Source organism: Streptomyces sp. Root1310 (assembly GCF_001426425.1).
Taxonomy (GTDB): Bacteria; Actinomycetota; Actinomycetes; order Streptomycetales; family Streptomycetaceae; genus Streptomyces.
The window spans coordinates 115343-171410 of sequence record NZ_LMEQ01000003.1 but is presented as its reverse complement, the minus strand read 5'-3'; the positions used below and the strand labels follow the sequence as shown (position 1 = coordinate 171410).

Annotated in this window: 57 protein-coding genes and 1 riboswitch (2 of these 58 cut by a window edge); of the genes, 43 read left to right on the top strand and 14 right to left on the bottom strand. The window is 71.6% G+C overall.

The features are described from left to right. Nucleotides 1–379 carry the 3' portion of a sugar porter family MFS transporter gene (locus ASD48_RS11815; RefSeq protein WP_057601511.1) on the top strand. The gene continues 1040 nt to the left of window position 1, outside the view, so the window shows 379 of its 1419 coding nt (coding positions 1041–1419); its start codon lies off the left edge, out of view; it ends in the stop codon at nucleotides 377–379. Nucleotides 380–475: 96 nt separating this feature from the next. Here the strand turns inward: ASD48_RS11815 and ASD48_RS11810 are convergent, their stop codons facing one another. Beyond that, entirely contained in the window at nucleotides 476–1447 is a 972-nt protein-coding gene (locus tag ASD48_RS11810) for an LLM class flavin-dependent oxidoreductase (protein WP_057601510.1), read from the bottom strand. A 90-nt stretch (nucleotides 1448–1537) separates the two neighbouring features. Between ASD48_RS11810 and ASD48_RS11805 the strand changes: the two genes are divergently transcribed. Beyond that, complete coding sequence (locus tag ASD48_RS11805; RefSeq protein WP_057601509.1) at nucleotides 1538–1729, top strand: hypothetical protein; 192 nt, start codon at nucleotides 1538–1540, stop codon at nucleotides 1727–1729. A 66-nt stretch (nucleotides 1730–1795) separates the two neighbouring features. Beyond that, a complete protein-coding gene (gene ftsY / locus ASD48_RS11800) occupies nucleotides 1796–3010 on the top strand; it encodes a signal recognition particle-docking protein FtsY (protein ID WP_057601508.1) in 1215 nt (404 codons plus the stop codon). Nucleotides 3011–3170: 160 nt separating this feature from the next. Here the strand turns inward: ftsY and ASD48_RS11795 are convergent, their stop codons facing one another. Continuing rightward, complete coding sequence (locus ASD48_RS11795; RefSeq protein ID WP_057601507.1) at nucleotides 3171–3827, bottom strand: bifunctional DNA primase/polymerase; 657 nt, start codon at nucleotides 3825–3827, stop codon at nucleotides 3171–3173. Nucleotides 3828–4274: 447 nt separating this feature from the next. On the opposite strand from ASD48_RS11795, the gene ASD48_RS11790 reads away from it, so the two are divergent. The 5 genes from ASD48_RS11790 (at nucleotide 4275) to ffh (ending at nucleotide 11925) form a co-directional block, all read left to right on the top strand. After that, nucleotides 4275–5759 carry a hypothetical protein gene (locus ASD48_RS11790; protein ID WP_057601506.1) on the top strand — a complete coding sequence of 495 codons (1485 nt, stop codon included), beginning with the start codon at nucleotides 4275–4277 and terminating at the stop codon, nucleotides 5757–5759. A gap of 337 nt (nucleotides 5760–6096) precedes the next feature. Next, entirely contained in the window at nucleotides 6097–7440 is a 1344-nt protein-coding gene (locus ASD48_RS11785) for an ammonium transporter (protein ID WP_057601505.1), read from the top strand. Then, nucleotides 7437–7775 carry a P-II family nitrogen regulator gene (locus ASD48_RS11780; RefSeq protein WP_003997576.1) on the top strand — a complete coding sequence of 113 codons (339 nt, stop codon included), beginning with the start codon at nucleotides 7437–7439 and terminating at the stop codon, nucleotides 7773–7775. Before ASD48_RS11785 ends, ASD48_RS11780 begins: the two co-directional genes overlap by 4 nt. 26 nt (nucleotides 7776–7801) lie before the next feature. Further along, a complete protein-coding gene (locus tag ASD48_RS11775; protein WP_057601504.1) occupies nucleotides 7802–10252 on the top strand; it encodes a [protein-PII] uridylyltransferase in 2451 nt (816 codons plus the stop codon). A gap of 122 nt (nucleotides 10253–10374) precedes the next feature. Beyond that, the gene (gene ffh, locus ASD48_RS11770) at nucleotides 10375–11925 is read left to right on the top strand and encodes a signal recognition particle protein (protein WP_057601503.1); all 1551 of its coding nucleotides are present in this window, start codon (nucleotides 10375–10377) and stop codon (nucleotides 11923–11925) included. Nucleotides 11926–12120: 195 nt separating this feature from the next. On the opposite strand, the gene ASD48_RS11765 is transcribed toward ffh, so the two are convergent. Then, nucleotides 12121–13002, bottom strand: a complete 882-nt coding sequence (locus ASD48_RS11765; protein ID WP_079073730.1) for an SAM-dependent methyltransferase — start codon at nucleotides 13000–13002, stop codon at nucleotides 12121–12123. Nucleotides 13003–13201: 199 nt separating this feature from the next. Between ASD48_RS11765 and proS the strand changes: the two genes are divergently transcribed. From proS to ASD48_RS11675, 18 genes are all read left to right on the top strand, one after another. Next, nucleotides 13202–14617: a proline--tRNA ligase gene (gene proS, locus ASD48_RS11760; RefSeq protein WP_057601501.1), complete on the top strand. Its 1416-nt coding sequence runs from the start codon at nucleotides 13202–13204 to the stop codon at nucleotides 14615–14617. A gap of 261 nt (nucleotides 14618–14878) precedes the next feature. Beyond that, nucleotides 14879–15475 (top strand): hypothetical protein, encoded by a 597-nt coding sequence (locus tag ASD48_RS11755; RefSeq protein ID WP_028806665.1) that lies wholly within the window; start codon nucleotides 14879–14881, stop codon nucleotides 15473–15475. A gap of 286 nt (nucleotides 15476–15761) precedes the next feature. Continuing rightward, the gene (gene rpsP / locus ASD48_RS11750; protein ID WP_054239730.1) at nucleotides 15762–16181 is read left to right on the top strand and encodes a 30S ribosomal protein S16; all 420 of its coding nucleotides are present in this window, start codon (nucleotides 15762–15764) and stop codon (nucleotides 16179–16181) included. 5 nt (nucleotides 16182–16186) lie between these two features. Further along, nucleotides 16187–16426, top strand: coding sequence for an RNA-binding protein (locus ASD48_RS11745; protein WP_003973401.1), 240 nt, complete (start codon nucleotides 16187–16189; stop codon nucleotides 16424–16426). A 113-nt stretch (nucleotides 16427–16539) separates the two neighbouring features. Then, a complete protein-coding gene (rimM, locus tag ASD48_RS11740; RefSeq protein WP_057601500.1) occupies nucleotides 16540–17160 on the top strand; it encodes a ribosome maturation factor RimM in 621 nt (206 codons plus the stop codon). Beyond that, entirely contained in the window at nucleotides 17160–17993 is an 834-nt protein-coding gene (gene trmD / locus ASD48_RS11735) for a tRNA (guanosine(37)-N1)-methyltransferase TrmD (protein ID WP_057601499.1), read from the top strand. Before rimM ends, trmD begins: the two co-directional genes overlap by 1 nt. Nucleotides 17994–18130: 137 nt before the next feature. Next, entirely contained in the window at nucleotides 18131–18481 is a 351-nt protein-coding gene (gene rplS, locus ASD48_RS11730) for a 50S ribosomal protein L19 (RefSeq protein WP_020128707.1), read from the top strand. A gap of 45 nt (nucleotides 18482–18526) precedes the next feature. Further along, entirely contained in the window at nucleotides 18527–19270 is a 744-nt protein-coding gene (gene lepB / locus ASD48_RS11725; protein WP_057601498.1) for a signal peptidase I, read from the top strand. After that, entirely contained in the window at nucleotides 19263–20360 is a 1098-nt protein-coding gene (lepB, locus tag ASD48_RS11720; protein WP_057601497.1) for a signal peptidase I, read from the top strand. Before lepB (ASD48_RS11725) ends, lepB (ASD48_RS11720) begins: the two co-directional genes overlap by 8 nt. Next, complete coding sequence (gene lepB, locus ASD48_RS11715; RefSeq protein ID WP_079073729.1) at nucleotides 20248–21231, top strand: signal peptidase I; 984 nt, start codon at nucleotides 20248–20250, stop codon at nucleotides 21229–21231. The genes lepB (ASD48_RS11720) and lepB (ASD48_RS11715) overlap by 113 nt, the downstream gene beginning before the upstream one ends. A gap of 121 nt (nucleotides 21232–21352) precedes the next feature. Then, complete coding sequence (lepB, locus tag ASD48_RS11710; protein ID WP_057601495.1) at nucleotides 21353–22129, top strand: signal peptidase I; 777 nt, start codon at nucleotides 21353–21355, stop codon at nucleotides 22127–22129. A gap of 70 nt (nucleotides 22130–22199) precedes the next feature. After that, nucleotides 22200–22676: an NUDIX hydrolase gene (locus tag ASD48_RS11705; RefSeq protein WP_057601642.1), complete on the top strand. Its 477-nt coding sequence runs from the start codon at nucleotides 22200–22202 to the stop codon at nucleotides 22674–22676. Between the two features lie 56 nt (nucleotides 22677–22732). Then, the gene (locus tag ASD48_RS11700; RefSeq protein WP_005311352.1) at nucleotides 22733–23041 is read left to right on the top strand and encodes a DUF2469 domain-containing protein; all 309 of its coding nucleotides are present in this window, start codon (nucleotides 22733–22735) and stop codon (nucleotides 23039–23041) included. A gap of 118 nt (nucleotides 23042–23159) precedes the next feature. Continuing rightward, the gene (locus ASD48_RS11695; RefSeq protein WP_020128701.1) at nucleotides 23160–23537 is read left to right on the top strand and encodes a YraN family protein; all 378 of its coding nucleotides are present in this window, start codon (nucleotides 23160–23162) and stop codon (nucleotides 23535–23537) included. Nucleotide 23538: 1 nt separating this feature from the next. Beyond that, nucleotides 23539–25164: a YifB family Mg chelatase-like AAA ATPase gene (locus tag ASD48_RS11690; protein ID WP_057601494.1), complete on the top strand. Its 1626-nt coding sequence runs from the start codon at nucleotides 23539–23541 to the stop codon at nucleotides 25162–25164. Then, the gene (gene dprA / locus ASD48_RS11685) at nucleotides 25161–26321 is read left to right on the top strand and encodes a DNA-processing protein DprA (protein ID WP_057601493.1); all 1161 of its coding nucleotides are present in this window, start codon (nucleotides 25161–25163) and stop codon (nucleotides 26319–26321) included. The genes ASD48_RS11690 and dprA overlap by 4 nt, the downstream gene beginning before the upstream one ends. A gap of 264 nt (nucleotides 26322–26585) precedes the next feature. Further along, a complete protein-coding gene (whiG, locus tag ASD48_RS11680) occupies nucleotides 26586–27428 on the top strand; it encodes an RNA polymerase sigma factor WhiG (RefSeq protein WP_054239720.1) in 843 nt (280 codons plus the stop codon). A gap of 108 nt (nucleotides 27429–27536) precedes the next feature. Continuing rightward, a complete protein-coding gene (locus ASD48_RS11675; protein ID WP_057601492.1) occupies nucleotides 27537–28094 on the top strand; it encodes a TetR/AcrR family transcriptional regulator in 558 nt (185 codons plus the stop codon). A gap of 1 nt (nucleotide 28095) precedes the next feature. On the opposite strand, the gene ASD48_RS11670 is transcribed toward ASD48_RS11675, so the two are convergent. Then, a complete protein-coding gene (locus ASD48_RS11670; protein WP_057601491.1) occupies nucleotides 28096–28671 on the bottom strand; it encodes a M23 family metallopeptidase in 576 nt (191 codons plus the stop codon). Nucleotides 28672–28951: 280 nt separating this feature from the next. Between ASD48_RS11670 and rpsB the strand changes: the two genes are divergently transcribed. The 9 genes from rpsB to ASD48_RS11625 all read left to right on the top strand — a co-directional run bounded on the left by rpsB (nucleotide 28952) and on the right by ASD48_RS11625 (nucleotide 39011). Continuing rightward, nucleotides 28952–29893 (top strand): 30S ribosomal protein S2, encoded by a 942-nt coding sequence (gene rpsB, locus ASD48_RS11665; protein WP_057601490.1) that lies wholly within the window; start codon nucleotides 28952–28954, stop codon nucleotides 29891–29893. Nucleotides 29894–30039: 146 nt separating this feature from the next. Further along, nucleotides 30040–30876, top strand: coding sequence for a translation elongation factor Ts (tsf, locus tag ASD48_RS11660; protein ID WP_057601489.1), 837 nt, complete (start codon nucleotides 30040–30042; stop codon nucleotides 30874–30876). Between the two features lie 185 nt (nucleotides 30877–31061). Continuing rightward, nucleotides 31062–31820: a UMP kinase gene (gene pyrH, locus ASD48_RS11655; RefSeq protein WP_057601488.1), complete on the top strand. Its 759-nt coding sequence runs from the start codon at nucleotides 31062–31064 to the stop codon at nucleotides 31818–31820. A 183-nt stretch (nucleotides 31821–32003) separates the two neighbouring features. Then, nucleotides 32004–32561 carry a ribosome recycling factor gene (frr, locus tag ASD48_RS11650; RefSeq protein ID WP_020128692.1) on the top strand — a complete coding sequence of 186 codons (558 nt, stop codon included), beginning with the start codon at nucleotides 32004–32006 and terminating at the stop codon, nucleotides 32559–32561. Continuing rightward, the gene (locus ASD48_RS11645) at nucleotides 32561–33742 is read left to right on the top strand and encodes a phosphatidate cytidylyltransferase (protein ID WP_079073728.1); all 1182 of its coding nucleotides are present in this window, start codon (nucleotides 32561–32563) and stop codon (nucleotides 33740–33742) included. The genes frr and ASD48_RS11645 overlap by 1 nt, the downstream gene beginning before the upstream one ends. Before the next feature lie 197 nt (nucleotides 33743–33939). Further along, nucleotides 33940–35046: a 23S rRNA (adenine(2503)-C(2))-methyltransferase RlmN gene (gene rlmN / locus ASD48_RS11640; RefSeq protein WP_054239714.1), complete on the top strand. Its 1107-nt coding sequence runs from the start codon at nucleotides 33940–33942 to the stop codon at nucleotides 35044–35046. 26 nt (nucleotides 35047–35072) lie between these two features. Next, nucleotides 35073–35178, top strand: a riboswitch (TPP riboswitch). Between the two features lie 90 nt (nucleotides 35179–35268). Beyond that, nucleotides 35269–36345, top strand: a complete 1077-nt coding sequence (locus tag ASD48_RS11635; RefSeq protein WP_057601486.1) for a thiamine ABC transporter substrate-binding protein — start codon at nucleotides 35269–35271, stop codon at nucleotides 36343–36345. Then, nucleotides 36321–37991, top strand: a complete 1671-nt coding sequence (locus ASD48_RS11630) for an iron ABC transporter permease (protein ID WP_079073727.1) — start codon at nucleotides 36321–36323, stop codon at nucleotides 37989–37991. Before ASD48_RS11635 ends, ASD48_RS11630 begins: the two co-directional genes overlap by 25 nt. Beyond that, entirely contained in the window at nucleotides 37992–39011 is a 1020-nt protein-coding gene (locus tag ASD48_RS11625) for an ABC transporter ATP-binding protein (protein WP_057601485.1), read from the top strand. 100 nt (nucleotides 39012–39111) lie between these two features. On the opposite strand, the gene ASD48_RS11620 is transcribed toward ASD48_RS11625, so the two are convergent. The 7 genes from ASD48_RS11620 to ASD48_RS11590 form a co-directional block, all read right to left on the bottom strand. Next, entirely contained in the window at nucleotides 39112–39834 is a 723-nt protein-coding gene (locus ASD48_RS11620) for an LAETG motif-containing sortase-dependent surface protein (RefSeq protein WP_057601484.1), read from the bottom strand. A gap of 162 nt (nucleotides 39835–39996) precedes the next feature. Further along, complete coding sequence (locus ASD48_RS11615) at nucleotides 39997–41124, bottom strand: LOG family protein (protein WP_057601483.1); 1128 nt, start codon at nucleotides 41122–41124, stop codon at nucleotides 39997–39999. 35 nt (nucleotides 41125–41159) lie between these two features. After that, entirely contained in the window at nucleotides 41160–41579 is a 420-nt protein-coding gene (locus ASD48_RS11610; protein WP_057601482.1) for a VOC family protein, read from the bottom strand. A 107-nt stretch (nucleotides 41580–41686) separates the two neighbouring features. After that, a complete protein-coding gene (locus tag ASD48_RS11605; RefSeq protein ID WP_057601481.1) occupies nucleotides 41687–43216 on the bottom strand; it encodes a hypothetical protein in 1530 nt (509 codons plus the stop codon). Beyond that, the gene (locus ASD48_RS11600) at nucleotides 43198–43941 is read right to left on the bottom strand and encodes an ATP-binding cassette domain-containing protein (protein WP_057601480.1); all 744 of its coding nucleotides are present in this window, start codon (nucleotides 43939–43941) and stop codon (nucleotides 43198–43200) included. The genes ASD48_RS11605 and ASD48_RS11600 overlap by 19 nt, the downstream gene beginning before the upstream one ends. A 195-nt stretch (nucleotides 43942–44136) precedes the next feature. Continuing rightward, a complete protein-coding gene (locus ASD48_RS11595; protein WP_020128674.1) occupies nucleotides 44137–45501 on the bottom strand; it encodes an aspartate aminotransferase family protein in 1365 nt (454 codons plus the stop codon). Between the two features lie 19 nt (nucleotides 45502–45520). Beyond that, the gene (locus ASD48_RS11590; RefSeq protein WP_020128673.1) at nucleotides 45521–46039 is read right to left on the bottom strand and encodes an Lrp/AsnC family transcriptional regulator; all 519 of its coding nucleotides are present in this window, start codon (nucleotides 46037–46039) and stop codon (nucleotides 45521–45523) included. 164 nt (nucleotides 46040–46203) lie between these two features. Here ASD48_RS11590 and ASD48_RS11585 point away from each other — a divergent pair, with 164 nt between their 5' ends. The 6 genes from ASD48_RS11585 to ASD48_RS44170 all read left to right on the top strand — a co-directional run bounded on the left by ASD48_RS11585 (nucleotide 46204) and on the right by ASD48_RS44170 (nucleotide 51302). Continuing rightward, nucleotides 46204–47652: a gamma-aminobutyraldehyde dehydrogenase gene (locus ASD48_RS11585; protein ID WP_057601479.1), complete on the top strand. Its 1449-nt coding sequence runs from the start codon at nucleotides 46204–46206 to the stop codon at nucleotides 47650–47652. Nucleotides 47653–47967: 315 nt separating this feature from the next. After that, nucleotides 47968–49161: an extracellular solute-binding protein gene (locus tag ASD48_RS11580; protein ID WP_057601478.1), complete on the top strand. Its 1194-nt coding sequence runs from the start codon at nucleotides 47968–47970 to the stop codon at nucleotides 49159–49161. A 129-nt stretch (nucleotides 49162–49290) separates the two neighbouring features. After that, complete coding sequence (locus ASD48_RS11575; protein ID WP_057601640.1) at nucleotides 49291–49656, top strand: hypothetical protein; 366 nt, start codon at nucleotides 49291–49293, stop codon at nucleotides 49654–49656. Continuing rightward, nucleotides 49653–50273, top strand: a complete 621-nt coding sequence (locus tag ASD48_RS11570) for a class F sortase (protein WP_057601477.1) — start codon at nucleotides 49653–49655, stop codon at nucleotides 50271–50273. The genes ASD48_RS11575 and ASD48_RS11570 overlap by 4 nt, the downstream gene beginning before the upstream one ends. Beyond that, entirely contained in the window at nucleotides 50270–50770 is a 501-nt protein-coding gene (locus tag ASD48_RS11565) for an RNA polymerase sigma factor (protein ID WP_057601476.1), read from the top strand. The genes ASD48_RS11570 and ASD48_RS11565 overlap by 4 nt, the downstream gene beginning before the upstream one ends. Then, complete coding sequence (locus ASD48_RS44170) at nucleotides 50754–51302, top strand: hypothetical protein (RefSeq protein ID WP_199875759.1); 549 nt, start codon at nucleotides 50754–50756, stop codon at nucleotides 51300–51302. The genes ASD48_RS11565 and ASD48_RS44170 overlap by 17 nt, the downstream gene beginning before the upstream one ends. A gap of 13 nt (nucleotides 51303–51315) precedes the next feature. Here ASD48_RS44170 and ASD48_RS11555 read toward each other — a convergent pair whose 3' ends face one another. After that, nucleotides 51316–52485: a serine hydrolase domain-containing protein gene (locus ASD48_RS11555; protein ID WP_057601475.1), complete on the bottom strand. Its 1170-nt coding sequence runs from the start codon at nucleotides 52483–52485 to the stop codon at nucleotides 51316–51318. Nucleotides 52486–52819: 334 nt separating this feature from the next. Here ASD48_RS11555 and ASD48_RS11550 point away from each other — a divergent pair, with 334 nt between their 5' ends. Beyond that, on the top strand, nucleotides 52820–54508 hold the full coding sequence (locus ASD48_RS11550) for a sigma-70 family RNA polymerase sigma factor (RefSeq protein ID WP_057601474.1): 1689 nt from the start codon (nucleotides 52820–52822) through the stop codon (nucleotides 54506–54508). On the opposite strand, the gene ASD48_RS11545 is transcribed toward ASD48_RS11550, so the two are convergent. Further along, on the bottom strand, nucleotides 54490–54849 hold the full coding sequence (locus tag ASD48_RS11545; RefSeq protein WP_057601473.1) for a helix-turn-helix domain-containing protein: 360 nt from the start codon (nucleotides 54847–54849) through the stop codon (nucleotides 54490–54492). The genes ASD48_RS11550 and ASD48_RS11545 overlap by 19 nt on opposite strands. 155 nt (nucleotides 54850–55004) lie before the next feature. Between ASD48_RS11545 and ASD48_RS11540 the strand changes: the two genes are divergently transcribed. Further along, complete coding sequence (locus ASD48_RS11540; protein ID WP_057601472.1) at nucleotides 55005–55598, top strand: NAD(P)-binding domain-containing protein; 594 nt, start codon at nucleotides 55005–55007, stop codon at nucleotides 55596–55598. 47 nt (nucleotides 55599–55645) lie between these two features. Here ASD48_RS11540 and ASD48_RS11535 read toward each other — a convergent pair whose 3' ends face one another. After that, nucleotides 55646–56068, bottom strand: the 3' portion of a protein-coding gene (locus ASD48_RS11535) for a glycerophosphodiester phosphodiesterase (protein WP_057601471.1). The gene runs 264 nt beyond the window's last position; only the last 423 of its 687 coding nucleotides appear in the window; its start codon lies off the right edge, out of view; it ends in the stop codon at nucleotides 55646–55648.

The following is a 56068-nucleotide window of genomic DNA, read 5'->3' as shown; positions in this document are numbered from 1 at the left end:
CATGGTCGTCGGCCTCGCGCTGGAGGCCTGGGCGTTCTCCTTCGACCTGGTCGACGGCAAGCTGCCGGCCACCCAGGGCTGGATCGCCCTGATCGCCGCGCACGTCTTCGTCCTCTTCTTCGCCCTGTCCTGGGGTGTCGTCGTCTGGGTCTTCCTCGGCGAGATGTTCCCCAACCGGATCCGTGCCGCCGCCCTCGGCGTGGCCGCGTCCGCGCAGTGGATCGCCAACTGGGCCATCACCGCGAGCTTCCCGTCGCTGGCCGACTGGAACCTCTCCGCGACCTACGTGATCTACACGGTCTTCGCCGCGCTCTCCATCCCGTTCGTCCTGAAGTACGTCAAGGAGACGAAGGGCAAGTCGCTGGAGGAGATGGGCTGAGCCTCTCCGAGAGGCCATCGAGCCCCCTGGACTCGAGGAGCCGGGCCACATCCCCGCTGCCCGCTCCTCGATACCCGTAGGACGTACCGCCCCGGCTCACCCGTCGAGCCGGGGCAGTACGTTCTCGCAGAACAGCCGCAGTCCGCGCCAGCCCTCCGCCGTCGGCATCCCGCCGGCCAGGGGATGCAGGACGAGGTTGTCGAGCCCCTGCGCCACACACTCGTCCGGCGTGAGGATCCGGTAGACCCCCTCGTCGCGGAGCTCCCGGACGCTGCCCGCCGCCGAGCGCACCGCCGAGCGGATCTCGCCGGACTGCCAGGAGGCGTACGTCCGGGCCTCGTGCAGGAAGTGTTCGCCGTACTCGGCCCACGCCCGGTCCGGATCCTCGGCGATGTGCAGCAGCGGGGTCTCGGCGGCCGGCATCATCGTCCAGCCCTCCGTCCCGTACTCCACGAGCCGCTCCTTGTAGTACGCCTCCAGCTCCGGAAGGTGTGCGCTGGGGAAGAACGGCAGGCCGAGCCGGGCGGCCCGGCGGGCGGCCGCCTTCGAGGAGCCGCCGACCAGCAGCAGCGGGTGCGGTGCGGAGGACGGCCGCGGGGTGACCCGTACCGTACGGCCCCGGTACTCGAACTCCTCGCCGGTCCAGGCCTTGAGCAGGGTGTCGAGCAGCTCGTCCTGGAGCCGCCCGCGCCGCTTCCAGTCCACCCCCGCCCGCTCGTACTCCTCGGGCCGGTATCCGATCCCGGCGACCGTGGCCAGCCGGCCGCCGCTCAGCAGGTCGAGCACCGCGATGTCCTCGGCCAGCCGCAGTGGGTCGTGCAGCGGACCGATCACCGCAGAGACGGTGACCGCGAGCCGCCGGGTCGCGCCGAGCACGGCGCCCGCGAAGGCGAACGGCGACGGCAGCCAGTTGTTCTCGGCCCCGTGATGCTCCTCGGTCTGTACGGTCGTGACCCCGCACTCGTCGGCGTACGCGGCCATCTCCAGAGCGGCCCGGTACCGCACACCGAGCTCGGCCGGGGTCGCGCCGGGAGCGACGAGGTTGAAACGGACGACGGTGACGGGCATGGCAGGCCCCCTTCGGCGGATGTGGGGGGACGGTAGCTGACGGGGTGTCAGATGGCCATGGGTCCGTCCGGCCGGCCGTAGGCTCGGGCCATGACCCGACCCGTCGTGCCGACCGACCCGCGGGACGAGGCCGACCGGGGGCGCGTCGCCCTCTGGCTCGACCCCGACGACCTGCGGTGGCTCGCCGAGCACTGCTGCTGCCCCGAGGACGCGTCGGAGGAGACCGTGGAACGCTGCCTGCGCCTGCGGTTCCGGGCGCGGGCGGCGCTGCACAAGAGCTGACAGGGCCCGGCCGTACGGGCCGGGCAGCAGGGTCCCGGGCGGGGAGGGATGGATACTGGACGCGTTATGGAAACCGTCATCCTTGCTGTAGTCATCGCCGTGGTCGTGCTCGGTGTGCTCGGCGGGCTCGTGGTCGGCAGCCGACGGAAGAAGTCGCTGCCCCCGCCGCCCCCCACCGCGCCCGACATCACCGCCCCTCCGGCCGAGCCGCACGTCGGCGACGAGGCCGAGACGCCGCGCGACGAACCGCGCCGCACGATAGAGGAGGTGGATCTTCCCGACGGCGGCTCGACCGGCACGGCCGTCGAGGAACCGCCCGTCGTCCCCCCTCTCGAGGTTCCCGAGCTCGAGATCCCGGAACCCACCGAGGGGCGGCTGGTCCGCCTCCGCGCCCGCCTGTCCCGCTCGCAGAACGCCCTGGGCAAGGGACTGCTCACGCTGCTCTCCCGCGAGCACCTCGACGAGGACACCTGGGAGGAGATCGAGGACACGCTGCTCACCGCCGACGTCGGCGTGCAGCCCACCCAGGAGCTGGTCGATCGGCTGCGCGAGCGCGTCCGGGTGCTCGGCACCCGCACCCCCGAGGAGCTGCGCAGCCTGCTGCGCGAGGAGCTGCTCACGCTGGTCGGCACCGAGGTCGACCGCACCGTGAAGACCGAGCCCGAGGAGCGCAAGCCGGGCATCGTGATGGTCGTCGGGGTCAACGGCACCGGCAAGACCACCACCACCGGCAAGCTCGCGCGCGTGCTCGTGGCCGACGGGCGGACCGTCGTCCTCGGCGCCGCCGACACCTTCCGTGCCGCCGCCGCCGACCAGCTCCAGACCTGGGGCGAGCGGGTCGGTGCGCACACCGTGCGGGGCCCCGAGGCGGGCGATCCCGCCTCCGTCGCGTTCGACGCGGTGAAGGAGGGCAAGGAGATGGGGGTGGACGTCGTCCTCATCGACACCGCGGGGCGGCTGCACACCAAGACCGGCCTCATGGACGAGCTCGGCAAGGTCAAGCGGGTCGTCGAGAAGCACGCGCCGCTCGACGAGGTGCTCCTGGTCCTCGACGCCACCACCGGGCAGAACGGTCTCGTCCAGGCCCGTGTCTTCGCCGAGGTCGTGAACATCACCGGCATCGTCCTGACCAAGCTGGACGGCACGGCGAAGGGCGGCATCGTGATCGCGGTCCAGCGCGAGCTGGGCGTCCCGGTCAAGCTGATCGGACTCGGCGAGGGCGCGGACGACCTGGCGCCCTTCGAGCCGGAGGCCTTCGTGGATGCCCTTATCGGCGACTGAGCGCCATCGGCCACCGCCCGCGGCGACCGGTCACCGAGGTCCCACGACGGCGAGAGGCCGGATCCACGAGAGCGGCGCCGGTCCGGACGCCGCACAACAGCAAGCGCCCGCCCCCAGGTGCAGTGGGAGCGGGCGCTCGGCTGTGGGCGCGCCGTACCGCTCAGGCGCGCGACCGGTGGGCCAGATAGGCCAGGGTGCCCAGCAGCAGGCGGGCCTCCGGCGGGCGGGTGGCCGAGTCCAGCGCGGGTGGGCGCAGCCAGCGCACCGGGCCGAGCCCGCCGCGGTCGGAGGGCGGGGCCGTGATGAAGCTGCCGGGGCCGAGGCCGCGCAGGTCCAGGGCGGTCGGGTCGTCCCAGCCCATGCGGTAGAGCAGCCCGGCCAGTCCGGCGGCGGCGCCGGGGGCGACGAAGAACTGGGTGCGGCCCCCGGGGGTGGCGGTGACCGGGCCGAGGGGGAGACCCATGCGCTCCAGCCGGACCAGGGCGCGAAGGCCGGCGGGCTCGGCGACGTCGAGCACGTCGAACGCGCGGCCGACGGGCAGCATGACCGCGGCGCCCGGGAACTCCGACCAGGTCCTGCTCACCTCGTCGAGCGTGGCCCCGGCGGGGACCCGGGGGGCGAACGGCAGGGGATGCGCGCCGGGTTCGCGGCAGTCGGAACGCCCGCACGAGCAGACGCCCGCCGCGGCCCGCGCGCCGGGCACCGCCTCCCAGCCCCACAGCCCCGTGAACTCGGCGACGGCGGTGCACTCGGACGAGCGACCGCGCCTGCGCGCGCCGGAGCGGATCTCGCGAATGCCGCCGATCGTGAAGCCCATGCCCCCTCCAACGGGTTCGACGCGCCGATGGTTACGCAGCGATCGTTCGTCGTGACTCTGTGTGCTTCCGCTTCCCGCCGGCCGCTCGATCCAGGCAGCGCCCGGAAGCGCTCCGGGTGGTGTGTCGGGTGGCGCGCGCCCCTGCGTGCTTCGCTCCGCCCACTTCCGGCCGTCCTATGTCAAGTGAATCGCGTACGAGCCACCGGGAGTTCATTCGAAGGGGTGGCGAATGGTGGCGTTTCCGGGATCCTCGTGGCCGGAGCCGTGATCGTAGGATTACTTTGAGTGTGCGGGTCCTGGAGGCACATGCGCTTGTGGGTATGCCGGAGGCAAGTCGGCTTTCCGTTCGAAGGGTGACAAGTACCGTACGGCAGGCGGTATTTACCGGCATTCTGATAAGGCTTGGCGCACTCAGTGACAAGTGGTCTCAGGGATGGGGGCGTTCCAGTGAGCGGCAACGGCGGAAGCGGAAACAACGCTGCGGGCGGAGACAAGCGCCCGAACGAGCTGCTCTCTTCGTGGTTCGTGCGCAGCGGCTGGTCGAAGGGCGAACTCGCCCGTCAAGTCAACCGCCGGGCACGCCAGTTGGGCGCCAACCACATCTCCACGGACACCTCGCGCGTGCGTCGCTGGCTGGACGGCGAGAACCCCCGCGAGCCCATCCCGAGGATCCTGTCCGAGCTGTTCTCCGAGCGGTTCGGCTGTGTCGTCTCCGTGGAGGACCTCGGGCTGCGGGCCGCGCGCCAGGCGCCCTCCGTGACCGGCGTCGACCTGCCGTGGACGGCCCCGCAGACGGTGGCCCAGCTCAGCGAGTTCTCCCGCAGCGACCTGATGCTGGCGCGGCGCGGGTTCCTCGGGACCTCGCTCGCCCTGTGCGCGGGCCCGTCCCTGATCGAGCCCATGCAGCGCTGGCTCGTCCCCTCGCCGCCCGCCCCGATCGAGGAACCGGACTCGGTCCCGACCAGCCGGGCCCGCGGCCGGCTCTCCCGGCCCGAGCTGGACCTGCTGGAGTCCACCACCGTGATGTTCCGGCAGTGGGACGCCCAGTGCGGCGGCGGGCTGCGCCGCAAGGCGGTCGTCGGGCAGCTGCACGAGGTGACGGACCTCCTCCAGGAGCCGCAGCCCGAGTCCACCGCGCGGAGGCTGTTCAAGGTCGCCGCCGAACTGGCGGAGCTCGCGGGCTGGATGAGCTACGACGTGGGGCTCCAGCCCACCGCGCAGAAGTACTTCGTGCTCGCCCTGCACGCGGCGAAGGAGGCAGGCGACCGGCCGCTCGGCAGTTACGTGCTGTCCAGCATGAGCCGCCAGATGATCCACCTCGGCAGGCCCGAGGACGCCCTGGAACTGATCCACCTCGCGCAGTACGGCAGCCGGGACTGCGCGAGCCCGCGCACCCAGTCCATGCTGTATGCGATGGAGGCCCGCGCCTACGCCAACATGGGGCAGCCCGGCCGGTGCAAACGGGCGGTGCGGATGGCCGAGGACACCTTCGCCGAGTCGGACGAGTGGGACGAGCCTGACCCCGACTGGATCCGCTTCTTCTCCGAGGCCGAGCTCTACGGCGAGAACAGCCACTCGTTCCGCGACCTCGCCTATGTCGCCGGCCGCAGCCCCACCTACGCCTCGCTGGCCGAGCCCCTGATGCGCAAGGCCGTGCAGCTGTTCGCGGGCGACCACGACCACCAGCGGTCGTATGTGCTGAACCTGATCGGGATGGCCACGGTGCACCTCCTCCAGCGCGAGCCCGAGCACAGCGCCACCCTCGCCACCCAGGCCATGAAGGAGGCCAAGAAGGTGCGCTCCGAGCGCGTCAACACTCGTATCCGAAAGACGGTCGACAGCGCCGTACGCGATTTCGGTGATCTTTCCGAGGTCGTGGACCTGACCGAGCGCCTCACGATCGAGCTGCCGGAGACCGCCGAAGCGGTCTGATCCCGCTGCTCCACCGAGCAGAACCCCGGAACTCCGGCCGCGGCCGGCCCTCCCGAACTGCCCGACTCGGCTCCCCCATGCCAGGTCATTCGGAAGGCCGCCCGCGGCCGGTTTATTGCGTTCTCCGAAGGTTGCGCCACGATAACGATCCATTCGGCGAACATCAGCCAGTTCATCGAGGCGTAACGCACGAGGCGCCTTCGTCACCGCGGCGAAACAACGAGGGGCGTCCACCGAAACCGCGCTGCGCGAATCTCATGGCGCATAACCGGCCCACCCCTCACGACCCGCTCTGGCTTCGCCCGCACGGGGCCGTACCTACGACGAGGAGACGCCGATGGCAGCAGCCATCACGCTTGCGGCGGACGCACCCACGCTGTCGTCCGCGAACACAGGCTTCATGCTCATCTGTTCCGCCCTGGTGCTGATCATGACCCCGGGCCTCGCCTTCTTCTACGGAGGCATGGTCCGCGTCAAGAGCACGCTCAACATGCTGATGATGAGCTTCATCAGCATCGGCATCGTCACCATCCTGTGGGTGTTGTACGGCTTCTCCCTCGCTTTCGGCACCGACTCCGGCAGCCTCATCGGCTGGAACTCCGACTGGGTCGGTCTCAGCAACATCGGCCTGACGGAGCTGTGGGACGGCTACACCATCCCGATCTTCGTGTTCATGGTCTTCCAGATGATGTTCGCGATCATCACGCCCGCCCTGATAAGCGGTGCGCTGGCCGACCGCGTCAAGTTCTCCGCGTGGGCGCTGTTCGTCGCCCTGTGGGCCACGGTCGTCTACTTCCCGGTCGCGCACTGGGTCTGGGGCGCCGGCGGCTGGGCCTTCGAGCTGGGTGTCATCGACTTCGCCGGTGGTACGGCGGTGCACATCAACGCCGGTGCCGCGGCCCTCGGCGTGATCCTCGTCATCGGCAAGCGCGTCGGGTTCAAGAAGGACCCGATGCGCCCGCACAGCCTGCCGCTGGTCATGCTCGGCGCCGGTCTGCTGTGGTTCGGCTGGTTCGGCTTCAACGCCGGCTCGTGGCTCGGCAACGACGACGGCGTCGGCGCGCTGATGTTCGTCAACACGCAGGTCGCCACCGCCGCCGCCATGCTGGCCTGGCTCGCCTACGAGAAGATCCGGCACGGCGCGTTCACCACGCTGGGCGCCGCCTCCGGTGCGGTCGCCGGTCTGGTCGCCATCACGCCCTCGGGTGGTGCGGTCACCCCGCTCGGCGCGATCGCCGTCGGTGCCATCGCCGGTCTGCTGTGCGCCATGGCCGTCGGCCTGAAGTACAAGTTCGGCTACGACGACTCCCTCGACGTCGTCGGCGTCCACCTGGTCGGCGGTGTCGTCGGCTCCCTGCTGATCGGCTTCTTCGCCAGCGGCAAGGGCCAGTCCACGGCGACCGGCGTCTTCTACGGCGACCACTCCTTCGACCAGCTGTGGAAGCAGTGCGCCGGTGTCTTCGCGGTCCTCGGCTACTCGCTGGTGGTCTCCGCGATCCTCGCCTTCCTCCTCGACAAGACCATCGGCATGCGGGTCTCCGAGGACGACGAGGTGGCCGGCATCGACCAGGCCGAGCACGCCGAGACCGCATACGACTTCAGCGGGGCCGGCGGCGGCGCCGCCCGCACGACCGCCCTCCCGACCGCGGTCACCGACGCGAGCAAGAAGGTGGACGCATGAAGCTCATCACCGCCGTCGTGAAGCCCCACCGGCTCGACGAGATCAAGGAAGCCCTTCAGGCCTTCGGCGTCCACGGCCTGACGGTCACCGAGGCCAGCGGTTACGGTCGTCAGCGGGGACACACCGAGGTCTACCGCGGCGCCGAGTACACGGTCGACCTCGTTCCCAAGATCCGCATCGAGGTGCTGGCCGAGGACGACGACGCCGAGCAGCTGATCGACGTCATCGTCAAGGCGGCCCGTACGGGCAAGATCGGTGACGGCAAGGTCTGGTCCCTCCCGGTCGAGACGGCCGTACGGGTCCGCACCGGCGAGCGCGGCCCGGACGCGCTCTGACGGCAGAACAGAACAGGAGTCGCTGGGTGACGAGTACGGACGTGCGCAAGGATGCAGAGGACTCGGGACCCAGCGGCTACGCGGCGGCCCGGCTGCGCCTCCTCACCGAGGGGGCGCGGTCCGGGCCGCCGCGCCGTTCCGCCCTCGCCGAACTGACCGACGACTGGCTGTCGGGGCTCTTCACGGCCGGCACCGAGGACCTGAAGGGCGTGTCCCTGGTCGCCGTCGGCGGCTACGGCCGGGGCGAGCTGTCCCCGCGCAGCGACCTGGACCTCCTCCTGCTGCACGACGGCGCCGACCCCAAGGCGGTCGCCGCCCTCGCCGACCGGCTCTGGTACCCCGTGTGGGACCTGGGCCTCGCTCTGGACCACTCCGTCCGCACCCCGGCCGAGGCCCGCAAGACCGCCGGGGAGGACCTCAAGGTCCAGCTCGGCCTCCTCGACGCCCGCCACCTCGCCGGCGACCCCGGTCTGACGGCCGGACTGCGTACGGCCGTCCTCGCCGACTGGCGCAACCAGGCGCCCAAGCGACTCCCCGAGCTCCAGGAACTCTGCGTCGAGCGCGCCGAACGCCAGGGCGAGCTCCAGTACCTGCTGGAGCCGGACCTGAAGGAGGCCCGGGGCGGGCTGCGGGACGCCACCGCGCTGCGGGCCGTCGCCGCCTCCTGGCTGGCCGACGCGCCCCGCGAGGGCCTCGACGACGCCCGGCGCCGGCTCCTCGACGTGCGGGACGCCCTGCACCTGGCCACCGGCCGGGCCACCGACCGGCTGGCCCTCCAGGAACAGGACCAGGTGGCCGCCGAGCTGGGCCTGCTGGACGCCGACACGCTGCTGCGGCAGGTGTACGAGGCGGCCCGCGTCATCTCGTACGCGAGTGATGTCACCTGGCGCGAAGTGGGGCGCGTGCTGCGGTCACGCGCCGTGCGGCCTCGACTGCGCGCCATGCTGGGCGGCGGCGCCAAGCCCGCCGCCGAACGGTCCCCGCTGGCCGAAGGCGTGGTGGAGCAGGACGGCGAGGTGGTGCTCGCCCGTGCCGCACGCCCCGAACGCGACCCCGTGCTCCCCCTGCGCGCCGCGGCCGCCGCCGCGCAGGCCGGTCTCCCGCTCTCCCTGCATGCCGTCCGGCGCCTCGCCGCCACCGTGCGCCCGCTGCCCACGCCCTGGCCCGCCGAGGCCCGCGAGCAGCTCGTGACACTGCTCGGCTCGGGTCAGCCCACCATCGAGGTCTGGGAGGCGCTGGAGGCCGAGGGCCTGATCACGCGGCTGCTGCCCGACTGGGAGCGGGTGCGCTGCCGCCCGCAGCGCAACGCCGTGCACATCTGGACCGTCGACCGGCACCTCATCGAGACCGCCGTCCGCGCCTCCGAGTTCACCCGCCGGGTCAGCCGCCCCGACCTGCTGCTGGTCTCCGCGCTGCTGCACGACATCGGCAAGGGATGGCCCGGCGACCACTCGGTCGCGGGCGAGATCATCGCCAAGGACGTCGCCGCCCGGATCGGCTTCGACCGCGCCGACGTCGCCGTCCTCTCCACGCTCGTACGGCATCACCTGCTGCTGATCGAGACGGCCACCCGGCGTGACCTGGAGGATCCGGCCACGGTCCGCTCGGTCGCCGAAGCGGTCGGCTCACAGAGCACCCTGGAGCTGCTGCACGCGCTCACCGAGGCGGACGCGCTGGCCACCGGCCCCGCCGCCTGGTCGTCCTGGCGGGGTTCGCTCGTGGCGGACCTGGTCAAGCGGGTGGCGGCGGTGCTCGCCGGGGACGCGCCGGACGAACCCGCCGTCGCCGCGCCCACCGCCGAGCAGGAACGGCTCGCCATCGAGGCGGTCGCCACCGGCGGCCCGGTGCTGGCCCTGCGCGCCCAGACCGAGCTCCCCGCGGAGGACGGACCCGCGGACGACCCCGAGCCGCTCGGCGTGGAACTGCTCATCGCCGTCCCCGACCAGGGGGGCGTGCTGCCCGCCGTGGCCGGTGTCCTCGCCGTGCACCGGCTGACCGTCCGCACCGCCGAGCTGCGCGCCCTGGACCTGCCGACCGGCGTCGAGGGCTCCGTCCTGCTGCTGAACTGGCGGGTCGCCGCCGAGTACGGCTCCCTGCCGCAGGCGGCCCGGCTGCGCGCCGACCTCGTACGCGCCCTGGACGGCTCGCTGGACATCGCCGGACGGCTCGCGGAGCGGGACGCCGCCTACCCCCGCCGCAGGGGCGTGGTCGCGCCTCCGCCGCGGGTGACGGTGGCCCCGGCGGCCTCCCGGCACGCCACGGTCATCGAGGTGCGCGCCCAGGACGCGCCGGGGCTGCTGCACCGGATCGGCCAGGCCCTGGAGGACGCGGGGCTGCGGGTCCGCAGCATGCACGTCTCGACCCTCGGCGCGAACGCCGTGGACGCGTTCTACGTCACCGGAGCGGACGGCGCGCCCCTGCCCGCCGACGAGGCCGCCTCCGTCACCCGCAAGCTGGAGGAGACACTGCGGGCGTGACCGTGTGCCGCGCGGCACACGTCCCCGCCCGCTGATTGCAGCAGGCGGGGACGAATGTCTTGCGCGGCCGGATACCCTGGAAGACGCTCAGACTGCCCCCGACTCCGAGGACCGACGCCGCCGTGTTCGATACTCTCTCCGATCGCCTTTCAGCGACCTTCAAGAACTTGCGCGGCAAGGGGCGCTTGAGCGAAGCGGACATCGACGCCACGGCGCGCGAGATCCGCATCGCACTCCTCGAAGCGGACGTGGCCCTGCCGGTCGTCCGCACGTTCATCAAGAACGTCAAGGAACGCGCTCTCGGCGCCGATGTCTCCAAGGCGCTGAACCCCGCCCAGCAGGTCCTGAAGATCGTCAACGAGGAACTCGTCACGATCCTCGGCGGCGAGACCAGGCGGCTGCGGTTCGCCAAGCAGCCGCCGACCGTGATCATGCTCGCCGGTCTCCAGGGCGCCGGTAAGACCACCCTCGCCGGCAAGCTCGGCCGCTGGCTGAAGGAGCAGGGCCACTCGCCGCTGCTCGTCGCCTGTGACCTCCAGCGCCCCAACGCCGTCAACCAGCTCAGCGTCGTCGCCGAGCGCGCCGGCGTGGCCGTGTACGCCCCGCAGCCCGGAAACGGGGTGGGCGACCCGGTCCAGGTCGCCAAGGACTCCATCGAGTTCGCGAGGACCAAGGTCCACGACATCGTGATCGTGGACACCGCCGGCCGCCTCGGCATCGACGCCGAGCTGATGCGGCAGGCCGCGGACATCCGCGACGCCGTCTCGCCCGACGAGATCCTCTTCGTCGTCGACGCGATGATCGGTCAGGACGCCGTCAACACGGCCGAGGCCTTCCGCGACGGCGTCGGCTTCGACGGTGTCGTGCTGTCGAAGCTCGACGGCGACGCCCGCGGTGGCGCGGCCCTGTCGATCGCCTCGGTGACCGGCAAGCCGATCATGTTCGCGTCGAACGGCGAGAAGCTCGACGAGTTCGACGCCTTCCATCCCGACCGGATGGCCTCCCGCATCCTCGACATGGGTGACCTGCTCACCCTGATCGAGCAGGCGGAGAAGACGTTCAGTCAGGAAGAGGCCGAGAAAATGGCCTCCAAGCTGGCGTCCAAGAAGGGCCAGGACTTCACCCTGGACGACTTCCTGGCCCAGATGGAGCAGGTCCGGAAGATGGGCAGCATCAGCAAGCTGCTCGGCATGCTGCCCGGCATGGGCCAGATCAAGGACCAGATCGCCAACCTCGACGAGCGGGACGTCGACCGGACGGCCGCGATCATCAAGTCGATGACCCCCGCCGAGCGCCACGAGCCGACGATCATCAACGGCTCGCGCCGCGCCCGTATCGCCAAGGGTTCCGGCGTCGAGGTCAGCGCGGTGAAGGGCCTGGTCGAGCGGTTCTTCGAGGCCCGCAAGATGATGTCCCGGATGGCCCAGGGCGGCGGCATGCCCGGGATGCCGGGGGTGCCGGGCATGGGTGGCGGCGCCGGCCGCCAGAAGAAGCAGCCGAAGCAGGCCAAGGGCAAGCAGCGCTCCGGCAACCCCATGAAGCGCAAGCAGCAGGAGCTGGAGGAGGCCCGGCGCCGCGAGGCCCAGGCCCAGGGCGGCAACGCGCTCGGGCTGCCGCAGCAGGGCGCCCAGGACTTCGAGCTGCCGGACGAGTTCAAGAAGTTCATGGGCTGACGGCCCGTCGGGCCCGGCTCGGCGCCGAGCCGGGCCCGTCCGTACACCGTGTGGGGCGCTCTTCCGTTCGCGGAGGGGCGCCCCACACGGCGTACGGACGGGAAGCGGCCGCACGCGGGCGGGCGGACGCGCACCGGCGTCACACGGCCGGAGAGGGCCCACGGGGAGGCGTGGTCCTCACAGGACGCGGGAGACTCAGGGAGTCCGCGCGATCAGGTACCGGAACACGTTCGGCATCCACACCGTCCCGTCCGGGCGCCGGTAGGGGTGCAGCACCTCGGTCAGTTCCTTGTCGACCTGCGCCTGGTCCGTGGCCGCGACCGCCGCGTCGAACAGCCCGGTGGACAGCAGGCCCTTGAGGGCGCTCTCCACGTCGGCGTACCCGAAGGGACAGGCCACCCGCCCCGAGCCGTCCGGCCTCAGACCGGCCCGCCCGGCGACCTCCTCCAGGTCGTCGCGCAGCGCCGGGCGCAGCCGGACCGTGCCGCCGCGCAGCGGCTCGGCCAGCTTGGTCGCGATCCGCAACACCGCGGAGGTGGCGCAGCGTTCCGGCGGACCCCAGCCGACGAGCACCACCGGCGCCCCGCGCGCGGCGAGCGGGGTCGTGGCCGCGAGCAGACCGGCGAGCCCGTCCGCGTCGCCCGCGAGGCACCCGATCGGCTCGAACGCGGTCACCAGGTCGTACGCGCGCGTGCCCGGGCCGGCCGTGTCCTTCGGTAACCGGTCCGTGAGGCGGATGCCACCACCGTCCCCGCGCGCGCCCGCGGCCCGCTCCCCGGCCTCCTTCGACAGCAGGCGCTCGCGCGCGAGGGCCAGCCGTTCGGGTGAGGAGGGTTCGACGCCGGTGAGGGCCGCCGCGCCCCTGGAGGCCGCCATCAGCAGGGCGAGCCCCGAGCCGCAGCCGAGGGCGAGGAGCCTGGTGCCGGGCCCCACGTCCAGTCGCTCGTAGACGGCCTCGTAGAGCGGGACCAGCATCCGCTCCTGGATCTCCGACCAGTCACGCGCGCGTGCACCCGGGTCCGCGCGGGGCGTCGGCCCCGCGAGTGGCAGGTGCTGCCGCACGAGCGTAGGTGTCATGGATAAGCGCCCCAATCCGCCGAGAGTTGCCGCAGTAACCGATCAGGTGGCCCCCGTGCAGTGCGCTCGCACTTCCCCCGTATGCCAGGTAACTCCCCGTACGCGGCGGCGTCCAGAGGTCTCGGGCCCCCGCTTGTGCGCCGGCTGTGCCTGTGGCGAGAATTCACATTCCGGCAACTTGGGGCCGTACCATCGCGCCATGGCTAAGGCTCCCGTTCTCACGCCGCGGGCGGACGACTTCCCGCGCTGGTACCAGGATCTGATCAACAAGGCGGAACTGGCCGACAACGGACCGGTGCGCGGCACCATGGTGATCCGACCGTACGGTTACGGACTGTGGGAGCGGATGCAGGCGGAGATGGACGCCCGCATCAAGGGGACGGGCACCGAGAACGCGTACTTCCCGCTGCTGATCCCGCAGTCCTACCTCACCCGCGAGGCGGACCATGTCGAGGGATTCGCGCCGGAGTTGGCCGTGGTGACGCACGGGGGCGGCAAGGAGCTGGAGGAGCCGGCGGTCGTCCGGCCCACCTCCGAGACCATCGTCAACGAGTACTTCTCCAAGTGGGTGCAGAGCTACCGCGATCTGCCCCTGCTGATCAACCAGTGGGCCAACGTGGTCCGTTGGGAGCTGCGGCCCCGTCTCTTCCTGCGCACCTCCGAGTTCCTCTGGCAGGAGGGGCACACCGCGCACGCAACGTACGAGGAGGCCCGCGACTTCGCCGCGCGCATCCAGCGCGAGGTCTACGGCGACTTCCTGGAGAACGTCCTCGCGATCGACTTCGTCTCCGGCCGCAAGACGGTCAAGGAGCGCTTCGCGGGCGCCGTCAACACCCTCACCCTCGAGAGCATGATGGGCGACGGCAAGGCCCTCCAGATGGTCACCAGCCATGAGCTGGGCCAGAACTTCGCCAAGGCCTTCAACACCCGGTACCTGTCGAAGGAGGGCACCCAGGAACTGGTCTGGCAGACCTCCTGGGGCTCGACGACCCGCATGATCGGCGCCCTGGTGATGACCCACGGCGACGACGACGGGCTGCGGGTGCCGCCGCGGCTGGCGCAGGTCCAGGTGGTCGTCCTCGCGATCAAGGGCGACGAGGCGGTTCTGGCCAAGGTCCGCGAGCTGGGCGACCGGCTGAGGGCGGCGGGGTTCCGCGTCCGGGTGGACGACCGCACCGACGTCCCGTTCGGGCGGCGCGCGGTCGACTGGGAGCTCAAGGGCGTGCCCGTCCGCGTCGAGATCGGGCCCCGTGACCTGGAGAACGGCACCGCGATGCTGGCCCGGCGCATCCCGGGAGGCAAGGAGCCGGTGGCGATCGACGCGATCGAGGCCCTGCTGCCCGCCGTCCTGGAGGAGGACCAGGCGCTGCTGCTGCGGCAGTCCCGTGAGCGCCGCGAATCCCGCACGACGGACGTCTCGACGATCGAGGAGGCGGCCGAGGCGGCCGCCGCCGGCGGCTGGGCGCGCATCCCGTGGGCGACCCTCGGCGAAGAAGGCGAGGCCAGGCTGGCCGAGCAGTCGCTGACCGTACGCTGTCTGATCGCGGAGGACGGGTCGGTGCCGGACGACGGGGACGCGCCCGGTAACGTCGCGATCGTCGCGCGCGCTTACTGAGACGGCGCCCTCCGCTCGCGAGAGCGACCGAAACGTCTCTTGCGCCCCTGCGGAACATCCCTACCCCGGCGTGCGGACATCGTCTACGCGCCGGGTCGTACGTGGGCCTACGCACCAGCTTGGTAGGAGCTGTGAGGCTTCTCCGCAGATCAGCGCACCCGCCCTCGTCAGGACGCATCAGCGGCAACTGACGGGTACGTGCAAATTATTTGGGATGGCCCGGAATCGGAACACAGGGGCACCCCCGCTCGTTGTCATTACGTGAGCACGACACAGACACCACCTGTTCTCGCCGCAGAGCTGGCAGAGGCGTGGGCCGACATTCAGCGGTACCACCCCGAACTGCCGGATCTTGCCGCGCCAGAGTCCCTGATCGGGGAGTCGTCGTCCGCCTGCGGTCACGAGCTCTCCTTCGAGCGACTGCTTCACGAGGCAGTCCATGGCATCGCCGCCGCCCGCGGCGTGCGCGACACCTCCCGCGCCGGCCGCTACCACAACCGCAGATTCCTCGCGATCGCCGAGGAGCTGGGGCTGGATCACCCCGAGGAGCCCCACCCGAGCAGCGGTTTCTCCCTGGTCACGCTCAACCCCGAGGCCAAGCGGCGCTACCGCCCGACGATCGAGCGTCTCCAGCGGGCCCTCAAGGCCCATCTGGCGGCCACCTCCTCCGACACCACCCGCAGCTTCCGCGGTCCGGCGGCCCGGCACGGTTCCTCCGGCGGCGGAGTCCGCGTCAAGGCCGTGTGCGACTGCGGCCGCAACGTGCGGGTCGTCCCGTCGGTCCTGGCCCAGGCGCCGATCGTGTGCGGGGGCTGCGGCAAGCCGTTCCGGATCCCGGAGATCGCGGGCGCGGCCTAGGCACGTGCCGTCATGCACCGGCATCTCGTGGCTGCCGGTTCAGCGTGATGCGGGGGGCCGTCGCAGGCGGCGCCCCGCAGGCGCCGGGCGTTCCTCCCGCATGCCCGGAAACCACCCGCGGCCGGAAGGGACCCGCGTGGTGTGGCACAATGGCTAGCTGTACTCGACAGTCGCACAGGACCCCTCTCTCCTCCGGCTGACGCGTCCATCGGGCACTCGGGTACCGCAACCCCACGCGGCCATCTCGCCGTGCCCAACCACGTCAAGACCAGGAGACACCACTTCCGTGGCAGTCAAGATCAAGCTGAAGCGTCTGGGCAAGATCCGCGCGCCTCACTACCGCATCGTCGTCGCCGACTCCCGCACCCGTCGTGACGGTCGTGCGATCGAGGAGATCGGCAAGTACCAGCCGACGTACCACCCGTCGATCATCGAGGTCGACGCCGACCGCGTGGCGTACTGGCTGGGTGTCGGCGCGCAGCCGACCGAGCCGGTGCTCGCCATTCTGAAGAAGACCGGCGACTGGCAGAAGTTCAAGGGCGAGCCCGCCCCGGCGCCGCTGCTCGTCGCCGAGCCGAAGAAGGCTCGCCCCGTGTTCGAGGCCCTCGGTGGCGACGACTCGGGCAAGGGTGAGGCCATCACCCAGAAGAAGAAGGCTGAGAAGAAGGACGAGGCTGCCGCCGAGTCCGAGTCGACCGAGGCCTGAGCAGCATGCTCGAAGAGGCGCTTGAGCACCTCGTGAAGGGCATTGTCGACAACCCCGACGATGTGCAGGTCGCCTCGCGCAACCTGCGCCGCGGGCGGGTGCTCGAGGTCCGGGTCCACCCCGACGACCTCGGCAAGGTGATCGGTCGCAACGGCCGCACCGCACGCGCTCTGCGCACCGTCGTGGGCGCCATCGGCGGCCGTGGCGTCCGCGTCGACCTCGTCGACGTGGATCACGTCCGCTGACGCGTTTCGCAGCACCGGCTCGGGCCGGGGAGGGCCACTGGCCGTCCCCGGCCCGTAGTCGTTACGGCAGTCGTGACGACAGGTACGACAGGTACGACAGGAGATCTTCAGAAGTGCAGCTCGTAGTCGCGCGGATCGGCCGCGCCCACGGCATCAAGGGCGAGGTCACCGTCGAGGTACGCACCGACGAGCCGGAGCAGCGGCTCGCGCCCGGCGCCGTCCTGGCCACGGACCCGGCCTCGACCGGCCCGCTGACCATCGAGACCGGCCGCGTCCACAGTGGTCGTCTCCTCCTGCGCTTCGAAGGGGTGCGGGACCGCACCGCCGCCGAAGCCCTGCGCAACACCCTCCTGATCGCCGAGATCGATCCCGCGGAGCTGCCCGAGGAGGAGGACGAGTACTACGACCACCAGCTGATGGACCTGGACGTGGTCACGAAGGACGGCCTCGAGGTCGGCCGGATCACCGAGATCTCGCATCTGCCCTCCCAGGACCTCTTCATCGTCGAGCGGCCCGACGGCAACGAGGTGATGATCCCCTTCGTCGAGGCGATCGTGACCGAGATCGACCTCGAGGAGCAGCGGGCCGTCATCGACCCGCCGCCCGGTCTGATCGACGACCGGGCCGAGATCGTGTCGGCGCGGGACGAGGGCGCGGCTGAGGACGCCGACGCGCACGAGGGCACGGACGAGGGCGCGGCTGAGGGCACCGACGCGGACGGGGACCGGCCGTAATGCGCCTCGACGTCGTCACGATCTTCCCCGAGTACCTCGACCCGCTGAACGTCTCCCTCGTCGGCAAGGCACGCGCGCGTGGCCGGCTGGACGTACAGGTGCACGACCTGCGGGAGTGGACGTACGACCGGCACAACACGGTCGACGACACCCCCTACGGCGGCGGACCCGGCATGGTCATGAAGACCGACCCCTGGGGTGACGCCCTCGACACCGTCCTGGCCGACGGCTACGAGCGGGGCTCGCACGCGCCCGCGATCGTCGTGCCGACCCCCAGCGGCCGGCCCTTCACCCAGGAACTCGCGGTCGAGCTCTCCGAGCGCCCCTGGCTGATCTTCACCCCGGCCCGCTACGAGGGCATCGACCGGCGGGTCATCGACGAGTACGCCACGCGGATACCCGTCTACGAGGTGTCCATCGGCGACTACGTCCTGGCCGGCGGGGAGGCCGCCGTCCTGGTCGTCACCGAGGCGGTGGCACGCCTCCTGCCCGGCGTGCTCGGCAACGCGGAGTCCCACCGTGACGACTCGTTCGCCCCCGGCGCCATGGCGAACCTGCTGGAGGGCCCCGTCTACACCAAGCCGCCCGCCTGGCGCGGCCGGGGGATCCCCGAGGTTCTGCTCAGCGGCCACCACGGCAAGATCGCCCGCTGGCGCCGGGACGAGGCCCTGCGGCGCACGACGGCCAACCGGCCCGACCTGATCGAGCGCTGCGAGCCGAAGACCTTCGACAAGAAGGACCGCGAGATGCTCTCCATCCTGGGCTGGACGCCCGATCCGGAGGGTGCGCCGTACGGTCGATTTTGGCGCAGGACCGACGGCGTGGAAGAATAGGCCGCTGTTGTGCGCCGTCCGGTGTGCGCCCCTGCCACAGGGGGACACGACGCCCGCCTCGACGGGCACACGGCACTCACTCTTCGAACACCTAGTTCCGTTGATGACCTGTGGCATCAGCGAAGAAAGCAGACGAAATGTCTCACCTGCTCGACTCAGTCGACGCCGCGTCGCTGCGCAGCGACGTCCCGGCCTTCCGCCCGGGTGACACCGTCAACGTGCACGTCCGCGTCATCGAGGGCAACCGCTCCCGTGTGCAGCAGTTCAAGGGCGTAGTCATCCGCCGCCAGGGCGCCGGTGTCCGCGAGACCTTCACGGTCCGCAAGGTCTCCTTCTCCGTCGGCGTCGAGCGCACCTTCCCGGTGCACACCCCGATCGTCGAGAAGATCGAGCTCGTCACCCGCGGTGACGTGCGTCGCGCCAAGCTCTACTACCTGCGCGAGCTGCGCGGCAAGGCCGCGAAGATCAAGGAGAAGCGCGACAACTGAGTGCCTTCAGGGGTTCATAGAGCGGCCGGATAGCATCTGGCCCCGATGGACACCGAAGCTCAGCCGACGACGGAGCGCGACCGCTCCTCCCATCCTTCCGTTCCCGCGGACGTCTCCCAGGAGACCCCGGAGGCGGAAGGACCGGAGGAACGGTCGCGTTTCGCGTTGGCGGGGCGGATCACGGGACGGATCACGGAGTGGCTCCCGGGCGGCCGGATCAGTCTGACCCTGCTGATCTGCCTGCTGTTTTTGCTGGTCCTCAACGCTTTCGTGGCGCAACCGTTCCAGATTCCCAGCGGATCCATGGAAAACGGATTGAGGATCGGCGACCGCGTTCTCGTAAATAAGTTGGCGTACCGTTTCGGTGCCGAGCCGCGGCGCGGCGATGTCGTCGTGTTCGACGGCGCCGGGTACTTCGGGAACTCCGACTACATCAAGCGCGTCGTGGGTGTAGGGGGAGATCACGTGGTCTGCTGCGACAAGGAGGGGAGGATCAAGGTGAACGGCCGGTCGGTCGACGAGTCGACGTTCCTGTATCCCGGCGACGGTGCGTCCTCGGTGGACTTCGACGTGGTCGTGCCCGAGGGCACCCTGTTCGTCCTCGGTGACCACCGCAGCAACTCCAGGGACTCCCGGGACCACCTCGGTTCACCGGGCGGCGGCATGATCCCCGTCGGCCGTGTGATCGGCCGCGCCGACTGGATCCTCTGGCCGTACGCGCATCTCACCCGTCTGCCCCGCCCGAGCGCCTACGCGCGCGTGCCCGGCGCGGAGGGTGCCCATGGGTAACCGCGGCAAGCCGCGCGGCATCCCCACCAGCGCCGCGGACAACCTGCTGCCCACCGGCGCCCGGCGTACCTCCAGCTCGGGCAGCGGTCGCACGCGCGCGGAGCGGCGCAAGCTCCAGCGCAAGGTCAAGCGCAAGCGCAGGCGCTCGGCCGTCCGCGAGATACCGCTGCTGGTCGGTGTCGCCGTCCTGATCGCCCTGGTCCTGAAGACCTTCCTGGTCCAGGCCTTCGTGATCCCGTCCGGCTCCATGGAGCAGACGATCCGGATCGGCGACCGTGTCCTGGTCGACAAGTTCACCCCGTGGTTCGGCTCCAAGCCCGAGCGCGGGGACGTCGTCGTCTTCAAGGACCCCGGCGGCTGGCTCAACGACGAGCAGACCACCACCAAGAAGGAGGACCCGGTCGTCGTCAAGCAGATCAAGGAAGGGCTCACCTTCATCGGTCTGCTGCCGTCCGACAACGAGAAGGACCTCATCAAGCGTGTCGTCGGGGTGGGCGGCGACCGCGTCGTGTGCTGTGACACGCAGGGGCGGGTCACCGTCAACGGCGTGCCCCTGGAGGAGGGGGCGTATCTGTATCCCGGAAACGAACCCTCCAGCACGTCGTTCGACATCACCGTCCCCCAGGGGCGGCTGTGGGTGATGGGCGACCACCGTGCCAACTCCGCCGACTCCCGGGCCCACCAGAACACCGACTACGGCGGCACCGTCTCGGAGGACGAGGTGGTGGGGCGGGCCATGGTCATCGCCTGGCCGCTGGGGCACTGGGTCCGTCTCAAGGAACCGCAAACTTTCGCATCCGTGACCGGCTCGGCCGCCACGACGACCGCGTCCGCCGAGCTGTCGCATAGGGTTGCCCCCGGCGATCCGAACGGATCGGTTCGACAACTCCCGAGCCCTGCGGAACTCCCGCTCGTTATGGGAGTGGTGGGCCTGCGTCGTACGTGGAGCAGGCAGCGGCACAGAGTGAGGAGTTGGCGTGGGGGATGTGGCGGTTGGCGCACGGTCCGGGCACGACGGCGAGGAGCACCGCGGTCATCCGGTGGAAGCCGCCGACCCGGCTTCCGACAGCGCCGTGACCTCCGGGAGTGACCCGGCGGCGGGCGGCGACGGCCCGCCGGCGGACGAGCCGCCCCGGAGCGGTGGCGAAGGGTCCGGCGGCCCGGCCCCGAAGCCGAAGAAGCCCCGCTCCTTCTGGAAGGAGCTCCCGATCCTGATCGGTATCGCGCTCGTCCTCGCGCTGCTGATCAAGACGTTCCTCGTGCAGGCGTTCTCCATCCCGTCCGCCTCGATGGAGAACACCCTCAAGGAGGGCGACCGGGTCCTGGTCGACAAGCTGACCCCCTGGTTCGGTTCCGAGCCGGAGCGCGGCGAGGTCGTCGTCTTCCACGACCCCGACAACTGGCTGGCCGGTGAGGCCACCGCCGACCCGAACGCCTTCCAGACCGTTCTCAGCTGGATCGGCCTGATGCCGTCCGCCGAGGAGAAGGACCTGATCAAGCGGGTCATCGGGGTCGGCGGCGACACCGTTTCGTGCAAGGGTACGGGTCCGCTCACGGTCAACGGCAAGGCGCTGAACGAGGCGTCGTACGTGTATCCCGGCAACACCCCGTGCAGCCAGGACGACCAGGGCGGCCAGTTCACCGTGAAGGTCCCCAAGGGCTTCATCTGGGTCATGGGCGACCACCGTCAGAACTCGCGCGACTCGCGCTACAACCAGTCGGACAAGAACCACGGCATGGTCCCCGTCGACCAGGTCGTCGGCCGTGCCGTCGTCAAGGCCTGGCCGCTCACCCGCTGGGGCACGCTGCCGGTGCCGGACACCTTCGACCAGGACGGCCTGAGCACCCAGTCCGCGGGATCCGCGGCGCTGACGGTCGCCCCGCAGGGCCTCGCCCTGGTCGGCGTCGCCCCCGTCGTCCTGTGGCGTCGCCGGCGCACGGAGGACTCCGCGGCCCGCTGACCTTCCGGCCTCCGCGCGGCCACCACTCGGCAAACCCTTTCCCAAGCTTGTGACCAAGGCGCGGGAAGTCCGGGGAAGAAGGGCTGACCCGGTTCGGTACCGCCGGGTAGGGTGCGGATCCATGGGTGGCGAGAGCACTACGCGTACGGCCCCGCACAGTGGCGGCGGCACCAACAGTGGCCCGGTGGGCAGCCGGACCGGACAGCGTCTGTCCGGACTGGCCGTCGCACTGGGCCTCGTGCTGTTCCTCGGCGGCTTCGGATGGGGAGCCCTGCTCTACCGGCCGTACACCGTGCCCACCAGCTCCATGAGCCCGACGATCGCCGCGGGCGACCGGGTGCTGGCCCAGCGCATCGACGGCGACGAGGTGCGCCGCGGGGATGTCGTCGTCTTCACCGACAAGACCTGGGCGAGCAACGCGCCGGTGGTCAAGCGGGTCGTCGCGGTCGGCGGGGACACGGTCGCCTGCTGCACCGCAGGCAAGCTGACCGTCAACGGCAAGGAGATCGAGGAACCGTATCTGCCCGCCGGCAGCCTCGCCGAGAACAAGAACATCCCGACCGTGAAGGTCCCGGAGGGCCGGCTCTTCCTGCTCGGCGACGAGCGCGAGGGTTCCCTGGACTCCACCGCCCACCTCACGGACGCGGCGCAGGGCACGGTCGCGCGCAGCGCCGTCGCGGCCCGGGTCGACGCCGTCGTCTGGCCCATGAACGGCATGCTGGAGCGCCCCACGGGCTTCAAGACGCTCGGCGCCCTCTCCCGGCCGGGTCCGCTGGGCACCATCGGCTGGCTGATCGTCGCCGGTGGTGTGCTGGTCCTCGGTGGGGCCGCGTACGGCCCGATCGCCAAGCGGACGTCCGGCCGCCGCGCCCGGCCGGAGGCGGCCGGTGCCCGCTGAGAGCACGGGCGAGCCGACGGGCGCGGGCGTCGACTCGTACGAGGCGGGCGTCGACTCGTACGAGGGCGGGCTGCGCAAGGTGGCCCGGGTCGTCCTCCTCGACCCGCGGGACCGCATCCTGCTGCTGCACGGCCATGAACCGGACGACCCGGCCGACAACTGGTGGTTCACCCCGGGCGGTGGTGTGGAGGGCGACGAGACCCGTGAGGAGGCGGCTCTGCGGGAACTCGTCGAGGAGACCGGCATCACCGAGGTGGAACTCGGCCCGGTGCTGTGGCGGCGGATGTGCTCCTTCCCCTTCGCGGGCCGCCGCTGGGACCAGGACGAGTGGTACTACCTGGCCCGTACGACGGTGACGGCGACCCGTGCCACGGCCCTGACCGAGCTGGAGCGGCGCAGCGTCGCCGGAGCGCGTTGGTGGACCTGTGAGGAACTGACGCGGGCACATGAGACGGTGTACCCGACCAGACTCGCCGAGCTGCTGAGCAGGCTGCTCGACGAAGGTCCTCCGGCCGGACCCGTAACCCTGGACACGGAAATCGTCTAGAGGCACACGGGACTGGCGCACAATGGGGAGATCGCACGGCTGAAGGGGAACATGCCATGAGCGCCGAGGACCTCGAGAAGTACGAGACCGAGATGGAGCTGAAGCTCTACCGGGAGTACCGCGATGTCGTCGGTCTGTTCAAATACGTGATCGAGACCGAGCGGCGGTTCTACCTCACCAACGACTACGAGATGCAGGTGCACTCGGTCCAGGGCGAGGTGTTCTTCGAGGTGTCGATGGCGGACGCCTGGGTGTGGGACATGTACCGGCCGGCCCGGTTCGTGAAGCAGGTACGCGTGCTCACTTTCAAGGACGTGAACATCGAGGAGCTCAACAAGAGCGACCTGGAACTTCCCGGGAGCTGAGTTCCCGCAGGGGAGCGCTCGTGCGGGTGACGGGGTTATCCACAGCCCCGGGGTTGTCCACCAAGATCTTTTTCGTGGTGGCGGACGCGTGACCGTGGGTGCCGGAGGTGGTGCCCACATGAACACGCACACGGATCTGGCCCGAGGCGCACTCGGCAGGTACGGCGAGGAACTGGCCGCACGGCGGCTGGTCGAGGCCGGGATGACGGTCCTGGAGCGCAACTGGCGCTGCGGCAGGACCGGTGAGATCGACATCGTCGCCCGGGACGGTGACGTCCTGGTCGTCTGCGAGGTGAAGACCCGCAGCGGCGGCGGATTCCAGCACCCGATGGCATCGGTGACTCCGGAGAAGGCCGAGCGCCTGCGCGGTCTGGCCGAACGGTGGATCCAGGCGCACGGAGGCGCCCCGCCGGGCGGCGTCCGCATCGATCTGGTCGGCGTCGTCCTGCCCCGCCGCGGCGCGGCGGTCGTCGAGCACGCGCGGGGGGTGGCCTGAGATGGGCTTCGCGCGTACGTGCTCGGTGGCGCTGGTGGGCGTCGAAGGGGTCGTCGTCGAGGTGCAGGCCGACCTCGAACCGGGAGTGGCGGCGTTCACGCTGGTGGGGCTGCCGGACAAGAGCCTGACCGAGAGCCGGGACCGGGTACGGGCGGCGGTGGTGAACTCGGGCGCCGAATGGCCGCAGAAGAAGCTCACCGTCGGACTCAGCCCGGCATCGGTGCCCAAGGGCGGCAGCGGCTTCGACCTGGCCATCGCGAGCGCGGTGCTCGGCGCGGCCGAACGCATCGATCCGCGGGTGCTCGCCGACATCGTCATGATCGGAGAGCTCGGTCTGGACGGGCGGGTGCGCCCGGTCCGGGGCATCCTGCCCGCCGTGCTGGCCGCTGCCGACGCCGGATACGAACAGGTGGTCGTCCCGGAGTGCGCCGCCGCCGAGGCGGCACTGGTCCCCGGCGTGTCCGTGCTCGGGGTGCGCAGCCTGCGGCAGCTGATCGCGATCCTCGCCGACGAACCGGTCCCCGACGAGGAACCGGACGAGGCGGGCCGCCCGGATCCGCTCCTGGCCGGCCTGCGGATGCCCGGCACCGGAGCGGCCACCGGGATGCACGGCATGGGAGCCGCCCATCCGGACCAGGAGCACGACCTCGCGGACGTGGTCGGACAGAGCTCGGCGCGGACCGCGGTGGAGGTGGCCGCGGCCGGCGGACACCACCTCTTCCTCGAAGGGCCGCCCGGGACCGGCAAGACCATGCTCGCGGAGCGCCTGCCGGCCGTACTTCCCCGGCTGAGCCGGCAGGAGTCGCTTGAGGTCACCGCGGTCCACTCGGTCGCCGGGCTGCTGCCGCCGGGCAAGCCCCTCATCGACGCGGCGCCCTACTGCGCCCCGCACCACTCGGCCACGATGCAGTCGCTGGTCGGGGGCGGAGCCGGGTTCGCCCGGCCCGGCGCCGTCTCGCTGGCCCATCGAGGGGTGCTGTTCCTCGACGAGACCCCCGAGTTCGGCAGCCACGCCCTCGACGCCCTGCGGCAGCCTCTGGAAGCGGGGCACGTGGTGATCGCGCGCAGCGCCGGAGTGGTGCGGTTCCCGGCGCGGTTCCTGATGGTGCTCGCGGCGAACCCGTGCCCGTGCGGCCGGTTCTCGCAGCGGGACACCCTGTGCGAGTGCCCGCCCTCCGCGATCCGCCGCTACCAGGCGCGGCTCTCCGGCCCGCTGCTCGACCGGGTGGACCTGCGGGTCGAGGTCGACCCGGTCAGCCGCGCCGAGCTCGCCCACCGCGGTCCCGGCGGCGAGTCCACGGCGATCGTCGCCGACCGGGTCAGGGCGGCCCGGGAACGTGCGGCGGCCCGGTTGGCGGGCACTCCGTGGCGGACCAACAGCGAGGTGCCGGGGCGGGAACTGCGCAACCGCTGGCATGCCGCGATCGGCGCCATGGACGAGGCGGAGCGCAGCCTGGAGCGAGGGGTGCTGACCGCCCGGGGGCTCGACCGGGTCCTGCGCGTCGCCTGGACCGTCGCCGACCTGGTCGGACGCGACCGGCCCGCCCCGATGGACGTGAACCTGGCCCTCCAGCTGCGCACGGGGGTACCGCGCGGTGTGCCGATGGCCCTCGGGGCCCTGACGTGAACGGCGGCGGCGAACCAGCGGGCGACCGGCTCGCCCGGATCTTCCTCGGGCGGGTTCTCGAGCCCGGCGACGAGGTGGGCGGGCAGTGGGTGCGGGAGCGGGGCGTGCACGAGGTGGTGCGTCGGCTGCGGGACGACGGGGAGCCGTTGCCCGGCGTGACCGCGCGGCGCTGGGCCGGTCTGCGGGCGCGGGCGGGGCAGGCCGAGCCGGAGCGGGATCTGGCCCTCGCGCGCGAGGCCGGGGTGCGGTTCGTGTGCCCGGGGGACGCCGAGTGGCCGGGCACGCTGGACGAGCTCGGGGACGGCCGGCCGCTGGGGCTCTGGGTGCGGGGGCGGCCCAGTCTGCGGATGTGGGCGCTGCGGTCGGTCGCCGTCGTCGGTGCCCGCGCGTGCACCGAGTACGGCGCCCACATGGCCGCCACCCTCTCCGCCGGCCTCGCCGAACAGGGCTGGGTGGTGGTGTCGGGGGGCGCGTACGGGGTGGACGGCGCCGCCCACCGGGGCGCCCTCGGCGCGGGCGGCGCCACCGTCGCCGTCCTGGCCTGCGGGGTCGACCAGCCCTACCCGCGCGGCCACACGGCGTTGATCAACAGGATCGCCGAACAGGGTCTGGTGATCGGCGAGTTGCCGCCCGGAGACCACCCGACGCCGAGCAGGTTCATCCTGCGCAACCGGGTGATCGCCGCGCTCACCCGGGGCACGGTCGTCGTCGAGGCCGCCTACCGCAGCGGCTCGCTGGTCACCGCCCGGGCGGCCCAGCGGCTGGGCCGGCACACGATGGGGGTACCGGGGCCGGCCACGAGTGGACTCTCCGCCGGGGTGCACGAACTGCTGCGGGGGGAGGCCGTGCTGGTCACCGACGCCGCGGAGGTCGTCGAACTGGTCGGTGACATGGGTGAGCTGGCCCCCGACCGGCGTGGCCCCGCGCTGCCGCGCGATCTGCTGGAGCCGGCCGCCCGGCGGGTCCTGGCCGCGCTGCCCGCCCGCAGACCCGCGGCGGTCGACGAGGTCGCCCGCGAGGCCCGGACCACACCGGACGACGCGATCGCGAGGCTGTACGAACTCAGGGCGCTCGGCTACGTCGAACGACACGGCGACGGCTGGAAGTTGACACGCCAGGCGGTGGTCTCCGTTCGAGGGGGTCGTCGTCCGTGTTGACCCGGGGTGTTCGGCCGTCCGGGGGAACGCCGAAAGCCTTGGATATTCCGGCAGTTGACCCACCACCGGGGTCGGCGGCCGTGACGGCCGTGACCCTGGAGTGCGTCCAGCGGAACGTATCTGCGTACCGGTCGGGGCACGCTCTTCGCTCACCGCGACACGTCAGTCACGCTACGCTCACGAGGATTCCGGCACAGACCGGCACCTCTGCACCACGCGGTACCCACCTCACGCACTTCACGGCAGAACGGCACAAGGCGACGAATGCCCCAGCACACCTCCGGGTCCGACCGGGCGGCGATCACCCCAGCCGCCCGTGACGGTGGCAGCGTGCGGCCGCCCGCTCCCTCGACACTCGACGAGCTGTGGCGGTCGTACAAGGCGACGGGGGACGAACGGCTGCGGGAGCAGCTGATCCTGCACTACTCACCGCTGGTGAAGTACGTGGCGGGCCGGGTGAGTGTCGGTCTGCCGCCCAATGTGGAGCAGGCCGACTTCGTGTCCTCCGGGGTCTTCGGACTGATCGACGCGATCGAGAAGTTCGACATCGAACGGGAGATCAAGTTCGAGACCTACGCGATCACCCGGATCCGGGGCGCGATGATCGACGAGCTCCGGGCGCTGGACTGGATCCCGCGGTCGGTGCGGCAGAAGGCGCGCAACGTCGAGCGGGCCTACGCGACGCTGGAGGCCCGGCTGCGGCGGACTCCGTCGGAGTGCGAGGTGGCCGCCGAGCTGGGCATCGCGGTGGACGAACTGCACGCGGTGTTCAGTCAGTTGTCGCTCGCCAACGTGGTGGCCCTGGAGGAGCTGCTGCACGTCGGGGGCGAGGACGGAGACGGCCTCAGCTTCATGGACACGCTGGAGGACACCGCCGCGGACAACCCCGTGGAGGTGGCCGAGGACCGCGAGCTCAGGCGGTTCCTCGCGCGGGCGATCAACACGCTGCCCGACCGGGAGAAGACGGTCGTCACGCTCTACTACTACGAGGGCCTGACGCTCGCCGAGATCGGGAACGTGCTGGGTGTGACCGAGAGCAGGGTCAGTCAGATCCACACCAAGTCGGTCCTCCAGCTGCGCGCGAAGCTGGCGAGCTTCGGCCGCTGAACCGGGCGGTCCGGCGCGGCCGGACGATGCGAGTGCGGGCGCAGTCACTCCCGCCGGGGGTGGAGCGTCCGTAGAGTGGTCGACGTGCCAAGGATTCGAGCGGCCTCCGTGGCCGAGCACCGGTCGATGCAGCGTGCCGCCCTGCTGGACGCGGCACGCTCCCTGTTGTCCGAGGGCGGGACGGAGGCGCTGACCTTCCCGGCCCTCGCCGAGCGCACGGGCCTCGCGCGCTCGTCCGTGTACGAGTACTTCCGGTCGCGGGCCGCCGTGGTCGAGGAGCTGTGCGAGGTCGACTTCCCCGTGTGGGCGGCGGAGGTCGAGGCGGCGATGGCCGCGGCCGACGGCGCCGAGGCCAAGGTCGAGGCGTATGTGCGCCGGCAGCTCGCCCTGGTGGGTGACCGGCGGCACCGGGCCGTCGTGGCGATCTCGGCGAGCGAGCTGGACGCGGGGGCCCGGGAGAAGATCCGGGCGGCGCACGGCGGACTCGTGGCGATGATCGGGGCGGCGCTGGCGGAACTGGGGCACACCGAGCCCCGGCTGGCGGCGATGCTCTTGCAGGGCGTGGTGGACGCGGCGGTGCGGCGGATCGAGCTCGGGGCCGCGGAGGATCCCTCGGCGATCACCGACGCCGCGGTGGGCATGGTGCTGCGGGGCGTCCGGGGCTGAGTCACGGCAGGGGGACGCCGAGCACCGGCAGCAGCCGTGACGGGCCGCTCCGCCGCAGCCACGGCGGCAGCAGCGACAGCGGGTCCAGATAGGTCCTGCCGCTCAGCAGCCCCCAGTGCACGCACGCTCGTACGCAGTGCGAGCCCGCCGGTTCCACCGTTCCGACGACCTCGCCCGGGGCCACCTCGTCGCCCTTGCGCACCGACGCCCGCACCGGCTCGTAGGTGGTCCGCAGGGGCGGCAGGCCCGTCGCCGACAGTTCCACCGAGACGACGCCCCGGCCGGCCACCCGCCCCGCGAAGGACACCCGGCCGGCGGCCACCGCCCGTACCGGAGCGTCCGGCGGTGCCGCGAGGTCGACGCCCCGGTGCCCGCGGGCGTACGGGCCGGCCGGCGGCTCCCACCCCCGCAGCACCACCGGACGGCTGCCCACCGGCCAGGCCCGGCCGATCGCCGGGACGGGCGGCGCGGGGAGCGCCCGCGCTCCCGGCGCGCCCTGCGGATCCGCCCACGCGACGGTGGCCAGCGTCATCATCGACAGGACCGGCAGCAGGGCCGTGAATCGCTGTGCGTGCATGACGCCACCGTTCCGTGGTCCGGCGACCGCCGCCGGGACCTGTGGACCACCCGCCGGTTGTGGACAGCGGCGTCACCCGGCGCCCCGCCGGTCCCGTACACTTCTTCTGGCGATCCGGGTCACCGGGTCGACTTCGCACGCCCCGGTATCGGGGGCCGGCCACGGTCGGTTCTCCGGTATCTGCGCCCCTCGGTCCTTCGTGGCTCGGCGCATCGCGGGCGTCAGGCGCGGGAGCCGTCCGGTCCCCGCGGTACAACCGAGAAACCCAAGGAGAACGGCCATGGCCGTCGTCACGATGCGGGAGCTGCTGGAAAGCGGCGTCCACTTCGGTCACCAGACCCGTCGCTGGAACCCGAAGATGAAGCGCTTCATCTTCACCGAGCGCAACGGCATCTACATCATCGACCTGCTCCAGTCGCTGTCGTACATCGACCGCGCCTACGAGTTCGTCAAGGAGACCGTCGCCCACGGCGGCACGGTCATGTTCGTCGGTACGAAGAAGCAGGCGCAGGAGGCCATCGCGGAGCAGGCCACCCGCGTCGGCATGCCGTACGTCAACCAGCGCTGGCTGGGCGGCATGCTCACCAACTTCTCGACCGTCTACAAGCGCCTTCAGCGCCTCAAGGAGCTCGAGCTCATCGACTTCGAGGACGTCGCCGCCTCGGGTCTGACGAAGAAGGAGCTCCTGGTCCTCTCGCGTGAGAAGGCCAAGCTCGAGAAGACCCTCGGTGGTATCCGCGAGATGTCCAAGGTGCCCAGCGCCGTCTGGATCGTGGACACCAAGAAGGAGCACATCGCGGTCGGCGAGGCCCGGAAGCTCAACATCCCGGTCGTCGCCATCCTCGACACCAACTGTGACCCCGACGAGGTCGACTACAAGATCCCGGGCAACGACGACGCGATCCGCTCCGTCACCCTGCTCACCCGCGTGATCGCCGACGCCGTCGCCGAGGGCCTCATCTCCCGTTCCGGCGTCGCCACCGGCGACAAGGGCGACAAGGCCGCCGGCGAGCCGCTGGCCGCGTGGGAGCGCGACCTGCTCGAGGGCGAGAAGAAGGCCGACGCCGAGTCCACGGACGAGGCTGCCGCCGAGAAGCCGGCCGAGGCCGCTGCCGAGACCCCGGCCGCCGAGGCTCCCGCCGCTGAGGCCGAGGCTCCCGCCGCCGAGGCCGAGGCCCCCGCCGCCGAGGCCGCTCCGGCCGCCGAGGGCGAGCAGGCCTGAGTCAGGCCGTAGGCCGTACGGTCGCCAGGTCGTCCGTACGGCCCTAGGGACGAAGTGACGGCGGGGGGTGCCGAGCGCACCGCCCGCCGTTCACCCACAGCCCCCAGATCTTCGAGACTTCGAACTCCGAGAGAGATTCACAGATCATGGCGAACTACACCGCCGCTGACGTCAAGAAGCTCCGTGAGCTCACCGGCGCCGGCATGATGGACTGCAAGAAGGCGCTGGACGAGGCCGAGGGCAGCGTCGACAAGGCCGTCGAGGCGCTCCGGATCAAGGGCCAGAAGGGCGTCGCCAAGCGTGAGGGCCGCTCCGCCGAGAACGGCGCCGTGGTCTCGATCATCGCCGACGACAACTCCTCCGGCGTCCTCGTCGAGCTGAAGTGCGAGACGGACTTCGTCGCCAAGGGTGACAAGTTCCAGGCCGTCGCCAACGCGATCGCCGAGCACGTCGCCAAGACCTCCCCGGCCGACCTCGAGGCGCTGCTCGCGTCCGAGATCGAGGCCGGCAAGACCGTCCAGGCGTTCGTGGACGAGGCCAACGCCAACCTCGGCGAGAAGATCGTGCTGGACCGCTTCGCGCAGTTCGCCGACGGCTTCGTGACCGCGTACATGCACCGCACGATGCCCGACCTGCCCCCGCAGATCGGTGTCCTCGTCGAGCTGGACAAGCCGAACGCCGACGTCGCCAAGGGCATCGCCCAGCACATCGCCGCCTTCGCGCCGAAGTACCTCTCCAAGGAGGACGTGCCGGCCGAGGTCGTCGAGTCCGAGCGCCGCGTCGCCGAGGAGACCACCCGCGCCGAGGGCAAGCCCGAGGCCGCCCTGCCGAAGATCGTCGAGGGTCGCCTCAACGGCTTCTTCAAGGACGCCACGCTGCTCGGCCAGCCGTACGCGCTGGACAACAAGAAGTCCGTCCAGAAGGTCCTGGACGAGGCCGGTGTCACCCTGAAGCGCTTCACGCGCATCAAGGTCGGCATCTGAGTCCGTGCCGCGATCGACGCTCCGGCCCGATAGGGTCGGACGCAGTCGTCCGGTACGCCGTCACGCGTGTGTGTGACGGACGACAGCAGATCTGACGAGGAGGCCATTGCCGCGCACGGGTTGGAACACCCCACCGGCAATGGCCTTCTTCGCATGTGCACCACGTGAAAGAGGCGGGATCTCCCATGACCACCAAGGCCCAGAAGAGCGACGACGGCAAACTACGCGGCCGGTTCATGCTGAAGCTGTCCGGGGAGGCATTCTCCGGTGGCGGGGGCCTGGGCGTGGACCCCGACGTGGTGCACAAGATCGCCCGCGAGATCGCCGCCGTCGTCCGTGACGGGGCCGAGATCGCGGTCGTGATCGGCGGCGGCAACTTCTTCCGCGGCGCCGAACTCCAGCAGCGCGGCATGGACCGGGCCCGCTCGGACTACATGGGCATGCTCGGCACCGTCATGAACTGCCTCGCCCTCCAGGACTTCCTGGAGAAGGAGGGCATCGACAGCCGCGTGCAGACCGCCATCACCATGGGCCAGGTCGCCGAGCCGTACATCCCGCTGCGTGCCGTGCGGCACCTGGAGAAGGGCCGTGTGGTCATCTTCGGTGCCGGTATGGGCATGCCGTACTTCTCCACCGACACCACCGCCGCCCAGCGCGCCCTGGAGATCGACGCCGAGGCGCTGCTGATGGGCAAGAACGGCGTGGACGGCGTCTACGACTCCGACCCGAAGACCAACCCGGCGGCCGTCAAGTTCGACTCCCTCGGCTACGGCGAGGTCATCACCCGGGACCTGAAGGTCGCCGACATGACCGCGATCACGCTGTGCCGCGACAACAAGCTCCCGATCCTCGTCTTCGAGCTTCTGACCGAGGGCAATATCGCTCGTGCCGTCAAGGGTGAGAAGATCGGCACGCTGGTGGGTGAGCAGGGCAGCCGGGCCTGACCGGCAGAACCCCGTGGAACCCCGGTTTCGTACGACAACACCTGACCGGGGGACGGACCCTGGCCGGGGGATGGACAATGTCCTGCCGGTCGGGAACCGTGCAGGAAGAAGACGCGACGCAGCCGGCCGCCGCCTCCGCAAGGAACCGCAGCCGGGCCTACTCAAGACACGCAGGAGCAAGTGGTGATCGAAGAGACCCTCCTCGAGGCCGAGGAGAAGATGGAGAAGGCCGTCGTGGTCGCCAAGGAGGACTTCGCCGCGATCCGCACCGGCCGTGCGCACCCGGCGATGTTCAACAAGATCGTTGCCGACTACTACGGCGCACCGACGCCGATCAACCAGCTGGCTTCGTTCTCCGTGCCGGAGCCGCGCATGGCGGTCGTGACCCCGTTCGACAAGACCGCGCTGCGCAACATCGAGCAGGCGATCCGCGACTCGGACCTGGGCGTCAACCCGAGCAACGACGGCAACATCATCCGAGTGGTGTTCCCCGAGCTGACCGAGGAGCGCCGCCGCGACTACATCAAGGTCGCCAAGGGCAAGGGTGAGGACGCCAAGGTCTCCATCCGCGCCGTCCGCCGCAAGGCCAAGGACGCGATCGACAAGCTGATCAAGGACGGCGAGGTCGGCGAGGACGAGGGCCGCCGTGCTGAGAAGGAGCTCGACGACACCACCGCGAAGTACGTCGCCCAGGTGGACGAGCTCCTGAAGCACAAGGAAGCGGAGCTGCTCGAGGTCTGATGAACGACTCTTCCTGGGGCTCACCGCCACACGCCGGGTCGCGGGCCGGGTACTGGGGGCCCGTCGACCAGGGGCCTGTCCAGGGGGCCGCCCCGGCGGGTCCCGCGTACGATGCGCCTGAGGCGCAGCAGACTCGCCCCATGCCCATCGTCCCCGACGTACCCGCGCGCGGCGGAAACCAGGATGACGACCGGGGGGCCGCTCGGCCGGGCGGCCCCTCGTTCCCGGACCGGCCCTACGGCAACCAGCCGTACGGCGACGCCGCCCACGGCCACGACACACCGTCGGCACAGCCCCACGCGGCGGTGCCGCAGAATCCGGAGCCCATGCCCGACGCCTCTCACCCGGCGCCCGCACCCCAGAAGAAGAGTGCGGGCCGAGACCTGGGCGCGGCCATAGGTGTCGGGGTCGGGCTCGGTGTGGTGATCATCGCGTCGCTGTTCGTCGTCAAGGCCGTCTTCATCGGCGTGATAGCGATCGCCGTCGTCGTCGGTCTGTGGGAGCTGACCAGCAGGCTTCAGGAACGCAAGGGCATCAAGGCGCCGCTCGTGCCGCTCGCGGTCGGCGGTGCGGCGATGGTCGTCGCCGGATACGTCCGCGGTCCCGAGGGAGCCTGGGTCGCCATGGCCCTCACCGCGCTCGCGGTGCTGGTCTGGCGGATGACCGAACCGCCCGAGGGCTACCTGAAGGACGTCACCGCCGGCGTCTTCGCGGCCTTCTACGTCCCGTTCCTGGCCACGTTCGTGGCCCTGATGCTCACGGCCGACGACGGGGCGTTCCGCGTCATGACGTTCCTGGTCCTGACGGTCGTCAGCGACACGGGCGCGTACGCCGTCGGCTGGCGCTTCGGCAAGACCAAGCTCGCTCCGCGCATCAGCCCGGGCAAGACCCGCGAGGGCCTGCTCGGCGCGGTGTCGTTCGCGATGGTCGCCGGCGCGCTGCTGATGCAGTTCGTGATCGACGACGGCACCTGGTGGCAGGGCCTGCTGCTCGGCCTCGCCGTCGCGGCCAGCGCCACGCTCGGCGACCTCGGCGAGTCCATGATCAAGCGGGACCTGGGCATCAAGGACATGGGCACGCTGCTCCCGGGCCACGGGGGCATCATGGACCGCCTGGACTCGCTGCTGCCCACGGCTCCCGTGGTGTGGCTGCTGCTCGTCCTGTTCGTGGGCTCCGGCTGACCCACCCCGCACGACAGGCTCGTACGGGCCCCCTCCTCGCGCCTCGGGGAGGGGGCCCGTCGCCGTACGGTGCCGCCGCTCCGGCTTCGCGTCCTGTCGCCGTGTGACCCGGCGGTTTTCCGCTCCCGGCCGCCGACGATCGCGCCGGACGGCTCGCAGCGGGGGCCACTTATTCGATCTGCGACACTGGAGGGGTTATGCCTGCACCCGGAGAACTCACTTTCGTCGCCCCCCGCGGAGCCAAGAAGCCGCCGCGGCATCTCGCCGACCTCTCGCCCGCCGAGCGTAAGGAGGTCGTGGCGGAGATCGGGGAGAAGCCGTTCCGTGCCAAGCAGCTGTCGCAGCACTACTTCGCGCGGTACGCGCACGACCCGGCGGAGTGGACCGACATCCCCGCCGGCGCACGCGAGAAGCTGCGTGAGGCGCTGCTGCCGGACCTGATGTCGGTCGTGCGGCACCTGTCGACGGACCAGGGGACCACCCGCAAGACCCTGTGGCGGCTGTTCGACGGCACGCTCGTGGAGTCGGTGCTGATGCGCTACCCGGACCGGGTGACGATGTGCATCAGTTCGCAGGCCGGGTGCGGGATGAACTGCCCGTTCTGCGCGACCGGGCAGGCGGGACTCGACCGCAATCTGTCCACCGCCGAGATCGTGCACCAGATCGTCGACGGGATGCGGGCGCTGCGGGACGGGGACGTGCCCGGGGGGCCTGCCCGGCTCTCCAACATCGTCTTCATGGGGATGGGCGAGCCGCTCGCCAACTACAAGCGGGTCGTCGGTGCCATCCGCGCGCTCACCGACCCGGCTCCGGACGGGCTCGGGATCTCGCAGCGGGGCATCACCGTGTCGACGGTCGGGCTGGTGCCGGCCATCCACCGGTTCTCCGACGAGGGCTTCAAGTGCCGGCTCGCGATCTCCCTGCACGCGCCGGACGACGAGCTGCGCGACACCCTCGTCCCCGTGAACACACGGTGGAAGGTGCGCGAGGTGCTGGACGCCGGGTTCGAGTACACCGAGCGGTCCGGGCGCCGGCTGTCCATCGAGTACGCGCTGATCCGCGACATCAACGACCAGGCCTGGCGTGGTGACCGGCTGGGGAGGCTGCTGCGCGGCAAGCCCGTGCACGTCAACCTCATCCCGCTCAACCCGACCCCGGGCTCGAAGTGGACGGCGTCGCGGCCCGAGGACGAGAAGGCCTTCGTCGAGGCGATCGCCGCGCACGGGGTGCCCGTCACGGTGCGGGACACCCGTGGTCAGGAGATCGACGGGGCGTGCGGTCAGCTCGCGGCCACCGAGCGGTAGTCTGACCTCGGTATCAGTACATCTTCATATTCCGACAGGGGAGCGCCACAGCGCTGAGAGTGCGGGAGAGTCCGCAGACCCTCTGAACCTTGCCCAGGTCATTCTGGGTAGGAAGTTCGGTCATCACTCAAGCTGTTGCGCCCTGCCCGGGTGCCGGCGGAACCTTCCGCGGGTACCCGGGCAGGGCCGCGTCTCTTCCTGGTCAACCCAGGAGGAAATCCAGTGCACACCAGGACGTTCGTGGCCGCGGCCGTCGGCCTCGGCCTCGTCACGCTGTCCGCCTGCGGATCGTCGGACGACGACGGTTCGGCGGCGAAGTCCAAGACCGTCACCCTCGTCAGCCACGACTCGTGGGCCGTCTCCAAGAACGTGCTCGCGGACTTCGAGAGGAAGTCCGGCTACCGGGTGAAGGTCCTCAAGGACGGCGACGCCGGGCAGGCCGTCAACAAGGCCGTCCTCACCAAGGACAACCCGCAGGGCGACGTCTTCTTCGGCGTCGACAACACGCTGCTGTCGCGCGCCCTCGACAACGGGCTGTTCCAGTCGTACGAGGCGAAGGGCGCGGACCAGGTCCTGCCCGCGTACCGGGCCGACCAGAAGAAGCACCGGGTCACGCCCGTCGACACCGGTGACATCTGCGTCAACTACGACAAGGCGTACTTCAGCGCGCACAAGCTGACCCCGCCCGCCTCCTTCGACGACCTGCTGAAGCCCGCGTACAAGGACCTGCTGGTCACCGAGAACGCCGCCACCTCCTCCCCGGGGCTGGGATTCCTCCTCGGGACCGCCGCGAAGTACGGCGACGAGGGCTGGGCCGACTACTGGAAGAAGCTGAAGGCCAACGGCGTGAAGGTGGTCGACGGCTGGGAGCAGGCCTACAACGAGGAGTTCTCCGGCTCCGCGGGCGGGAAGAAGGCGGGGGCCGACCGGCCGCTCGTCGTCTCGTACGCCTCCTCGCCGCCCGCCGAGGTCATCTACGGAGATCCGAAGCCGGCCACGGCCCCGACCGGCGTCTCCACCGGCACCTGTTTCCGTCAGGTCGAGTACGCGGGCCTGCTCAGCAACGCCGCCAACCCCGAGGGCGGCAAGGCACTCCTCGACTTCCTGCTCACCGCGGAGTTCCAGCAGGACATGCCGCTCAACATGTTCGTCTACCCGGTGCGGAAGGGGGCCGCGGTCCCGGCGGAGTTCACGCAGTACGGCCCGCAGGCGAAGGACCCCGAGACCCTGGACCCGGCGAAGATCGCCGACAACCGTGACGACTGGGTCAAGTCATGGACCTCGCTCGTACTGAAGTGACCGGGCGCACGGCCCGCGCGGGGAACGCGGCGCGGCTCGGGCTCATGGCCGTGCCCGTCGCGTTCTTCGCGGTCTTCTTCGCCTACCCGGTGGCCGCGATCGTCGCCCGGGGGCTCGGCTCCGACGGGGGCTGGCGCTTCGGGCGGCTGTGGGACGTGCTCGCGCAGTCCGACATCCGGCACGTCCTGTGGTTCACCACCTGGCAGGCGCTGGCCTCCACCGTGCTCACGCTCCTGGTCGCGCTGCCCGCCGCGTATGTCTTCGCCCGCCTGGAGTTCCCGGGCAAGCAGGTGCTGCGCGCCGTCGTCACCGTCCCGTTCGTGCTGCCGACGGTCGTCGTCGGCACCGCGTTCCTGGCGCTCGTCGGGCGCGGCGGACTGCTCGACGACCTGTGGGGCGTACGGCTGGACACCACGGTGTGGGCGATCCTGCTGGCGCACGTGTTCTTCAACTACGCGGTCGTCGTACGGACGGTGGGCGGGTTGTGGTCGCAGCTCGACCCGCGGCAGGAGGAGGCGGCGCGGATGCTCGGCGCGTCCCGCCTGACGGCGTGGCGCACGGTCACCCTGCCCGCCCTGGGGCCGGCCGTCGCCGCCGCCGCGCTGATGGTCTTCCTCTTCACCTTCACCTCTTTCGGCGTGGTGCAGATCCTCGGCGGCCCCACCTTCTCCACCCTCGAGGTGGAGATCTACCGGCAGACCTCCGAGATCTTCGACCTGTCCACGGCCGCCGTGCTCACGATCGTCCAGTTCCTGGCCGTCGGCGCGATCCTCGCGGTGCACGCCGCAACCGTGCGGAGGCGGGAGACCGCGTTGCGGCTGGTGGACGCGTCGGTCACGGCGCGGCGGCCACGCGGCGCCGGGCAGTGGGCGCTGCTCGCCGGAGTGCTCGGCACGATCGCCGTGCTGCTGGTGCTGCCGCTGGCGGTGCTGGCGCAGCGCTCGCTCGACGCGCCCGGCTTCGCTTACTACCGGGCGTTGACCAGTGAGGACGGCAATGTCTTCCTGGTCCCGCCGATCGACGCGATCGGCAACTCGCTGCAGTACGCCGTCACCGCGACCGCGATCGCCGTGGCCGTCGGCGGGCTCGCCGCGGCCGCGCTCACCCGGCGGGACGCCGGACGGCTGGTCCGCGGCTTCGACGCGCTGCTGATGCTGCCGCTGGGCGTCTCCGCGGTGACCGTCGGCTTCGGGTTCCTGATCGCGCTCGACGAGCCTCCGCTGGACCTGCGCGGTACGTGGATCCTGGTGCCGCTCGCGCAGGCGCTGGTCGGTGTCCCCTTCGTCGTACGGACCATGCTGCCGGTGCTGCGGGCGGTGGACCAGCGGCTGCGTGAGGCGGCGGCCGTGCTCGGCGCGTCGCCGTGGCGGGTGTGGCGGGAGGTCGACCTGCCGATGGTGTGGCGGGCGCTGCTCGTCGCGGCCGGGTTCGCCTTCGCGGTGTCGCTCGGGGAGTTCGGGGCGACGGTGTTCATCGCGCGGCCCGACAACCCGACGCTGCCGGTCGCCGTGGCGCGGTTGCTGGGGCGGGCCGGTGAGCTGAACTACGGCCAGGCGATGGCCCTTTCGACGATTCTGATGGTGGTGTGCGTGGTGGCGCTGCTGGTGCTGGAGCGACTGCGGACCGACCGGACGGGGGAGTTGTAGATGCTGCTGGAACTGGAGCGCGCCACCGTGCGGTTCGGTGGGCGGCCCGTGCTCGACGCCGTCGATCTCGCGGTGGCCGAGCACGAGGTGGTGTGTGTGCTGGGGCCGAGCGGCAGCGGCAAGTCGACGCTGCTGCGGGCGGTGGCCGGGCTCCAACCGCTGGACGCCGGGCGGGTGCTGCTCGGCGGACGGGATCGGACGGGGGTGCCCGCGCACAAGCGGGAGCTCGGCCTGATGTTCCAGGACCATCAGCTGTTCCCGCAGCGGGACGTGGGCGGCAATGTCGCCTTCGGGCTGCGGATGCACGGCATGCCCAGGGTCCGGCAGGGCGAGCGGGTGGCGGAGTTGCTCGAACTGGTCGGGCTTCCGGGTGCGGCGGGCCGGGCGGTGGCCTCGCTCTCCGGTGGCGAGCAGCAGCGGGTGGCGCTGGCCCGGGCCCTCGCGCCGCGGCCGCGGCTGCTGATGCTCGACGAGCCGCTCGGCCAGCTCGACCGGTCGCTGCGGGAGCGACTCGTCGTCGAGCTGCGGGAACTGTTCGGCCGGTTGGGGACGACCGTGCTCGCGGTCACGCACGACCAGGGTGAGGCGTTCGCGCTCGCCGACCGGGTCGTGGTGATGCGGGACGGGCGGATCGCCCAGTCCGGTACGCCTCTCGAGGTGTGGCAGCGGCCGGCGGACGCGTTCGTGGCGCGTTTCCTCGGCTTCGACAACCTGGCGGAGGCGACCGTCACGGAGGAGACCGCGGTCACGCCGTGGGGCAAGGTGCCGGTGCCGGCCGGGTCGGCGCAGGGAGCGCGCACGCTGCTCGTCCGGCCCGCCGGTGTGCGCCTGGTGGGCGCGGAAGAGGGTTTGCGCTGCACGGTCGCCGCCCGTACCTTCCGCGGCACCCATGTCGCCGTGCACCTCCAGCCGGAGGGCGCACCGAGGCTTGAAGCGGCGTGCACGCTGCGGGACGCGCCGGAGGTCGGGGGCGTGGTGGGAGTGTCCTTCGACGCGACCGAGACCGTCGTACTGGACTGACCGGCCCATCCCCGCGGGGGGCGGGACATGCGAGCGGCCCGCCCCCGGAGACAGGGGCGGGCCGCTCAGGTGCGTCCGGCTGGTCGGCCGGTCGTGCGGGTCAGCGGTTGCTCGACCCGCGGCGCCGCATCCCGAAGAACACCGCTCCACCGCCGACGGCGACCAGGACCGCCGCGATGCCGACGATCAGACCGGTGTTGGAGCTTGCGCCGGTCTCGGCCAGGTTGGACTCCTGGGCCGCGGCCGACGGGGCGTTGCTCGCGGAGGGCGCGGGCGCGGCGCTGTCGCTCGCCGGGGCGGACGGGGACGGGGTGGCCGTCTCGGCCGGCGGCGCCGAGGTCGTGCTGTCCGACGGCGTCGAGGACGGGGTGGTGGAGGGGGTGGTGGACGGGGTGGACGTGTCGTCGGCCTCGCAGGCCTTGGACGGGGTGGTCAGGTTCCCCGGAATGTCCTTGTCGACCAGGATCTTCTTGCCCTTGACGGCCTTGACGTGGATCCGGTACTCGGCGTTCGGCTCCCAGGCCTCGGCGAAGGAGACGGTCACGCCGGCGGCCGAACCCTTGACGGTCTGGGCCACGCCGACCTGCCTCAGGTCGCCGCCGTTGTTCTCGAGGAAGACGGTGATCTCGGCCGGGACGCGCGTGGGGTCCTTGTCGGTGACCGTGATGGCGCCCTTGGCGCCGTCACAGACGGCAGTGGCGGAGAACTCGGTGATGTCGCAGGCCAGCGCGGTGCCGGCGGCGCTGAGTGCCAGGGCGGCGGAGGCGGCGGTGACACCGAGCATGCGCACCGAACGGGCGGCGGTACGACGGGAAAGGGACACGTTTGTCCTTTACGGGAAGCGCAACTGCGGGGGGTGGAGGGGAAGATGGCGCCCCCGGTGAGCCGAGTGCGTCACCATCCCCAGCAGACTCACAGGTCTATAAGCGTTCCATAAGAAGTGTCAATGCGGGGACGCCTTGGAGCGGCTGGCTTTGCCCGCTTATTAACCACCGAGACGTTTCAACGCCTCCGGAGCCTCCTCGATCCGGTCAACGAGGGCGATACGGGACTCCATCGACCGCTCCCGGGCGAGTGACCGCAAGAGCGGCCAGGCGGGCAGCCGTTGGGTCCAGTGCTCCCGGTCCACGAGCACCATCGGCGTCGGCTCGCCCCGCGACCCGTAGTAGTTGGGCGTCGCGTTGTCGAAGATCTCCTGTACGGTCCCGGCGGCGCCCGGCAGGAACACCACCCCCGCGGTGCAGCGGGCCAACAGGCCGTCCTCGCGGGTCGCGTTGGAGAAGTACTTGGCGAGGTGCGCGGCGAACGGGTTCGGCGGCTCATGGCCGTAGAACCAGGTGGGGATGCCCACCGAGGGGCCGCCGCCCGGCCAGGTGGCCCGCACCTCGAAGGCCGCCGTCGCCCAGTCGGTGATCGAGGGCGTGAACTTCGGTGCCTTGGCGAGGAGTCGGAGCGCGTCCGTGAGCATCGCGCCGTCGAAGGGGGCCGCGTACGCGCCGAGGTTCGCCGCCTCCATCGCTCCCGGTCCGCCACCGGTCGCCACCATGAGTCCGGACCGGGCGAGTTCACGGCCGAGCCGGGCCGCGCCGGCGTAGGCCTCCGTGCCGCGCGCCATGGCGTGGCCGCCCATGACACCCACCACGCGCTCCCCGACGAGGAGTTCGTCGAGCGCGTCGGAGACGGCGTCGTCGTGGATCGAGCGGAGCATCGAGCCGAATATGTCGCCGTCCGCCTTCGTGCGCTGGAACCAGGCGTACGTGAGGGCGTCCGGGGTCGCCTCGTAGCCCTCGTCCAGGGACGCGAACAACTCGTCGGGGGAGTACACGAATCCGCGGTACGGGTCGAAGGACAGACCCGGTACGGGCGGGAAGACCAGGGCGCCGGAGGCGCGGGACTTGGTGGCCGCCGCCGGCTCCATCGGGCAGCCGAGGAAGACGGCGCCCGAGGTGTCCAGGGCGAGCAGGGCGTCCGTACGGGCCGTCAGGTCGACGGACTGGACGCGGAAGTGGGAGAGCGTGCCGTGGGTGGCGACCACCTCGTCGAACTCGGCGAGGGACTCGATCTCACGGTCGTGGGAGCCGTCGTACGGCTGGGCGGGTGTCGTCGGATGCACCCGCCCATGCTAGGCAGCGCCGGACGGGCGGCGGGTCAGCTCCCGACGGCCGACGGGTCCATCCACACGACCTCCCAGGTGTGGCCGTCGAGGTCGTCGAACGAACGGCCGTACATGAAACCCATGTCCTGCGTCTCGCCGCTCGGCGAACCGCCCAGCGCGAGCGCCCGGTCGACGAGTTCGTCGACCTTCTCCCGGCTCTGGGCGCTCAGGGCGATCAGGACCTCGCTGGTCCTGGAGGTGTCCGCGATCTCCTTCTTGGTGAAGGTCGAGTAGAACGGCTTGGTGAGCAGCATCGCGACGATCGTGTCGCTGATCACCACGGAGGCCGCGTTGTCGTCGCTGAACTGCGGGTTGATCGTGTAGCCGAGCTCCGTGAAGAACTTCTTCGAGGCCCCGAGGTCGTTCACGGGCAGGTTCACGAAGATCATCTGCTGGTAGGCCGGGGTGGTCATCGGGTCTCTCCCAGGGGATTCGCGGTGCTGGTGTGTGGCGTTCGGTGGGGTAGACCGAGGGGCCACGCGGAACTCATCGCGGAGCGGGGATCTTTTTGTGCGCGGGCTCAGCGGATCAGCGGGAGGGCCGCCAGTTCGGCCACGATCAGGGTGAGCGGGACGAACAGGGCGAGCAGGGCGCCGGTGCGCAGGGCGGCGGCGCTGCGCAGCGTCTTGGCCGGGGCGCCGAGGCGGAGCAGGGCGGCGGTGGTGTCCGCGCGGACCTGGCGCGCCTCCACGGCCGCGGTCAGGAGCGTGGCGACCGCGCAGCCCGCCACGACCAGGGCGCCGAGGGTGGTGAGCGGGCCGAAGGCGGGATCGGCCGGGTCGTACAGCGCGGCCATGGTGTACGCGCCGGACGCCACCGCGCACACCACGCCGAGCGGCCGTCCGATCCGGGCCGCCTCCTGCATCAGGCCGCGGCCCGCGAGGAGACGGAGGGCGCCGGGGCGGGCCGATTGCAGCAGCCGGCCGCAGAGGTGGGTGAGGCCGGGCCCGGCGAGGGCGAGACCCACGGCGGTCAGGGTCCAGCCGACGAGGACCGCGGCGGGGCCGGTGGGGAGACCGCCGGGCAGCGGGAGGGTGCTGGGGTGCGCGGTGCGGTTCGCGTACGCCTCCACGGCCAGGCCGGCGGCGAGGAGGGCCATACCCCAGGGGAGGGCGGTGGGGTGGAGCGGGCGCGTCTGCGTCAGGGGCGGTGTCCGTGTCTCCGCCCGCGCCTGCGGGATGCCGTCGGCGGCAGCCTCGGCCGTGCCGTTGACCAGGGTCCGCGCCGAGGCCGGTGCCGAGGACAGGGCCGTTGTGCCGGGCGCCCCCGGGAAGCCGTCCGCCCCCGGGAAGCCGTCCGCCGCCGGGTCGGCCGGTGCGGCGGGGCCGCCGTCCGCGGCCGGGTGGGCGGGCCGGCCGTTCGCCGCCGGTCCGGGAGCGGCATCGGCGGGACGGGCGTCCGCCGCCGGGCGCTTCGGCCGGCCGCTGCTCGTCCTCGCCCCGAAGCGGCCGTACGCGCCGAACCTGTCGCCCGGACCCGTCCTGCCGTACGCGCCGAACCGGCCGAACATCCCGGTGACCGCCTGGGCCGCCACGCGCGCGTCCCTCGGACGGAGCATCAGGGCCACCGCGAGGGACGAGGTCACCGGGACCAGGGCGAGCAGGGTCAGGGCTGCCGGCAACGGCAGGGGCTGGTTCGCGGCCAGGAAGTCGTCCGCCGCTCCGTCGAACGGCATGCCCGTGAGGTCGCCGCGCAGATGCAGGAAGAGCAGGAGGGCCAGCATGGAGCCGAGCAGCGTCGACAGGGCCGTCGTCATCGCCGAGACGGCCATCAGGCGGGCCGGGCCCAGGCCGATCGCCGCCAGGCCGGGGCGCGGGCGGGTGCCGGGGTCGGTGCGGGCCACCGCCAGGGCGAAGTACACCGTGGCGGCCAGCGGGACCGCGCACCAGGCGAGGCGGAGCACGGACGCGGCCGGGGCCTCGGGGTGGGTGAGGGCGCGGCCGAGGGTGCACAGGAGCAGGAAGCCGGTGCCCGCCGAGGCCGTCGCCACCAAGAGGCGGCGGAACTGGACGGCGGGGTGGGCGCTGCGCGTCAGACGGAGAGCGAGCACGCGGCCCCCCGGCCTTCCGGCTCCGTGACCGGCGGCAGATGGACCGTCTTCACCCGGCGTCCGTCCATCAGCGGCACCGTGCGGTCGGCGAGGGCGGCGGTCTCCGGGTCGTGGGTGGCCAGCACCACGGTGATGCCGTGGGAGCGGGCCGCCGTCGTCAGGGTGCGCAGGACATGGGCGCGGTCCGCGCGGTGCAGGGGTGCCGTCGGCTCGTCCGCGAAGAGGACCGAGGGGGCCGGGGCCAGGGCGCGCGTGATGCAGACCCGCTGGCGCTCGGCCTGGGTGAGCTCCTGCGGGCGGCTCCGCGACCTGTCGCCGATGTCCAGGCGGTCCAGCCACTCCAGCGCGGCGGCCTTGGCCCGGCGGCGGCTGGTGCCGCGCAGCATCAGGGGGAGGGCCGCGTTCTCCCAGACGTTGAGTTCGGGGACGAGGACCGGTGCCGGGTCGATCCAGCCGAAGCGGTTGCGACGCAGCCGTTCCCGGGCCATCGGGCCCATCGTGTGGACGGGGACGCTGTTGAACCAGACCTCGCCGCGCTGGGCGGGCACCAGGCCGGACAGACAGTGCAGCAGGGTCGTCTTGCCGCTGCCGCGCGGTCCGCTGACGGCGAGGATCTCGCCCTCCCGCACGCCCAGCGAGACACCGCCGAGCGCCGGGGAGCCGTCGCGGTGCGTGAAGTACAGGGAGCGTGCCCACAGCACGTCGTTGTCCGGCGGGGCCTCCATGGGCGTACACCTCGGTTCAGATCTGTGGTTCCCGTGCCAATCCCCCGTGCGGGGGAACGAAGACAGGGCCGATCGGTCACTCGCACGCTAGGCAGCCGGGAGGGGAAGGCCGGACAGCACACGGCCCCGGGTCGCCGTTTCTCACTCGAACGGTCGACACCGGGGCCGGTGTTGATCAGCTGATCAGGCTGACGGTCACAGCTTCGTCCACGCCTCCGTCAGCGTCGCGCGCAGGATCTGCTCGATCTCGTCGAAGGTCTCCTGGTTGGAGATCAGCGGCGGGGCGAGCTGGACGACCGGGTCGCCGCGGTCGTCGGCACGGCAGTACAGGCCGTTGTCGTACAGCGCCTTGGAGAGGAAGCCGTACAGGACGCGCTCGGTCTCCTCGTCGTTGAAGGACTCCTTGGTGTGCTTGTCCTTCACCAGCTCGATGCCGTAGAAGAAGCCGTTGCCGCGGACGTCGCCGACGATCGGCAGGTCGTGCAGCTTCTCCAGGGTCGAGCGGAACGCGCCCTCGTTGTCGAGCACGTGCTGGTTGAGGCCCTCGCGCTCGAACAGGTCGAGGTTGGCGAGGCCGACCGCCGCGGAGACCGGGTGGCCGCCGAAGGTGTAGCCGTGCAGGAAGGTGTTGTCGCCCTTGTAGAACGGCTCGGCCAGCCGGTCGCTGATGATGCAGGCGCCGATCGGGGAGTAGCCCGAGGTCATGCCCTTGGCGCAGGTGATCATGTCCGGGACGTAGTCGAACTTGTCGCAGGCGAACATCGTGCCGAGGCGGCCGAAGGCGCAGATGACCTCGTCCGAGACCAGCAGGACGTCGTACTGGTCGCAGATCTCGCGCACGCGCCGGAAGTAGCCGGGCGGCGGCGGGAAGCAGCCGCCGGCGTTCTGCACCGGCTCCAGGAAGACCGCGGCGACGGTGTCCGGGCCCTCGAACAGGATCTGCTGCTCGATCTGGTCGGCGGCCCAGCGGCCGAAGGCCTCGGGGTCGTCGCCGAACAGCGGGGCGCGGTAGATGTTCGTGTTCGGGACCTTGTGCGCGCCCGGGACGAGCGGCTCGAAGGGGGCCTTCAGGGCCGGCAGACCGGTGATCGACAGGGCGCCCTGCGGGGTGCCGTGGTAGGCGACCGCGCGGGAGATGACCTTGTACTTGGTCGGCTTGCCGGTGAGCTTGAAGTACTGCTTGGCGAGCTTCCAGGCGGTCTCGACGGCCTCGCCGCCGCCGGTGGTGAAGAAGACCTTGTTCAGGTCGCCGGGCGCGTGGTCCGCGAGACGCTCGGCGAGCTCCACGGCCTTCGGGTGGGCGTAGGACCACACCGGGAAGAACGCCAGCTCCTGAGCCTGCTTGAACGCCGCCTCGGCGAGCTCCACCCGGCCGTGGCCGGCCTGGACCACGAACAGGCCCGCGAGGCCGTCGAGGTAGCGCTTGCCCTTGTCGTCGTAGATGTAGGTGCCCTCGCCCCGGACGATGGTCGGGACGGGGGAGTTCTCGTACGAGGACATGCGGGTGAAGTGCATCCACAGGTGGTCGTACGCGGTGCGGCTGAGGTCCTTGGTGCTCACGGTTATCGGGTCCTCACGATTATCGGGTTCCCCACATGTAGGTCTGCTTCTTCAGCTTCAGATAGACGAAGCTCTCGGTCGAGCGCACGCCCGGCAGGGCACGGATGCGTTTGTTGATGACGTCCAGCAGGTGGTCGTCGTCCTCGCAGACGATCTCGGCGAGGATGTCGTACGAGCCGGCGGTCATCACCACGTACTCGACTTCCGCCATGTCGGTCAGCGCTTCCGCTATGGACTCGACATCGCCCTCGACGTTGATCCCGACCATCGCCTGCCGGCGGAAGCCCACGGTGAGCGGGTCCGTGACGGCGACGATCTGCATCACGCCCTGGTCGAGCAGCTTCTGGACGCGCTGGCGCACGGCCGCCTCGGAGAGGCCGACGGCCTTGCCGATCGCGGCGTACGGCCGACGGCCGTCCTCCTGGAGCTGCTGGATGATGGCGAGGCTGACGGCATCCAGGTGAGGGGTGCTGCCGTTCCTGGACTCGCGGGAGTCCCTGTGCTCTGCGCTTCGACTGGCCACGGCCTCACTGTGCACGACGTCTCGACAGTTCCGCAAGGCCGAGGCGATGAAATTCGTTGTTTACGTAACGGAGATCTGCGGATTCCGCAGCCGCGACGGGATCAGGGGTGTTGAAAACGTCGGGGCAAGGATTAGTGTGGGTGTCTCAGTCAATGGACACCGAACCTGGAGGGCCGGCAGTGAGCACCGAGCTGGGACGGCTGCGCAAGCTACGCAACTACATCGCCGGCGAGTTCCGGGACGCCGCCGACGGACGGACCACCGAAGTGGTCAACCCCGCGACGGGCGAGGCGTACGCGACCGCGCCGCTGTCCGGCCCCGCGGACGTCGACGCCGCGATGGCGGCCGCCGCCGAGGCGTTCCCGGGCTGGCGCGACACGACGCCCGCCGAGCGTCAGAAGGCCCTGCTGAAGATCGCGGACGCGTTCGAGGAGCGGGCCGAGGAACTCATCGCGGCCGAGGTGGAGAACACGGGCAAGCCGATCGGGCTGACCCGCTCCGAGGAGATCCCTCCCATGGTCGACCAGATCCGCTTCTTCGCGGGCGCGGCCCGGATGCTGGAGGGGCGCAGCGCCGGCGAGTACATGGAGGGCCTCACCTCCATCGTCCGCCGCGAGCCGGTCGGCGTCTGCGCGCAGGTCGCGCCGTGGAACTACCCGATGATGATGGCCGTGTGGAAGTTCGCCCCGGCGATCGCGGCCGGCAACACGGTGGTGCTCAAGCCGTCCGACACCACGCCGGCCTCCACCGTCCTGATCGCCGAGATCATCGGTTCGATCCTGCCCAAGGGCGTCTTCAACGTCGTCACCGGCGACCGTGACACCGGCCGGCTGATGGTCGAGCACCCGACCCCGGCGATGGCCTCCATCACCGGTTCGGTGCGTGCGGGCATGTCGGTCGCCGAGTCGGCGTCGAAGGACCTCAAGCGCGTCCACCTGGAGCTCGGCGGCAAGGCGCCGGTCGTGGTCTTCGAGGACACCGACATCGCCAAGGCCGTCGAGGACATCTCCGTGGCGGGCTTCTTCAACGCCGGCCAGGACTGTACGGCGGCGACCCGCGTCCTCGTCCAGGAGGGCATCCACGACGAGTTCGTGGCCGCGCTCGCCAAGGCCGCCGCGGAGGCGAAGACGGGGCAGCCGGACGACGAGGACGTGCTCTTCGGCCCGCTGAACAACCCCAACCAGCTGCGGCAGGTCACCGGCTTCATCGAGCGGCTGCCCGCCCACGCCAAGGTCGAGGCGGGCGGTCAGCGGGTCGGCGACAAGGGCTACTTCTACGCCGCGACCGTCGTCTCCGGCCTGAAGCAGGACGACGAGATCATCCAGAACGAGGTCTTCGGGCCGGTGATCACCGTCCAGTCCTTCACGGACGAGGACCAGGCGGTCGAGTGGGCCAACGGCGTCGAGTACGCCCTCGCCTCCTCGGTGTGGACCAAGGACCACGGCCGTGCGATGCGGATGTCCAAGAAGCTCGACTTCGGCTGCGTGTGGATCAACACCCACATCCCGCTGGTCGCCGAGATGCCCCACGGCGGCTTCAAGAAGTCCGGTTACGGCAAGGACCTGTCGGGCTACGGCTTCGACGACTACACGCGCATCAAGCACGTCATGACGTCCCTCGACGGATAACGCTCCACCGGGCGGCGGTCGGTCGTCGCGTGGCTGTGGCCGTGGCCGTGGCCGTGGCTGTGGCCGTGGCTGTGGCCGGCTGCGGCTGCGGCCGGTGATGTGCGGGTGCGGGTGCGCTGTGGCCGGTCGCGCAGTTCCCCGCGCCCCATGGGGAGTTCGGCCGGTCGCGGGTTTCCCGCGGCCGTCGGGGAGTTCGGCCCCCGGTTCTGCGACCGGGGGCCGTTCGCCGATCGATCGACAAGGTGTCGGGTCGCGCGCGGTGTGCTCGACGCAGCGTCGATTGTCCGGGCGCCGCCCCCACGGCATGCTGACGGCGTGCCCCAGACTCCCCCGCTCTCCCGCGCCGTGTCCCGCCGTTCCCTGCTGCGCGCGCTCGGGGGGACCGCGGCGCTCGGCGGGCTCGCCGGCTGCGGGGTGCCCGCCGCCTACGTACGGCCCGGTGACCGCGCCGGGGCCGATCTCTCCGCCGGCGACAAGCGGCTGACCTGGGCGAACTGGCCGCTCTACATCGACACCGACGACGAGGATCCCGACCGGCGGCCCACGCTCGACGCGTTCCGCGAGAGCACGGGCATCGCCGTCGACTACGTCGAGGAGATCAACGACAACGACGAGTTCTTCGGCAAGATCAGCCCGGCGCTGATGAACCATCAGCAGACCGGCCGCGATCTGATCGTCATGAGCGACTGGATGTGCGCCCGGTTCGTACGGCTCGGCTGGGTGCAGGAGATGGACCGGGCCGCGCAGCCCCACGTCACCGAGTACCTCGACCCGCAACTGCGTTCGCCCGCCTTCGACCCCGGACGCGCCTGCACCGTGCCGTGGCAGTCCGGCATCACCGGCATCGCCTACAACCGGCGGAAACTGGGCCGGGAGCTCCGCAGCGTCTCGGAGCTGTGGGCCGACGACCTCAAGGGGCGGGTGACGCTTCTGTCCGGCCTGGACGAGGCGTTCGCGCTGCTGATGCAGGGCAACGGCGTGGACGTCACGCGGTGGACGGCCGACGACTTCCACCAGGTCTGCGACGAGGTGGAGCAGCAGGTCGGCCGCGGCCAGATACGCCGCTTCACCGGCAACGACTACACCAAGGACCTGGTCAGCGGCGATGTCCTGGCCTGCCAGGCGTACTCGGGCGATGTCATCCAGCTCCAGGCCGACAACCCCGACATCCGCTTCGTCGTGCCCGAGGAGGGCGCCGAGCTCTGGGCGGAGTCCCTGATGATTCCCGACCTCGCCCGGCACAAGGCGAACGCGGAGAAGCTGATCGACCACTACTACCGGCCCGAGGTCGCCGCCGAGCTCGCGGCCTGGGTGAACTACGTCTGCCCGGTGCCCGCCGCCCAGGCCGTCCTCGCCGACTCCGACGACGAGGAGACGGCCGCCCTCGCGGAGAACCCGCTGATCTTCCCGGACGCCGACATGCGCAGGCACCTCGCGATCGCGCGTGACATCACCTCCACGGAGCGCCTGGAGTTCGCCAAGCGGTGGAACGCGATCGCGGGGCTCTGACGGCGGCCCTTCCCGGCCGCGGGCCCCCGATCGGGACTTTGCCTGCTCTTTACAACCCGCCGCCCGGCTGTCTCGTCTCTTCGCTCGATCCGTCAACGGACCGAGGAAAGAGAGCGATTCATGCGACTCATGCCGCGAACGGGCCTTGCCGCCCTGGTAGTTGCGGGCACCGCCCTGCTGGCGGGCGCGGCGCCCGCACTGGCCGACGGCGGGACGCCCACGCCCGGCCCCACCACCGTGGACCGGAGCGCGACACCGGCCCCCGCCGAGGACGGCACCGACGCGACCCCGGTACCGGCCCCGACCGAGGCCGTTACCGCTCCGTCCGCCGTCCCGAGTCAGGTCGGTGTGGTGCCGCGGGGCGGTGCCGACACCGGGGTCGAGGAGCCGTCCGAGGGCCGCGGCGGGCTGATCGGCGGCGGCGCGGCCGCGGCGTTCGCGGCCGCCGGCACGGGCTTCTACGTCGTACGGCGCCGGAGGGCGACCGGCGCATGAGCCCGCTCTCCAGGCGCGCCCTGATCCTCTCGGCCCTGGCGGCGCCGCTGGTCACGGGCTGCGCCGGCGACCCGGCCGACCAGGCTGCCCCGGGCGACGCCGCGCGTACGCCGGGCACCTCCGCGGCCCCCTCCGTCCGGGCCGCGCGTCCCCTCGCGCGCTCCGTGCCCGTCGGGCTGCGGATCCCGGCCATCGGGGTCGACACCCCGGTCATGCGGCTGGGGCTGGCCGCCGACGGCACCGTGGGGGTGCCTCCGGTCGAGGAGCACGACCGGGCGGGATGGTACGAGAACTCGCCGACGCCCGGCCAGACCGGCCCGTCGGTGATCCTCGCCCACGTCACGGTCGGCACCTACGGGGACGGCGTCTTCCGCCACCTCGACCGGCTGCGCCGGGGCGACCGGATCCGGGCGCGTCTGGAGAACGGCACGACGGCCGAGTTCGCCGTCACCGAGGTGACGACCGTCGACAAGGCGCAGTTCCCGACCGAGAGGGTCTACGGGAACGTGGACCGCCCCGAACTGCGTCTCATCACGTGCGGCGGGCCGCGCTCCGGCGACGGATACCGCGACAACGTGATCGTCTTCGCCGCCCTGACTCCCGCGGGAGAACGTTGAAACGGCCCTCTCGGTCCCGTGAGAGGGCGGCGTCCGAGCTGTTCGCCGCCCTCTACCCGCGCCTCGCCGGCTGGTGCCGCCGTCTCGTCGACGACGACGAGACGGCGCACGAGATCGCCTCGGAGGCGTTCACCCGGCTCTGGGCCCGCTGGACGGCCGTCGCGGAGCCCCAGGGCTTCCTCTTCGTCACCGCCGCCAACCTGGTCCGCGACCACTGGCGCAAGCTCGAACGCGAGCGCCGGGCGCTGCGCCGGGCCACCGTCGAGGCCGCCGTCGCCCCGCCCGCCGAGCAGGCCGACCCCTCGGTGCGCATGCTCGTGCAGTCCCTGCCCGACCGGCTGCGCGTCCCGATCCTGCTGCACTACTACGCTGACATGCCGATCCGGGAGGTGGCCGTGCTGACCGGGCGCAAGGAAGGAACCGTCAAGGCCGACCTGCACGCGGCCCGCGAACTGCTCCGCGCCCACCTGAGGAGAAGCCTTGATCACACCCACTGACGACTTCGACGACGGCCCGGACCTCGACCCCGACGACCCCCTCACCGTCCTCCTGGGGCCCGTCCCCGGCCACCTCGGCCCGCCGCCCGGCCGCTACGAGGAGATCCGCCGCGGCGCGGTCCGCCGCCGGCTGCTGCGTACCGCGGCCGGGGTCGGCGCGACCTGCGGGATCGCCGCGCTCGCCGTGCTCCTGCCGTTGCACCTGACGGCGTCCGACACACCCACGCGCCCTGTGGTCCCGCTGGCCCCGCCGTCGGTGACCGGTCCGTCGACCGTGGCCCCGCCCTCACCCTCGCCCTCGCCGGTACCGGACACCGAGCGCCCTACCGAGGGGGCCCCGACCCCGGCCTCGGATCCGCGGACGTCGACTGCGCCCGCCGGCACCGCTGTCCCGACCGTCGGGAGCGACGGCCGCAGCGAGTCCCCGGAACCGAGCATGGCGAGCGAACCGGGCCCGGCGAGCGAACCCGATACGACCTCGGCGGCGCGGCCCACCCCGTCCGCCGAGCCCTCGGAGGGCTCGACACGGTGAGGCTGCCGCGCCGTCACTTGAGCGCGGCCATGGCGATGCGCCGGGCCACCGGGTTCATGTCCTCGCCTTTCGCGTCGGTGGAGTTGACCGAGTAGACGAGGGTCCGGTCGAGGTTCCGGGTGGCGGCGATCAGCGCGTTGTAGCCGTAGCGGCCGCCCGACTTGAGCCAGTAGACCTTCCCCTCGTACACGAAGCGCTGGAGGCCCGCGCTGTAGGTGGCGCCGTCGATGTGCGCGGGGACCGTGAACATCTCCCGCAGTTGGGGCCCGGGGACGACGCGGCCCCGGAAGAGCGCGGTGAGCAGGCGTTCCAGGTCCGCGGTCGTGGAGATCATGTCGCCTGCCGCGAACCGGTCCGCCTGGTTCCACTCGGTGACGTCGACCAGCTCCGTCGTCCCGTCCGCCCTCTTCACCGCCTGGTAGCCGCGGTTGTGCGGACCGGCGATGCGCGGGTCGGTGCCGGGGAAGTACGTGTCCTCCATGCCCGCGGGCGCCAGGACCAGGCGGGTGGCCTCGGACGCGTACGACCGTCCGGTCACCTTCTCGATCAGCAGGCCCAGGACCGTGTAGTTGATGTTCAGGTAGTGCTGCCGCCCGCCCGGGCGGAACTCCGGCCCCTTCGCCGCCGCGGACGCGACGACCTGCTGCGGGGTCAGCGTGTCGAAGCGGTGCGCGTACACCTCCTCGAAGGAGTCCCCGAGGCCGTCGCCCGCCGGGATGCCGCTGGTGTGGTTGAGCAGTTGCCGTACGGTGATCGGCCGGAACTTCGCGCCGAGCAGGCCGGGCAGGTAGCGCTGGACCGGCGTGTTCAGGTCGATCCTCCGCTCGGCCGCCAGGCGCAGGACGGCCGCCGCCGTCACCACCTTGGTCGTCGAACCTGCCCGGAACCGGGCGTGGGGGTCGGCGGGCGCGGCGCTCGGCAGGTCGTGCACGCCCGCACTGCCGCGCCAGGTGCCGCCGGTGCCGCCGACCCGGACGAGGGCGGCGGTCGCGTCCTGGTCCGGGAGCCCGGTGAGCGCGGCCGCCAGCGCTTCGACGTCGAGGGAGTCCGCCGGGTGGGCCGGGGCCGACGCCGGCGCCGAGGCCCGAGCGGGCGTGGCGAAGGCGGGCACGGCCAGCGGGCCCGCGGCGAGGGCGGTCACCAGGGTGGCGGCGAGGACGGTGGTGCGGCGGCGAGCGCGCATACGGGCTCCAGAGGGAGGGGGGCCGGAGGGTTCGAAAGGATCTTCCGCCGGGATGCCACCGCCGCGGATCGTCGCCGAGGAGGGTGCCCGACCCTGGCGAAACCCTGAGCAACTGACTTGAGAATCGGGGGGAGTTGCTCAGGGTGCCCCTTACGGGTGCCGGACGGGAAGGGGACGGGGTGCGGTCTGCGCGCCGGTCCGGTGCCGGTCCGTGCGACGGTCCGTGCGGCGGTCCGGCCGACGAAAAGTGTTATCCGTGGGCCGTCCCGGCCGTCTCCCTGGATGTGATCTCCGACATTGCCGACAGCGGGGTCCCGGCTGAGAGGGTGCGGGCATGAGGACGTACGCCGAGGCCGGCCGGCACTGGCGGGCCACCATCGCCGACGCGCAGGCCGGTGACCGGCGGGCGCTGGACGAGTTGGTGGCGGGCTGGCTGCCGCTGGTCTACAACATCGTCGGCCGCGCCCTGAACGGCCACGCCGACGTCGACGACGTCGTGCAGGAGACCATGCTGCGCGCCGTCGACAACCTCGGCTCGCTGCGCGACCCCGACAGCTTCCGCTCCTGGCTGGTCGCGATCGCCATGCGGCAGGTCCGGGACCGCGCGCGCCGCAGGACACCACAGCGCCTCGACGAGAACGTGCCGCCCGGCGAAGCCGCCGACTTCGCCGAACTCGCTGTGCTCCGGCTCCAGTTGGAAGGGCAGCGGCGCGAGGTCGCGGAGGCGGCGCGCTGGCTCGACGACGAGGACCGGCAGCTGCTGTCCCTGTGGTGGCTGGAGGTCGCGGGCGAGCTCACCCGCCGCGAGCTGGCCGCGGCCGTCGGCATCAGCCGGCAGCACGCCGCCGTGCGCGTCCAGCGGGTGAAGGAACGCCTGGAGGTCTCCCGGGGCATCGTGCGCGCCCTCGACGGGGCCTGCCCCGACCTGCGCGACCTGACGGCCCGCTGGAACGGCCGGCCGGACTCCGTGTGGCGCAAGCGGCTGGCCCGGCACATCCGCGGCTGCGGCTACTGCGGCGACACCCGCGAGTCCGTCGTCCCGGCGGAACGGCTGCTCGTCGGGATCGCGCTGGTCCCGGTGCCGGCCGGCTTCACGATCTCCCTCGCGCTCGGCGGCAAGACGGCCGCCGCGGCCACCGGCACGGCCTCCGTCGGCTGGTCCGCGAAGGTGCTGACCGCGCTCACCAAACCGGCCGTCGCGGTCACGGCCGGCGCGACACTCGCCGCGGGCGGTGCCTACGTCGTCGTACAGACCCCTGACGACCCGCCCGCACGGGCGGCCGTCGTCCCCACGGCGGCGAGCACACCCGCCACCGCCCCCTCCGCCCCCGGTCCCGCCCCCTCGGCCTCAGCGTCGGCCTCTTCCTCGGCGTCGGCGAGCGAACGGAAGGCGGCGCGGTACGGGAGTGTCGTCGACGCCGTCGACCGCGCGCCCGACCCGGGCACCCCGCCCGTCGCCCTGCCGGAGCGGCCCGCGTCCGGCGTCACCAGCAGCGGCGGCGCGCACGCCACCATGAACCACCGCGGGGACGGCGTGACGCTCAGCGGACAGGGCTATGTCCTCGTGCGCTGGCAGATATCGCCGCAGTACCGGTCCGGCGCCCTGGTCATGCCCAGCTGGACGGGGCTGAGGGGCAGGCTCTTCCACGTGGCCTCCGGCGGGGGCCGTCGTATGGACGACCCCGTCGGCGGCACGGACGCCACCGCCACCGGCATGGGGAGCAAGGCCACCGGCTACACCGTCCTGCCGTCCGGCACCCAGCAGATGTGGCAGAACGAGTACTTCTACCTCACCGGCAGCGTCACCCTCACCGTGAACGAGCGGGGTGCCGACTACGGCCTCAACGTCTTCCCGACGACCTGGGACGCCGTGGAGAAGGACGTCACGAGCGGTCCCGCCCAGGGCGCCGGGCGCTACGGCCTGGTCCGTGACACCGGCGAGGACGACACACCGGTCCCGCAGTACGTCACCCGCGAGCAGCCTGCCGACCCGGCGACGGTCCCTCAGGCCTCCCGCGTGTAGCGGTCCTGGGCCCGGACCACCTCGTCCCCGTGGTCATGGGCCCAGATGCCGAAGGCCTGGATCGGCGCGAGCAACGTCCTTCCCAGGTCGGTGAGTTCGTACTCCACCCGAGGCGGCGAACCCCCGTACGCCTGCCGTGAGACGAGCCCGTTGGACTCCAGCCTGCGCAGGGTCTCCGTCAGCACCTTCTGGCTGATCCCGCCGATGCGCGTCCGCAGCTCACCGGGGCGTCCGGGGCCGTCCTTGAGGGCCCACACCACCACCGGGTTCCAGGTGTGGGAGACGAGGTCGAAGGCGAGCCGGGTCCGGCAGTCGGCGAGGAACACGAGGTCGGGGTTCACGCACCGAATGGTGCCCGAACGGCTTCCTACTGTCGTGGGAGATCCATGCAACGGCGGTCCATGCGGCGGCGATCCAGGCAACGGAGATCCGTGCAACGGGGATCGGGGCAACGGAGATCCGTGCAACGGGGATCCGTGGAACAGGAGGAGACATCATGCGCGTGGGAATTCTCGGTACGGGCGGAATGGCGGACGCGCTGGGCACCCGGTGGCGGCGGGCCGGACACGAGGTGGTCACCGGCGGCCGCTCGGGAGGGCTGCGGGCGGCGGCGGAGGCGGGGACGGACGCGGTGCTGCTCGCGGTGCCGTACGAGGCCGTGGTCGACCTGGTCGGCGGGCTGGAGGAGGCCCTGCGCGGACGGGTGCTGATCGACTGCACCAATCCGGTGGGCCCGGATTTCGGCCTGCTCACGGCCGACGGCCCGGCGGCGGCCGAACGCATCGCCGCCGCCGCGCCCACCGCGCACGTGGTGAAGGCCTTCAACCTGTGCCACGTCGGTGTCTGGCGCCTCGACCCGCCGGTCTTCGACGGCCGCCCCCTGGCGGTCCCGCTGTGCGGGGACGACGAAGCGGCCCTGTCCGTCGTGCGCCGGCTGGTCCGCGACCTGGGCTGCGAGCCGCTGAACGCGGGGGGACTCGACCGGGCGGGTCTGCTGGAGGCGACGGCGGCGTTGCTGATCCGGCTGTGGCTGGGGGAGGGCGCGGACGCCCAGGCGATCTCACCGCCGTTGGCGTACGCGGCGGGCTAGCGCCTGTCGTGTGCATCAGGCTGCGAGGACGCCGACGACGCGGGCGGTCAGCCCTGCTTGCGCAGAGCCGTCAGCACCTCGATCCGGTTGGTGGTGATGGAGTCGACGCCCAGGTCGATGAGCCGGCGCATCGAACGGCGGGTGTCGGGGGTCCAGACGGAGAGCAGGAAACCGTCGTGGTGCACGCGGGCGGCCAGATCCCGGTCCACCAGGGAGAAGCGGTAGTTGAGCCAGCGCGGCTTCACCGCGTCGAGCAGCGCGGGCCGCGGAGGCGCCAGGCTCGTGCAGGTCAGGGCGATCTCGGCGGACGGATCGGCGGCGCGCACGGCGAGCATCGCGCCGGCGTCGGCGCAGTAGTAGACCCGGTCCGCCGCCCCGGCCTCGCGGACGGCGTCCACGATCCGCCGCGCCGTGCGCACGTCCCGCGTCCCCGGCAGATCGAGCATCAGCCGGCTGCCCCCGGTCGCGGC

What these genes read in the sequence shown, in the direction of transcription:
- ASD48_RS11695 (WP_020128701.1), top strand. Translation starts at nt 23,160, where the DNA reads ATGAACACGCACACGGATCTGGCCCGAGGCGCACTCGGCAGGTACGGC.
- ASD48_RS11610 (WP_057601482.1), bottom strand. Translation starts at nt 41,579, where the DNA reads ATGACCACCCCGGCCTACCAGCAGATGATCTTCGTGAACCTGCCCGTG.
- ASD48_RS11700 (WP_005311352.1), top strand. Translation starts at nt 22,733, where the DNA reads ATGAGCGCCGAGGACCTCGAGAAGTACGAGACCGAGATGGAGCTGAAG.
- ASD48_RS11765 (WP_079073730.1), bottom strand. Translation starts at nt 13,002, where the DNA reads ATGACACCTACGCTCGTGCGGCAGCACCTGCCACTCGCGGGGCCGACG.
- trmD (WP_057601499.1), top strand. Translation starts at nt 17,160, where the DNA reads ATGCGCCTCGACGTCGTCACGATCTTCCCCGAGTACCTCGACCCGCTG.
- ASD48_RS11780 (WP_003997576.1), top strand. Translation starts at nt 7,437, where the DNA reads ATGAAGCTCATCACCGCCGTCGTGAAGCCCCACCGGCTCGACGAGATC.
- rpsB (WP_057601490.1), top strand. Translation starts at nt 28,952, where the DNA reads ATGGCCGTCGTCACGATGCGGGAGCTGCTGGAAAGCGGCGTCCACTTC.
- ASD48_RS11670 (WP_057601491.1), bottom strand. Translation starts at nt 28,671, where the DNA reads ATGCACGCACAGCGATTCACGGCCCTGCTGCCGGTCCTGTCGATGATG.
- ASD48_RS11795 (WP_057601507.1), bottom strand. Translation starts at nt 3,827, where the DNA reads ATGGGCTTCACGATCGGCGGCATTCGCGAGATCCGCTCCGGCGCGCGC.
- ASD48_RS11645 (WP_079073728.1), top strand. Translation starts at nt 32,561, where the DNA reads ATGAACGACTCTTCCTGGGGCTCACCGCCACACGCCGGGTCGCGGGCC.
- ASD48_RS11630 (WP_079073727.1), top strand. Translation starts at nt 36,321, where the DNA reads ATGGACCTCGCTCGTACTGAAGTGACCGGGCGCACGGCCCGCGCGGGG.
- ASD48_RS11540 (WP_057601472.1), top strand. Translation starts at nt 55,005, where the DNA reads ATGCGCGTGGGAATTCTCGGTACGGGCGGAATGGCGGACGCGCTGGGC.
- ASD48_RS11805 (WP_057601509.1), top strand. Translation starts at nt 1,538, where the DNA reads ATGACCCGACCCGTCGTGCCGACCGACCCGCGGGACGAGGCCGACCGG.
- ASD48_RS11690 (WP_057601494.1), top strand. Translation starts at nt 23,539, where the DNA reads ATGGGCTTCGCGCGTACGTGCTCGGTGGCGCTGGTGGGCGTCGAAGGG.
- ASD48_RS11600 (WP_057601480.1), bottom strand. Translation starts at nt 43,941, where the DNA reads ATGGAGGCCCCGCCGGACAACGACGTGCTGTGGGCACGCTCCCTGTAC.
- ASD48_RS11555 (WP_057601475.1), bottom strand. Translation starts at nt 52,485, where the DNA reads ATGCGCGCTCGCCGCCGCACCACCGTCCTCGCCGCCACCCTGGTGACC.
- ftsY (WP_057601508.1), top strand. Translation starts at nt 1,796, where the DNA reads ATGGAAACCGTCATCCTTGCTGTAGTCATCGCCGTGGTCGTGCTCGGT.
- ASD48_RS11785 (WP_057601505.1), top strand. Translation starts at nt 6,097, where the DNA reads ATGGCAGCAGCCATCACGCTTGCGGCGGACGCACCCACGCTGTCGTCC.
- tsf (WP_057601489.1), top strand. Translation starts at nt 30,040, where the DNA reads ATGGCGAACTACACCGCCGCTGACGTCAAGAAGCTCCGTGAGCTCACC.
- lepB (WP_057601497.1), top strand. Translation starts at nt 19,263, where the DNA reads ATGGGTAACCGCGGCAAGCCGCGCGGCATCCCCACCAGCGCCGCGGAC.
- ASD48_RS11745 (WP_003973401.1), top strand. Translation starts at nt 16,187, where the DNA reads ATGCTCGAAGAGGCGCTTGAGCACCTCGTGAAGGGCATTGTCGACAAC.
- rplS (WP_020128707.1), top strand. Translation starts at nt 18,131, where the DNA reads ATGTCTCACCTGCTCGACTCAGTCGACGCCGCGTCGCTGCGCAGCGAC.
- ASD48_RS11570 (WP_057601477.1), top strand. Translation starts at nt 49,653, where the DNA reads ATGAGCCCGCTCTCCAGGCGCGCCCTGATCCTCTCGGCCCTGGCGGCG.
- whiG (WP_054239720.1), top strand. Translation starts at nt 26,586, where the DNA reads ATGCCCCAGCACACCTCCGGGTCCGACCGGGCGGCGATCACCCCAGCC.
- ASD48_RS11625 (WP_057601485.1), top strand. Translation starts at nt 37,992, where the DNA reads ATGCTGCTGGAACTGGAGCGCGCCACCGTGCGGTTCGGTGGGCGGCCC.
- pyrH (WP_057601488.1), top strand. Translation starts at nt 31,062, where the DNA reads ATGACCACCAAGGCCCAGAAGAGCGACGACGGCAAACTACGCGGCCGG.
- lepB (WP_057601495.1), top strand. Translation starts at nt 21,353, where the DNA reads ATGGGTGGCGAGAGCACTACGCGTACGGCCCCGCACAGTGGCGGCGGC.
- ASD48_RS11575 (WP_057601640.1), top strand. Translation starts at nt 49,291, where the DNA reads ATGCCGCGAACGGGCCTTGCCGCCCTGGTAGTTGCGGGCACCGCCCTG.
- proS (WP_057601501.1), top strand. Translation starts at nt 13,202, where the DNA reads ATGGCTAAGGCTCCCGTTCTCACGCCGCGGGCGGACGACTTCCCGCGC.
- rlmN (WP_054239714.1), top strand. Translation starts at nt 33,940, where the DNA reads ATGCCTGCACCCGGAGAACTCACTTTCGTCGCCCCCCGCGGAGCCAAG.
- ASD48_RS11550 (WP_057601474.1), top strand. Translation starts at nt 52,820, where the DNA reads ATGAGGACGTACGCCGAGGCCGGCCGGCACTGGCGGGCCACCATCGCC.
- lepB (WP_057601498.1), top strand. Translation starts at nt 18,527, where the DNA reads ATGGACACCGAAGCTCAGCCGACGACGGAGCGCGACCGCTCCTCCCAT.
- ASD48_RS11810 (WP_057601510.1), bottom strand. Translation starts at nt 1,447, where the DNA reads ATGCCCGTCACCGTCGTCCGTTTCAACCTCGTCGCTCCCGGCGCGACC.